This is a genomic window from Streptomyces sp. NPDC088254, from assembly GCF_044740925.1.
GTDB lineage: Bacteria > Actinomycetota > Actinomycetes > Streptomycetales > Streptomycetaceae > Streptomyces.
In genome coordinates this window covers 57,672-115,342 of record NZ_JBIURQ010000007.1, presented here as the reverse complement: position 1 = coordinate 115,342, position 57,671 = coordinate 57,672, and the positions used below count along the sequence as shown (strand labels likewise).

Here is a 57,671-nt window from a genome sequence, read left to right as displayed (position 1 = left end):
CGGGTCGATCACCGCGCGGACGACCGTGTCGACTCCGCGCGGCGCCATCGCCTGGACGACCGGGCGCAGTTCCTCGGCGCTGCCGAACATCTCCGTCAACTCGGCGTAGCTACGCCGCAGTTGCTCCTCGTCGGCGAGGTCGAGGCGGACACCGCCCAGGTCGGCGCGGTGACGGAGGTGGGGGGCGGTGGCCTTGAGGGCGACGGGGTAGCCGAGGGCGCCGGCGGCTCGCGCGGCCTCGTCGGGGGTGGGCGAGGGGACGGCCGGGCGCAGGTGGACCCCGTAGCGGCCGAGGAGCTCACGGGTCTCGTCGGCGCCGAGGGTGAGGCCCTGCCCGCGCGCGAGGAGCCCGTCGATCAGCTCGGCGGCTCCCCTCTCGTCGATGTCGTCGTACTCGGGCACCTTGCCGGGGTCGGCGGCCTCGCGGCGCCAGTGCGCGTACTTCACCGCTTCGGAGAGGGCGCGGACCGCGCGTTCGGCGGCGGGATAGGCGGGGATGAGGTGAGCGCCCTCGGAGGCGCCGGCCGGGGAGGGCACGGAGCCCGGCGGCTGGGGCGCGGGGGGCACCGGCGTGTCGGGAGCGGCCGCGTCGGGAGCGGGCGCGTCGGCTGTGTGCGCGTCGGCTGTGTGCGCGTCGGCTGTGTGACTTTCGGCTGCGCGGGGCGGGTCTGAGTGGGCCTGTGGGTCCGTGGCCGCGGCGGCACGCGCGCGGGGGGCCGTGCTGGAGGCCGCCGACAGGGCCTCCGCGAGGCCGCCGATCTCCACGTGCACGACGAGCACCGGCTTGGCGGGGCCGGCGGCCGCGGCCGTGCGCAGCGCCTCGGCCAGTTCCGCGTCCCCGGGCGAAGCCTCGCCGATCGCGGGGATCGCCGTGACCACCACCGCGTCGCAGGTGTCGTCGGCCAGGGCGCGGGCCAGTGCCGCGTGGAAGTCCTCCGCCGTGGCCTGGGTGGTCAGGTCCTGCGGCCGCAGCGGGCGCAGTCCCTGGGAGAGGCATGCGTCATACGTCAGCAGGCCGAGCGACTCGGAGTTGCCGAGGATGGCCACTCGGGGGCCGTTCGGCAGCGGCTGGCGGGCGAGCAGCAGGCCGGTGTCGACGAGTTCGGTGATGGTCTCCACCCGGATCACCCCTGCCTGCCGCAGCAGCGCGGACACGGTCGCGGGCGGCAGCCGGGTGGCCCGTACCGCGTGGCCCTGCGGTGCGGATCCGGCGCCCTGCACGACCACGAGGGGCTTCGCCGCCGCCGTGCGGCGTGCGAGGCGGGTGAACTTGCGGGGGTTGCCGATGGACTCCAGGTACATCAGGACGACGTCGGTGTCGGGGTCGTCGTACCAGTACTGGAGGACGTCGTTGCCGGAGACGTCGGCGCGGTTGCCGGAGGAGACGAACGTGGACACTCCGGTGACGCCGGTGACGCCTCCGCCGCGCCGGTGCAGACGGGACAGGAGGGCGACGCCGATGGCGCCGGACTGGGCGAACAGGCCGATGCGGCCGGGCCGCGGCATCTCCGGCGCCAGTGAGGCGTTGAGTCGCACCGTCGGCGCGGTGTTGACGATCCCGAAGGCGTTGGGGCCGATGATCCGCATTCCGTACGCGCGCGCGTGGCGGACGAGTGCGCGCTGGCGCTCGCGTCCTTCGGGGCCGCTCTCGGCGTAGCCGGCGGCGAGCACGACGAGTCCCTGCACGCCGTGCTCACCGCACTCGGCGACGACCTCGGGCACGTGTTCGGCGGGGACGGCGACGACCGCCAGGTCGACGTGCCCGGCGATCTCCCCCACGGAGCGGTGGGCGGGTGCCCCGTCGATCTCCTTGAGGTCCTCGGGGAACGCCTTGTTCACCGCGTAGAGGCGCCCGGTGAAGCCCGCGTCCCGCAGGTTGCCGAGGACGCCGCGGCCGACGCCGCCGGGCACGCGTCCGACGCCGACGACGGCGACCGAGCCGGGGGCCAGGAGCCGTCGCACGGAACGGGCCTCGGCGCGCTGCTCACGCGCGCGCTGCACCGCCAGGGAGCGCTCGGTGGGTTCGAGGTCGAACTCCAGACGGACGACGCCGTCCTCGAAGCTGCGCTTCTGGGTGTACCCGGCGTCCGTGAACACCTTGATCATCTTGCTGTTGGCGGGGAGCACCTCGGCGGCGAACCGGCGGATCCCGCGCTCGCGGGCGACGGCCCCGATGTGCTCCAGCAGCGCCGAGGCGACGCCCCTGCCCTGGTGGGCGTCCTGCACGAGGAAGGCGACCTCGGCCTCGTCGGCGGGTGCGGAGGCGGGCATGCCGTCGGCGCCGATGCGGTCATAGCGTACGGTGGCGATGAACTCGCCGCCGACCGTGGCCGCGAGTCCCACCCGGTCCACAAAGTCGTGGTGCGTGAAGCGGTGGACGTCCTTGGCGGACAGACGCGGGTAGGGCGCGAAGAAGCGGTAGTACTTCGACTCGTCCGAGACCTGCTCGTAGAAGTTGACCAGGCGCTCGGCGTCATCGACGGTGATGGGGCGGATGCGCGCGGTGCCGCCGTCGCGCAGCACCACGTCGGCTTCCCAGTGGGCGGGGTACTCGTGCCGGTCCGGCGCGCTCTGCATGGGGCCCAGAGTACGGCTCGCGTACGACAACGGCGCGAGGCAGTCTGTGAGGACGAAACCGTGGGGTCGAGGCCGCGATCCCACGTCCACCGGCAGAACGGGGCGACCCCGTTCCAAGGTGCTTCACGTGTGGAACACTGGTCTAGACAACCCTGAACAGCGAAGGGCAGCATCACATGGCTGAGCGCCGCGTCAACGTCGGCTGGGCCGAGGGCCTCCACGCCCGCCCCGCCTCCATCTTCGTCCGAGCCGCCACGGCCGCAGGCGTCCCGGTGACGATCGCCAAGGCGGGTGGCACCCCCGTCAACGCGGCGTCCATGCTGGCCGTCCTCGGTCTGGGCGCCCAGGGCGGCGAGGAGATCGTCCTCGCCTCCGACGCCGAGGGCGCGGACGCCGCCCTGGACCGGCTGGCCAAGCTGGTCTCCGAGGGCCTCGAGGAGCTTCCCGAGACCGTCTGAGCCACGCTCGCGGCGCCCTTGGAGCCGCGTCGCCCCACCCGGGCGGCGCGGCTTCGCCGTCTCGGCCCCGTACCGGTCACTCGCCGGCCAGCCACAATTTCGGCAATTTCGGCGAGGGGGGGAATCCCGTTCCTCCGAGAGGTGCAGAAAAGGCCGGCGGGCGGGTTCGCGGACGCACGGAAAGCGCGACCGGTCAATTCCGGGCGCGCGCCATGAAAAGGCAGCGGAAATATGGCCCGCCGAATATCCCCTCTTTGTATACGGCTCCCGTGTTAATGCCGGCGGCCTGACATGTTGACGGCGTGTTGCGAAGTCCTCACACGCTCCGCCCCGTCCCCGCCGGTGAAGCGCAGCCGGTGCACGGCGGAGGCGCGCTCGGTGTGCAGCGCCGTGATCGCCCGCGCGCGCTCTCCGTCGCCGCGCGCCACCGCGTCCACGATCGCGCCGTGCTCCGCCCAGGACTCCACCGGGTCGGCCGGCGTCTCCACCGCGTACATCCAGACGATCTTGTGACGCAGCCCGGTCAGCGTGGAGGACAGGGCGTGGCTGCCGCAGGCCTGGGCGAGCGTCTCGTGGAACCAGCCGCCCAGGGAGCGCAGGTCCTCGCTGCCTCCCCGCCTGGCGCGCTCCTGGCCCAGCCGGACCAGGCCGCGCAGCACCTTCAGATGCGCCTCGGTGCGCCGCTGGGCGGCCCGGGACGCGCCGAGCGGCTCCAGCAGCAGTCGCATCTCGAGCAGGTCGGCGGCCTCCTGCTCGGTCGGTTCCGCCACGCACGCGCCCGCATGCCGTCGGGTGACGACGAAGCCCTCCGCCTCCAGCGTGCGCAGCGCCTCGCGGACGGGGACGCGCGAGACTCCGTAGCGGCGGGCGAGCAGTTCCTCGGTGAGGCGGCTGCCGCGCTCGTAGACACCCGCGACGATGTCGTCCCGGATGGCCGTGCACACCGAGTGCGCCGGAATACGCATGACCGACCTCCGCCTTTGTCCCCGCGAAACGTCGACGAGTGACGTCCGTTCCGTGACTCTATTGCAATGTGCGGGAATTTCCGATGGCGGGCCGGAATCCATGGATATTTTTTGGACAGCGGAGGCGATGAAGCGGGGAAAACGGCAAAAGCCCGGCCCCCGGAGGACGCTGTCGGTGCGTGCGTCCCCCGGGGGCCGGGGCTGTGGGTTCGGTGCGCCGTGCGGCGTCAGACGTTCAGGCCGTGCTTGCGGAGATAGGCGACGGGGTCGATGTCCGAGCCGTACTCCGGGCTGGTGCGGGCCTCGAAGTGCAGGTGCGGGCCGGTGACGTTGCCGGTGGCGCCCGACAGGCCGATCTGCCGGCCCGGGGTGACCTGCTCGCCCACCGAGACGCTGATGGACGACAGGTGGCCGTACTGGGTGTACGTGCCGTCGCTCATCCGGATCACGACCTGGTTGCCGTAGGCGCCGCCCCAGCCGGCCTCGACAACGGTGCCGAGCCCGACGGCGTGCACGGTGGTGCCGCTGGAGGCGTGGAAGTCGATGCCGGTGTGGCTGCCGGAGGACCACAGGGAGCCGCCGGACTTGTAGCTCGTGGAGACGTACGAGCCGCTGATCGGCGGGACGAAGGTGTTCAGGCGCTTGCGCTCGGCGGCGCGGGCGGCACGCGCCCTGGCCGCGCGCTCCTCCCTGACCTTCATGGCTGCCATGACGGCGGCCTTCTTCACCTCGGCGGCCTCCTGGGCCGCCTGCTGCTGGGCGGCGGCCTGGTCGTCGACCTGCTGGGCGACGGAGTCGCCGACGTTGACGACCGGGACGAGGCCGGTCTGCTCGACGGAGGGCGTGGGCTCGGCGGCGACGGCGGAGCCGGAGGCGACGGTGGCGATGACGCCCGTGGTGGTCAGTGCGGCGATGCTCGCCGCGCGCGCGGAGGTGCGCCGCATCCGACCGGGACGACGGTGCTTCCCGGTGGCGCAGGTGAACGCCATGAAGTTGAGCGGTCCTTTCCTTCCCTCTCGCCTACCGGGTTAGCTGACGGGTTCGGAGCAGGAAGGTCTCCTACGGACCCCCTCGCGACTCGCGCGGGCGTCCGATTCACCCCAGGGACTTCACAGTTGGGTCCCCGGCTCCCCTGGCTCGCGCCGTACGGGGACTCGGCGATGACTGTCCGGTGCCGCGGGTGCGGCGCAGTGCCCGACGGACAGCCCGGACGAACCTAGACGGGGCCGCTGTCAATTCCCAAACAGAAGCCGCCTTTTGTAGCGCATCCCACAGGGCAGACGGGCAGTCACTCCCGCAATTCGGACATCATCCGGACAACAGGGAGTCCCGGTGACACATACGTCACCGGGACTCCAAGCGCGCGTGCGGGTGGGTCAGTCGGCCGTGACGACCTTCACCTCGCCGATGCCGAGAGCCTCGACCGGCGCCTTGATCTGCGCCGCGTCACCGACGAGCACGGTCACCAGACGGTCCACCGGGAAGGCGCTCACGGCGGCCGCGGTGGCCTCCACGGTGCCGGTGGCGGCGAGCTGCTGATAGAGCGTCGCCTGGAAGTCGTCCGGCAGGTGCTGCTCGACCTGGTCGGCGAGCGTGGCGGCGACGGCCGCGGCGGTCTCGTACTTCAGCGGCGCCACGCCGACGAGGTTCTGCACGGCGACGTCGCGCTCGGCGTCGGTCAGCCCGCCCTCGGCCAGGGTGCGCAGCACCTTCCACAGGTCGTCCAGCGCGGGGCCGGTGTTCGGGGTGTCGACCGAGCCACTGATCGCGAGCATGGCGGCGCCCGAGCCGTCCGGAGCGGACCGCAGGACCTGCCCGAAGGCGCGCACGCCGTAGGTGTAGCCCTTCTCCTCGCGCAGGACGCGGTCCAGACGGGAGGTGAGGGTGCCGCCGAGGCAGTACGTGCCGAGCACCTGCGCGGGCCACACGCGTGCGTGCCGGTCGGGTCCGATACGGCCGATCAGCAGCTGCGTCTGGACGGCGCCGGGGCGGTCCACGATGACGACCCGGCCGTTGTCGTCGGCGGTGACCGGCGGCACCGGGCGCGGCTGCGCGGCGGAACCCGTCCACGTGCCCAGGGTGTCGCCGAGGAGCGCCGCCAGGTCGACGTCGGTGAGGTCGCCGACGATCACGGCGGTGGCCGTGGAGGGGCGGACGTGCTTCTCGTAGAAGGCGCGCACGGCCGCGGAGTCGATGTTCTCGACCGTCTCCGCGGTGCCCTGACGGGGGCGCGACATGCGCGCGTCGGCCGGGAACAGCTCCTTGGAGAGCTCCTTGGCCGCACGCCGGGAGGGGTTGGCCAGCTCGTGCGGGATCTCGTCCAGGCGGTTGCGGACGAGGCGCTCGACCTCGCTGTCGGCGAACGCGGGCGCCCTGAGGGCATCGGCGACCAGGCCGAGGGCCTTGGCCAGCCGGGAGGCGGGCACCTCCAGGCTCACGCGGACGCCGGGGTGGTCGGCGTGGGCGTCGAGGGTGGCGCCGCAGCGCTCCAGCTCGGCGGCGAACTCCTCGGCGGAGTGCTTGTCGGTGCCCTCGGAGAAGGCGCGCGCCATGATCGTGGCGACGCCGTCCAGGCCGGCCGGCTCGGCGTCCAGGGGCGCGTCGAGGAGGACTTCGACGGCGACGACCTGCTGGCCGGGGCGATGGCAGTGCAGGACGGTCAGCCCGTTGTCGAGGTTTCCGCGCTCGGGCGCCGGGAACGCCCACGGCTTGGCGTCGCCCGCCTGCGGCTGGGGGTGGAAGTCCATCGTGGCGAGCTCGGTCACTTGGTCGCCTCCTCGTCGTGGTCGTCGGCGGTGGTCGCGGCGCCGTCGGCGCTCTCCGTGCCCTCGGTGGGCTCCGTGGGCTCGGTGGGCTCCGTGGGCTCGGTGGGCTCCGTGGGCTCCGTGGGCTCGTACACCAGCACCGCGCGGTTGTCGGGGCGCAGCCGGGCCTTCGCGACCTCGCGAACCTCCTGCGCCGTCACGTCCAGCACGCGCTGGACGGCGGTCAGGGCGAGCTGCGGGTCGCCGAACAGCACCGCGAACCGGCACAGTTCGTCGGCGCGGCCGGCGACCGTGCCCAGGCGGTCCAGCCACTCGCGCTCCAACTGCGCCTGAGCGCGCTCCATCTCCTCGTCCGTGGGGCCCTCCTCGGCGAACCGGGCGAGCTCCTCGTCGATGGCGGTCTCGATGACGGGCACCTCGACGTCGCCGGAGGTCTTCACGTCCAGCCAGCCCAGGGAGGGCGCTCCCGCGAGCCGCAGCAGGCCGAAGCTGGCCGCCACCGCCGTGCGGTCGCGGCGCACCAGACGGTTGTAGAGGCGGGATGACTCGCCGCCGCCGAGGACGGTGAGCGCCAGGTCGGCGGCGTCGCACTCGCGCGTGCCGTCCTGCGGCAGACGGTAGGCGGCCATCAGGGCGCGCGCCGGGACCTCCTCCTCGACGACCTCGCGCAGTTGCTCGCCGATGACGTCCGGCAGGGAGCCGTCCCGGGGCGCGGGCTTGCCGTCATGGCCGGGGATGGACCCGAAGTACTTCTCGATCCAGGCGAGGGTCTGCTCGGGGTCGATGTCGCCGACGACCGACAGGACGGCGTTGTTCGGCGCGTAGTACGTGCGGAAGAACGCGCGCGCGTCCTCCAGGGTCGCCGCGTCCAGATCGGCCATGGAGCCGATCGGCGTGTGGTGGTAGGGGTGGCCCTCCGGGTAGGCGAGGGCCGTGAGCTTCTCGAAGGCGGTGCCGTAGGGCACGTTGTCGTAGCGCTGACGGCGCTCGTTCTTGACGACGTCGCGCTGGTTCTCCATCGACTCGTCGTCCAGGGCGGTCAGCAGGGAGCCCATGCGGTCGGCCTCCAGCCAGAGGGCGAGCTCCAGCTGGTGCGCGGGCATGGTCTCGAAGTAGTTGGTGCGCTCGAAGCTCGTGGTGCCGTTGAGGGAGCCGCCCGCGCCCTGGACCAGCTCGAAGTGCCCGTTGCCCTTGACCTGGGCGGAGCCCTGGAACATCAGGTGCTCGAAGAGGTGGGCGAGTCCGGTGCGTCCCTTGACCTCGTGGCGCGATCCGACGTCGTACCAGAGGCACACCGCCGCGACGGGGGTCAGGTGGTCCTCTGAGAGCACCACGCGCAGGCCGTTGGCCAGGCGGTGCTCGGTCGCTGTCAGGCCCCCGGAGCCTGCCTGGGCTGTGGCCGTGTGACCCATGGGCATGTATGTCCCTTCCGATCGCGGACGCGGTCGTCGAAACCGCGGTTTTCCTGCCGGTCCTGCCACTGTATGCAAGCGCGTGGAGCGTCGGCGAAGTTCCCGGACGACGTACGCCGAGAGCGAGATCGCGTAGCCTGCGGGCAGCCGTGGAGAAGGGGCCTCCCTCACAGGGCACCGGGCCGACGCCCGGGCCCCGGCCCGCACTGTCAGTGCCACGGTCCACAATGGTCCGCGTCAGATCCCGTCACACGCCTCAGCACGCGAGCGCCCCGCAGGCGAGCGACCAGAACACAGGAGGAGCCGGCAGCGATGGCCCGCCGCAGCACGAAGACCCCGCCTCCCGACGACTCGTACGAGGAGAAGATCCTCGACATCGACGTCGTCGACGAGATGCAGGGCTCCTTCCTCGAGTACGCGTACTCGGTCATCTATTCGCGCGCCCTGCCGGACGCCCGCGACGGCCTCAAGCCCGTGCACCGCCGCATCGTCTACCAGATGAACGAGATGGGCCTGCGCCCCGACCGCGGCTATGTGAAGTGCGCCCGTGTCGTCGGCGAGGTCATGGGCAAGCTGCACCCGCACGGTGACGCGTCGATCTACGACGCGCTGGTGCGCATGGCCCAGCCCTTCTCCATGCGCGTGCCGCTGGTCGACGGCCACGGCAACTTCGGTTCGCTGGGCAACGACGACCCGCCGGCCGCCATGCGGTACACCGAGTGCCGTCAGGCAGCGGCGACGAGCCTGATGACCGAGTCGATCGACGAGGACACGGTCGACTTCACGCCCAACTACGACGGCCAGGAGCAGGAGCCGGTGGCCCTGCCGGCCGCCTTCCCCAACCTCCTGGTCAACGGCGCCTCCGGCATCGCGGTCGGCATGGCCACCAACATGCCGCCGCACAACCTGGCCGAGGTGATCGCGGCCGCCCGCCATCTGATCCGGCACCCGAACGCCGATCTGGACGCCCTGATGCGGCACGTCCCGGGTCCCGACCTGCCCACCGGCGGCCGCATCGTCGGCCTGTCCGGCATCCGCGACGCCTACGAGACGGGCCGCGGCTCCTTCAAGATCCGTGCGACGGTGTCGGTGGAGACGGTGACGGCCCGCCGCAAGGGCCTGGTGGTGACGGAACTGCCGTTCGCCGTCGGCCCCGAGAAGGTCATCGCCAAGATCAAGGACCTGGTCGGCTCGAAGAAGATCCAGGGCATCGCCGACGTCAAGGACCTCACCGACCGCGAGCACGGACTGCGCCTGGTCATCGAGATCAAGAACGGCTTCGTGCCGGAGGCGGTCCTGGAGCAGCTCTACAAGCTGACGCCGATGGAGGAGTCCTTCGGCATCAACAACGTGGCGCTGGTGGACGGCCAGCCGCTCACGCTGGGCTTGAAGGAGCTTCTGGAGGTCTACCTCGACCACCGCTTCGAGGTCGTGCGGCGGCGCAGCGAGTTCCGTCGCGGCAAGCGGCGCGACCGCCTCCACCTGGTGGAGGGCCTGCTCACGGCGCTCGTCGACATCGACGAGGTCATCCGGCTGATCCGCTCCAGCGAGAACAGCGCCGAGGCCAAGCAACGCCTGATCGAGCGCTTCTCCCTGTCCGAGGTGCAGACGCAGTACATCCTGGACACGCCGCTGCGCCGGCTCACCAGGTACGACCGCATCGAGCTGGAGGCGGAGAAGGAGAAGCTCAACGAGGAGATCGCCGAGCTGACCCGGATCCTGGAGTCGGACGCGGAGCTGCGCAAGCTGGTCTCGGCGGAACTGGCGGCGGTGACGAAGAAGTTCGGTACCGAGCGCCGTACGGTGCTGCTGGAGTCGTCGGGCACGCCGGCGGCCGTCGTGCCGCTCCAGGTGGCCGACGCCCCGTGCCGGGTGCTGCTCTCCTCGACGGGCCTGCTGGCCCGTACGGCGAACGGCGCGCCCTTCGCCGAGGAGGGGGACGTCCGGCGGACCAAGCACGATGTGATCGTCTCCGCGGTGCCTGCCACCGCGCGCGGGGAGATCGGCGCGGTCACCTCGGCGGGCCGGCTGCTGCGGATCAACGTCGTGGACCTGCCGCAGCTCCCGGACACCGCCTCGGCGCCGAACCTGTCGGGCGGCGCGCCGGTCGCGGAGTTCGTCTCCCTGGAGGGCGACGAGACGCTGATCTGCCTCACCACGCTCGACGAGTCCTCCCCCGGGCTGGCGATCGGCACCGCGCAGGGCGTGGTCAAGCGGGTGGTGCCGGACTATCCGTCCAACAAGGACGAGCTGGAGGTCATCACCCTCAAGGAGGGCGACCGGATCGTCGGCGCGGTGGAGCTGCGCACGGGCGAGGAGGACCTGGTCTTCATCACGGACGACGCCCAGTTGCTGCGTTACCAGGCCGGGCAGGTCCGTCCGCAGGGCCGTGCGGCGGGCGGCATGGCCGGCATCAAGGTCGCCGAGGGCGCCAAGGTGATCTCGTTCACCGCGGTGGACCCGGCGGCGGACGCGGTGGTCTTCACCGTCGCCGGCTCGCGCGGCACGCTGGACGACTCCGTCCAGACGACCGCCAAGCTCACCCCGTTCGACCAGTACCCGCGCAAGGGCCGCGCCACCGGCGGTGTGCGCTGCCAGCGGTTCCTCAAGGGCGAGGACTGCCTGTCCCTGGCCTGGGCGGGGCCGGCCCCGGCACGTGCGGCGCAGAAGAACGGCCTGCCGGCCGAACTGCCCGAGATGGACCCCCGCCGCGACGGCTCGGGCGTCTCCCTGGCCAAGACCGTGTCGGTGGTGGCGGGGCCGGTGTAGGGGTACCGCATCCCAGGGTTCCCTTGGGCAGGTGGCCGGCCCCGACTGGGTGGGTGCCGGCCACCGTCCGCCCGCCGTCTCAGGGCTGTGTGAGGCCGGTCTCGAGGCTTTCGACGTCCTCGAACGCCTGCGGGTCGGGATCCCGTACGTAGCGCAGGACGCCCCACATGGCGTGCTCGTCGGGTTCCCCGGCGTCGCCCACGCAGGCCTCCAGTTCGCCCGTGAGGGCGGTGGCGTCGATGCCGGCGCCGATCAGGACGAGCTGGGTGAGGCGTGGCTCGGCGGGCGGCCAGGGCTCGGGGTGGAAGCGCAGGAAGCGGCCCACAGCGTGCACGGCGTAGCGGTTGTGGGGGTCGTGCGGGCCGAAGTCGACGTACCCCTTGATCCGGTACAGGCCCTCGGGGCGACTGTCCAGGAATGACATCGTCCGGCGCGGGTCCAGGGGCGCTTCGCGGGCGAAGGAGAGGCTGTCGTAGGCAGCGTGCAGATGGTCGGCGTGGCCGGCGTCGTCCGTGTGGCGGTGCAGGTCGTCGAACGACAACTGCCCGATGCGCTCCTCGCTCGGCCGGCAGTCGAAGAGGAGCTCTGGGTCGATGCGGCCGTAGGCGGCCGGGACGACGGCGGCCCGGTCGGTGAGGGACCGGACGAGGCCGACGACCCGGTCTGCGTCGGCCGCCCGGTCCAGCTTGTTCACCACGACCAGGTCGGCGAGGGCGAGATGCCGGTCGATCTCCGGGTGCTTGGTGCGGGTCTCGTCGAACTCGACGGCGTCGACGACCTCCACGAGTCCGCCGTACACGATCGCCGGGTGCTTGCTTGCCAGCACCATCCGGACGAGTTCCTGGGGCTCGGCGAGGCCGCTGGCCTCGATGACGATGACGTCGACGCCGGTGGCGGGCCGCGCGAGCCGCTCCAGGTAGACGTCGAGTTCGCTCGCGTCGACGGCGCAGCACAGGCAGCCGTTGCCGAGGGAGACGGTGGAGTCGCCGAGCGCGCCGGCGACGGCCATGGCGTCGATCTCGATGGCGCCGAAGTCGTTGACGAGGGCGCCGATCCGGCTGCCTCCGCTGCGGTGCAGCAGGTGGTTCAAGAGAGTCGTCTTGCCGGAGCCCAGGAAGCCGGCGAGAACGACGACCGGGATCTGCTGCGGGGTTCGGCTCTGCGTCAACGTGCGACCTCTCTGACACCTGGGGGCATGCCGGGCCAGGATACGAGCCGGGGAATGCACCGCGAGACGATCGCCCGTCAGCCGCGTCCGGCCGCTTTCGGAGCGGTCCGGTTCACGCCGCGCCGGGAGTCGCCGCAGGCACCTCCACCGGCGCCGCCGGGCCCACGTACCGCGCTGCCGGGCGGATGATCTTCGAGTCCTGGGCCTGTTCCAGGATGTTCGCGCTCCAGCCCACCGTCCGGCCCGCCGCGAAGGTCGGAGTGAACATCTCGCGCGGCAGACCGCACAGTTCCATGACGACGCCGGCGTAGTACTCCACGTTGGTGTGCAGTTCCCGGCCCGGCTTCAACTCGGCGAGGATCGCCTCGACGCGTCGTTCGACCTCGACGGCGAAGTCGACGCGCGGGCCTCCGAAGCTCTGGGCGATCTCCCGGAGCATCCGTGAGCGCGGGTCCTCGGTGCGGTAGACGGCGTGCCCGAAGCCCATGATCCGCTCACCTGCGAGGACGCGGTCCCGGATCCAGGAGTCGACGCGGTCCGGCGTGCCGATCGCGTCCAGGGTGTCCAGGGCGCGGCTGGGCGCGCCGCCGTGCAGCGGCCCCGAGAGGGCGCCCACCGCTCCGACGAGACAGGCGGCGACGTCCGCGCCGGTCGAGGCGATGACCCTGGCGGTGAACGTCGACGCGTTGAAGCCGTGGTCGATGGTCGATATCAGGTACTGCTCGACGGCCCTCGCCTGCTCCGGTTCCGGCTCTGCCCCCGTCAGCATGTGGAGGTAGTCGGCCGCGTACGGCAGGTCCTCGCGCGGCTCGACGGGTTCTAGCCCCTTCCCCAGCCGGTACAGCGCGGTGAGCAGCGTCGGCACGGCCGCAGCCGCCACGACGGTGTCCTCGCGGCGCTGCTCCGCGTCGATGTCGTACACGGGGCGGAAGCCGCGTGCCGCGCCGAGGAGGGAGAGCGCCGTGCGCATACCGGCGAGGGGGTTGCCGTTCGCGGCGGCGGCGACGGCCGGCAGCGCCCGCGTCACCTCGTCGGGCAGGCGGCGAAGGCCCGCGGTCTCGGCGGCGAAGGCGTCGCCGCGCGGCCCGTCGGGCAGCTCGCCGTGGACGAGGAGGTGCCAGACGTCCTCGAAGCGGCGGGTGCGCGCGAGTTCCACGGCCGAGTACTGCCGGTAGTGGTAGAAGCCCTCGCGGCCTCGGACGTCGCCGACCTCCGTGTCGGCGACCACGACTCCGGCGAGTCCTCGCGGTACCTCGACGGGTGCGGCTTCGGACCTGTTGACGGACATGTTTTCCTCCCTGAACTTGATTCGACTGTCCATGATTGACTCAATGGTGTCAATATTGATTGAATCAATGTGTCGGCCTCCTGGATACGGTGATCCCATGCGCGATCAAGAGCACGGCCGGACCGGCGGTCCCGGCCGCCCTGAGCGGCGGCTGAGCACCAAGGAGGCCGCCGAACTGCTCGGCGTGAAACCCGAGACCGTGTACGCCTACGTCAGCCGCGGCCAGCTCAGCAGCCGGCGCGCGGCAGGCAGCCGGGGCAGCACCTTCGACGCCGACGAGGTCGAGGCGCTCGCCCGGCGCAACCGGCGGGACAGCGGTACGGGCCAGACGCCTGGCGCCGAACTGTCCGTGCGCACCCGCCTCACCCTCATCGAGGACGACCGCTACTACTTCCGCGGCGTCGACGCCGCCGAGCTCGCCGTCCGGCACTCCTACGAGGAGGTCGCCGAGTGGCTGTGGACCGGGCGGATGCACCGCGGGGCCACCTTCACCGCGCCGCCCGCCTCCATCGACGCCGCCCACCGCGCGGCCAACGCGCTGCCCGCGCACACCGGCCCCACGGACCGGCTGCGCGTCGCCGCGGTCGCCGCCGCCGTCGCCGACCCCCTGCGCTTCGACCTGTCCGAGGACGCCGTCCTGGGCACCGCGCGCACCCTCATCCCCACCCTGGTCGCTGCCCTGCAGCCCAAGAATCCCGCCCATCAGGACGGCCGGTCCATCGCGTACCGCCTGTGGGGCCGGTTGAGCAGCCTGCCTGCAACCGAGGCCTCCCTGCACGCTCTGGACACGGCCCTCGGCCTCCTCGTCGACCACGACCTGGCCGCCTCGACGCTCGCCGTGCGCGTCGCCGCGAGCGCCCGCGCGCACGCGTACGCGGCCGTGTCGGCGGGGCTCGGCGTGCTCGAGGGGCCGCTGCACGGCGCGGCCAGCGGGCTCGCCCATCGGTTGCTGCGGGAGGTGCTCGACCAGGGCTCGGCGGCGCCCGTGATCGCCGAGGAGCTGAGGGCCGGCCGCCGCATCCCGGGGCTCGGACACCGGCTCTACCCGGGCGAGGACCCACGCGCGCGCGTCCTGTTCGCCCTCCTGGAGGAGATCCCCGAGGCGGCGCCCGCACTGGCCGCGGCCCGCGACGTCGTGATCACGACCGCGCGGCACACCTCGTTGCACGCCAACGTCGACCTTGCACTCGCCGTGCTCACCGTCTCCTGCGGCATGGCGGCCTCGGCCGGCGAGGCCGTCTTCGCCGTCGCCAGGACGGCGGGCTGGATCGCCCACGCCTTGGAGGAGTACGGCGAGCAGCCCCTGCGGATGCGGCCGAGCGGCCATTACGTCGGGCCGAAACCGACCCGGGCGGTGCCGGAATAACACTCGGGGCGTCACCGGTGGGTGCGGCGAGAAGCACCGGGCAGGCGACTGCGACACGCAAGACCTGGGGTCATGTGCAGGCCGCCGGGACGGTGCGGCGCACGCGTACGTGCCGCCGCGCGAGGACACTCGGTGGACCGGGAAGTCGCTCCGCGCGAAGTCAGGTTAGGCTCACCTCTGTGAGTACGTGCACGTCTGTCGCGCGGGACCTCGACGAGCCCATGTCCGGGACCGCGCCCACAGCGAGGACCTGGCTCCTGGTGGAACAGCCCGGCCCGTGGGGCGCCAAGGCGCTCGTGTCGAGCCACCTCGACCCCGTGCTGGGCCGCGCCCTGGAGGCCGCGGCGAAGGACACGGGCGTACGCGTCGTGCTCATCCGGCGTCCCGGACCGCACGCCGATTTCGGCACGCCGCGGCTGCGCCGCGTGTACGCCGCCCACACGGTCCCCGGGCGGGTGTGGATCCGCAGCGCCACGACCAGCGACCCGAGCCGGCTGCTGGACCTCGACTTCGCCGCCCTCGGCCGGGGCGAGCCCCGCTCCTTCGAAACGGCGCTGGACGGCCGTCCGCACACCGGTGGTCCGCTGGCCCTCGTGTGCACCAACGGCAAGCGCGACCGCTGCTGCGCACTGCTGGGCCGCCCGCTCGCCGCCGAACTCGCCGCCGCGGACGTGGACGGCGTCTGGGAGGTCACCCACCTGGGCGGGCACCGTTTCTCCCCCACGGCGCTCGTGCTCCCGTACGGCTACGCGTACGGCCGCGCCGAGGCGCACGCCCTCAAGGAGGTCCTGCACGGAGCGCAGGAGGGGCGGATCGTCGTGGAGGGAAGCCGCGGCTGCTCGGCCTGGGAGCGGCCCGGCCAGGCGGCGGAACTCGCCGTGCGTACGGCGGTCGGCGAGTACGCGGCGCAGGCGCTCACCGTCGTCGCCACCCAGGGCGGGGCACCGCGCTGGGAGGTGACGGTCGCGCACGCCGACGGGCGGCACTGGCGGGTCGTCGTGGCGCAGGGCGCGTCGCTGCCGCCGCGTCCGGAGAGCTGCGGGGCGTCCGCGCTGGGCTCCCCGGCGCGGATGGACGTGGAGTCGGTGCGCGAGCTGACGCCCGCCGGGGCGCTGGCGGGCTGACGCCGTCCCGCGCATCCCCGGGCCCACGAGACGCCTCCACAGGGCTGCCTGGGGAGTCGCCGCGGCGGCCGCTCGACAGCCGCCCGTGAACCGGTCGGCGGAGACCCTCGCGAGATCCCCGCCACACACCCCTACGGCTGGACCGGCACGTCCACGTACCGTCATGGGTATGAGCCCCGCTCCCCCCGTTCGACGCCTGCGCCTCGGCATGCCCCGCCGCATGGTCTCGCAGGTGCTGCTCATGCAGCTCGCGATCGCCGCGGGCGTCGTGGTGCTCGCCACCGGGCTGTTCCTCGCCCCGCTCAGCGACCAGTTGGACGACCAGGCGATGCGCCGCGCGCTCGCCATCGCCCAGACCACCGCGGCGGTGCCCCAGCTCGCCGACGACCTCCGTGACACCCCGCCCTCGGTCCACGGGCCGGTGCAGCGGGAGGCCGAGCGCATCCGCGAGGCCAGCGGGGCCGAGTACGTCGTGATCATGGACCTTCACGGCACGCGCTGGTCGCACCCCGACCCAGCGCAGGTCGGCGGCCATGTCTCGACGGACCCCAGCGAGGCCCTCGCCGGCCGGGAGGTCATGGGGATCGACAGCGGCACCCTGGGCCGCTCGGCGCGCGGCAAGGTGCCTCTGAGGGACAGCAACGGCAGGATCGTCGGGGCGGTCTCGGTCGGCATCGAGTACGACAGCGTGCGCGCGCGGCTGATCCACGCGATACCCGGACTCTTCGCCTACGCCGGGGGCGCCCTGGCCGTGGGCGCCCTGGCCGCCTGGCTGATCTCCCGGCGGGTCCACCGGCAGACCCGTGATCTTGCCTTCTCCGACATCTCGGCGCTGCTCTCCGAACGCGAGGCGATGCTGCACGGCATCCGGGAGGGCGTCGTCGCCCTCGACCGCGCGGGCCGCGTCCGCCTCCTGAACGACGAGGCGCAGCGGCTCCTCGGCATCGGCGAGGAACGGGCCGTCGGCCGCACGCCCGACGAGGCGCTCGGCGAGGGCCGCACCGCCGACGTCCTCGCCGGCCGGGTGACGGGCACCGACCTGATCACCGTGCGCGGGCAGCGCGTCCTGATCGCCAACCGCATGCCCACCGACGACGGCGGCGCGGTGGCCACCCTGCGCGACCGGACCGAGCTGGAGCAGCTCGGCCGTGAGCTGGACTCGACGCGCGGCCTGATCGACGCGCTGCGCGCGCAGGACCACGAACACGCCAACCGGATGCACACCCTGCTCGGACTGCTCGAACTGGAGCGGTACGACGACGCGGTGGAGTTCGTCGGCGAGGTGGTCGGCGACCACCGGGCGACCGCGGAGCAGGTCACCGAGAAGATCGAGGACCCGCTGCTCGCCGCCCTCCTCGTCGGCAAGGCGACCGTCGCCGCCGAACGCGGGGTGGCGCTGCGGGTGTCGGACCGCACGCGGCTCCCGGACCGGCTGGTGGATCCCCGCGGGCTGGTCACCGTCGTCGGCAACCTCGTGGACAACGCGCTCGACGCCGTCGCCGGGACCGCGCACGCACGCGTGGAGGTCGAACTCCGCGCCGAGGGACGCACCGCCGTCCTCAGGGTGCGCGACACAGGGCCCGGAATCCCGGTGGAGCACCGCGAGTCGGTGTTCACCGAGGGCTGGTCCACGAAGAAGCCGCCCGCGCACGGCAAGCGCGGCATCGGCCTCTCCCTGGTGCGCAGGCTCGCCGAACGGCAGGGCGGCAGCGCCTGCGTCGACGAGGCGCTCGGCGGAGGCGCCGAGTTCACCGTCGTCCTTCCCGAGGCACTGGCCGAGCCCGCCCCCGCACCGGCCCTCGAACCCGCCCTGGCCGCATCCGCGAAGGGCACAGCCGAAGAGGAGTCGCGATGATCGAGGTCCTGGTCGTGGACGACGACACCAGGGTCGCCCAGGTCAACTCCGCGTATGTCGAGAAGGTGCCGGGCTTCCACGTCGCGGGCGAGGCGCACAGCGCCGCCGAGGCGCTGCGCCAACTGGAGTCGCTGCCACGGTTGGACCTGGTCCTGCTGGACCACTACCTGCCCGACGAGACGGGCCTGGACGTCGTCCAGGAGATGCGCCGGCGCGGCCACCAGGCGGACGTGATCATGGTGACGGCGGCGCGGGACGTCACGACGGTGCAGTCGGCGATGCGCCACGGCGCGCTCCAGTACCTGGTCAAACCATTCAACTTCGCCGGTCTGCGCGCCAAGCTGGAGGCGTACGCAGAGCTGCGCCGCACGCTCGACGGCGGCGGTGAGGCGGAACAGGCGGACGTGGACCGGATCTTCGGCGCGCTGTCGGCCCCTTCGGAGCCGGGACTGCCCAAGGGGCACTCCCCCACCACGGCGGAACTCGTGCGCCAGTCCCTGATGAGCGCCCAAGGAGCTCTGTCGGCCCAGGAGATCGCCGACCGCACCGGGGTGAGCCGCCAGACCGCCCAGCGCTATCTGAAGCTCCTGGAGCGCACCGGGAGAGCCCGGCTGACCCTGAAGTACGGCGACGCGGGCCGCCCGGAACACCGTTACGTGTGGGCGACCCGCGACTGAGGCTTCGCGGCGATGGAGCTAGGCCGCTCCCGCTCCCGTCAGTGAGCGGACCTCGGTCTCCGCGTGCTTGGCCTCGTCCGGCCGCTCGCCCGAGGTCAGGGTGCCGAGCCAGCCGGCGAGGAAGCCGAGCGGGATGGAGACCAGGCCGGGGTTCTGCAGTGGGAAGACCTGGAAGTCGGCGGCCGGGAAGAGCGATTCGGGGCTGCCCGACACGACGGGCGACAGCACCACGAGCGCCACGGCGGGGATGAGTCCGCCGTAGACGGCCCACACCGCGCCGCGGGTGGTGAAGTTCCGCCAGAACAGCGAGTACAGCAGGACCGGCAGGTTCGCGGACGCGGCGACGGCGAAGGCGAGGCCCACCAGGAAGGCGACGTTGAGGTCGCGGGCGAGCAGTCCGAGACCGATCGCGACCGCGCCGACTCCGACGGCGGCGAACCGCGCGACCGCGACCTCACCGCGGGGGTCGGTGTGCCGGCGCCGCAGGGAGGCGTACAGGTCGTGAGCCACGGACGCCGAGGAGGCGAGGGTGATCCCGGCGACCACCGCGAGGATGGTAGCGAACGCGACGGCTGCCACGACCGCGAACAGCACCGTGCCGCCCGTGGAACCGGCTCCGCCGCCCAGGTCGAGGGCGAGCAGCGGCACGGCGGTGTTGCCGGCCGCGTTCGACGCCCGGACGGCGTCGGGGCCGACGATCGCCGCCGCGCCGAAGCCGAGGACGATCGTCATCAGGTAGAAGCCGCCGATGAGCCCGATCGACCAGACCACGGAACGCCGGGCGGCCCGCGCGGTCGGCACGGTGTAGAAGCGGGACAGGATGTGCGGCAGACCGGCGGTGCCCAGCACCAGCGCGAGCCCGAGGCTCATGAAGTCGCACCGCGCCGTCCAGTCCCCGCCGTACTTCAACCCGGGGGCGAGGAACGCGGCGCCGTGCCCGCTGCGCTCGGCCGCCGTCAGCAGCAGCCGGTCGAAGTCGCCGTGGAAGCGCAGCAGGACGAGCACGGTGAGCGCGACGGTGCCGCCGAGCAGCAGGACCGCCTTCACGATCTGGATCCAGGTGGTGGCCCGCATCCCTCCCAACGACACGTAGATCACCATGAGCGCGCCGACGCCGATGACGGTCCAGGCCCGCGCCGCCTCGCCGTTCTGGCCGAGGAGCAGCGCCACCAGGCTGCCCGCGCCCACCATCTGCGCCACCAGATACAGAACGGACACCGTGACCGAGGAAGTTCCCGCCGCGATCCGCACCGGCCGCTCGCGCATGCGTGCCGCCACGACGTCGGCGAGCGTGAACCGCCCGCAGTTGCGCACCAGTTCGGCGACGAGGAGGAGCACCACGAGCCAGGCCACGAGGAAGCCCACCGAGTACAGCAGGCCGTCGTAGCCGAAGAGGGCGATGAGTCCGGAGATGCCGAGGAAGGAGGCGGCCGACATGTAGTCGCCGGCGATGGCGAATCCGTTCTCCATCGGCGAGAACAGCCGCCCGCCGACGTAGAACTCCTCCGCCGAGCCGTGCCGGTCGCGGCTCACCCAGGTCGTGATGCCGAGGGTGACCGCGATGAAGGCGCTGAACAGAGCCAGCGCCAGCGTCTGGTGGTTGCCGGTCACGAGGCACCGCCCCGCGCCCCGCGCGTCAGTTCCTGGGTGTCCCAGCGCAGTTCGAGGGCCGCGCGGTCCCTGCGCAGCCGTGCGTGCCGGGAGTAGGCCCAGGTGAGCAGGAAGGTCGTGAGGAACTGGCCGAGGCCGGCGAGCAGCGCGACGTTCACCGCGCCGGCGACGGGCCGCGCCATGAAGCCGGGCGCGGTGGTCGCGGCGACCACATAGGCCACGTACCAGAGGAGGAATCCGGCGGTCGCGGGGACGACGAACCGCCGGTAGCGGCCCCTCACGTCCCGGAAGGCCTCGCTGCGCTGCACTTCGAGGTAGACCTGTGCGGCCGCCTCGGCGGCGTCCTCACGCGCCCGGCGCGCGGCAGGGACACCGGTCGCGGGCGGGGGCGCGGTGGGGGCGCCCGCCTCGGCCCAGGCGGAAGCGAGCGCGTCGTACCACGGGTCGTCGTAGCGCACGTCCGCCGGCGCTTCGTCGAACGCCAGACCGTGGCCCTGCCGATGGTCGCCCGGACTTTCGGAACCGTCCCCGCTGCCGAGGGCACGTCTGTTGCTTGACTGCATGCCCAAGGATGGACAGAACGGGAAGATCCCTGACTTCTCTTCCCCGCGCTCTTCACTCCATCAGGTGACCAGGAGCCTGAGCGCCGCCCCGGGACGGCGACGAACCGGGGCGCCGCGGGCTAGGCGTCGATGCGGGAGCGGTCCAGGGTCGCCGCGGAGCTGGAGATGAACTCCTTGCGCGGCGCCACGTCGTTGCCCATCAATAGATCGAACACCTGCTCGGATGCTTCGAGGTCGGAGAGGTTGATCCGGCGCAGGGTGCGGTGACGGGGGTCCATCGTGGTCTCCGCCAGCTGGTCGGCGTCCATCTCGCCGAGGCCCTTGTAGCGCTGGATGGAGTCCTTGTAGCGGATGCCCTTGCTCTGGAACTCCATGAGCTTGTCGCGCAGTTCGCGGTCCGAGTACGTGTAGACGTACTTGTCCTGGCCGCGCTTGGGCTGGATCAGCTCGACGCGGTGCAGCGGCGGGACCGCGGCGAACACCCGGCCGGCCTCGACCATGGGCCGCATGTAGCGCTGGAACAGGGTCAGCAGCAGGCACCGGATGTGGGAGCCGTCCACGTCGGCGTCGGTCATCATGATGATCTTGCCGTAGCGGGCCGCGTCGATGTCGAACGTGCGCCCGGAGCCGGCCCCTATGACCTGGATGATCGCGCCGCACTCGGCGTTCTTCAGCATGTCGGTCACGGACGACTTCTGGACGTTGAGGATCTTGCCGCGGATCGGCAGCAGCGCCTGGAACTCGGAGTTGCGGGCGAGCTTGGCCGTGCCGAGCGCGGAGTCGCCCTCGACGATGAACAGCTCACTGCGGTCGACGTCGTCGCTGCGGCAGTCGGCGAGCTTGGCCGGCAGCGAGGACGACTCCAGGGCCGTCTTTCGGCGCTGAGCGTCCTTGTGCTGACGGGCCGCGATACGCGTGCGCGCGGCGGCGACGGCCTTCTCCATGACGACCCGCGCCTGGGCGGCGGCATCGCGCTTGGTGGAGGTCAGGAACGCCTTGAGCTCCCTGGCGATCACCGTGTTGACGATCCTGCGGGCGGCCGAGGTGCCGAGCACCTCCTTGGTCTGCCCCTCGAACTGCGGCTCGGCGAGCCGGACGGTGACGACCGCGGTCAGGCCCTCCAGTGCGTCGTCCTTGACGATGTCGTCCTCGGCGACGCGCAGCATCTTCTTGGTGCGCAGCACCTCGTTCATCGTCCTGGCGACGGCCTGCTCGAAGCCTGCGACGTGAGTGCCGCCCTTGGGCGTGGCGATGATGTTGACGAACGACCGCAGCGTCGTGTCGTAGCCGGTGCCCCAGCGCATCGCGACGTCGACGCCGAGCTCGCGGGTGACCTCGGTCGGCGTCATCTGACCGTGGTCGTCCAGGACGGGCACGGTCTCCTTGAAGGTGCCCTGCCCGGTGAAGCGCAGCACGTCGCAGACGGGCTTGTCGGTGGCGAGGTACTCGCAGAACTCGCTGATGCCGCCGTCGAAGCGGAAGGACTCTTCGCCCTTGCTGCCGCCCTCGCCGAGGCCGTACTCGTCGCGGACGACGATGGTCAGGCCGGGCACCAGGAACGCGGTCTGACGGGCCCGCTGGTGGAGCGTGTCCAGGGAGAGCTTGGCGTCCTTGAGGAAGATCTGCCGGTCGGCCCAGTAACGCACGCGCGTGCCGGTGCGGGTCTTGGGGATCCGCTTGGTCTTGCGCAGGCCGCCCGCGGCTTCGAACTTCGCCTCCGGTCCGCCCGTGGCGAACGTGCCGGGGACGCCGCGGCGGAAGCTGATCGCGTGCGTGCTGCCGCCGCGGTCGACCTCGATGTCCAGACGGGCGGAGAGGGCGTTCACCACGGAGGCGCCGACGCCGTGCAGACCGCCGGAGGCGGCGTAGGAGCCGCCTCCGAACTTGCCGCCGGCGTGCAGCTTGGTCATGACGACCTCGACGCCGGACAGGCCGGTCTTGGGTTCGACGTCGACCGGGATGCCGCGGCCATTGTCGCGCACCTCCACCGAGCCGTCGTCATGGAGGACGACCTCGATGTGGTCGCAGTAGCCGCCCAGGGCCTCGTCGACGGAGTTGTCGATGATCTCCCACAGGCAGTGCATCAGGCCACGGCTGTCGGTCGATCCGATGTACATGCCCGGGCGCTTGCGTACGGCCTCGAGCCCCTCGAGGACGAGCAGGTGCCGCGCGGTGTAGTTGGAACCGTCCCGGTCTGCTCCTGCCAGCAGCGCAGTGGACGGCACGGACGTATCGGCGGTCACGCGGTTCGCTCCTCGCTGAATTTCACGGTGGGCCCTTGTGGGTAAGGGCGCGGCTTCGGTCGCCGCCAAGAGGGTACCGAGGCCTGGTAGAGCCGTTGTAACGCCACCCTCGTCCGAAACTCACAGTAGTCCAGACTCGTATGGATGTTCGATCTCTCGATGGGGTGAAGTACATATCACGTTCCCTTCGAGGCATGAACCATTTAGGCTCCGGGCACGTCCTCATGAGCAAACCGGCAATCCAGCCGGGAGGACCGGACCATGACCGACAGCGCGAAACCGTAAGACACATCAGACACGCAATACGGCACATTCGCCGCCAAACCGGCAGCAGACGGCCGCCTCGGAAAGAATTTTCCGAGGAGAAGCCACGAGCGGGAACGTTTTGGGGCTGGTTGGATGTTGACCCTGGTACGACAGCTCGTCGAGCTAGAGAAGAGGCGACGTGACTACTGTTCTGACCCCCGCGAGCCCGCTGACGGCCGCTGACCGCTGCGACCGCTGCGGCGCACAGGCGTACGTGCGCGTCGTCCTGCTCAGCGGCGGAGAACTGCTCTTCTGCGCCCACCACGGCCGCAAGTTCGAGCCGGAACTCAAGAAGATCGCCGCTGAGATACAGGACGAGACGGAGCGGCTGACGACCGTTCCCGCATCCGCCTCCGAAGATGAGCGCTGACAACCGACGCGTTCGACGACGAGCCAGATCCGGCTAGGCCGGCACGCGGGCGGCCGCCCCTGTTCGCCAGGGGCGGCCGCCCGCACTCGTGTTCTTCCCCGCTTCAGCGGCCCGACCGGCCCACGGCTGCGCCCTCGGCGGGCGTGGAGCCGGAGCCGGCGGCCAAGGCCTCCTTCCAGGCCCGCACGACGTCGGACACGCGGGTGTAGACGCCCGGGTTCCCCGCTTCTCCGCAGCCGCTGCCCCAGGAGACGAGCCCGATCAGCCGGCCCTGCGCGATCAGCGGTCCGCCGCTGTCGCCCTGGCAGGAGTCGTGCCCGCCCTTCGCCTCCCCCGCGCACACCATCGTCTTCGCCATGTACCTGCCGTCGCGGCCGCCGGGGTAGGCGGACTCGCAGGAGCTGTCGGGCAGGACGTGCACACGGGCCGCTCTCAGGCTCTGCGGGTAGGAGCCGCCGCCCGAGGTGTCGCCCCAGCCGTAGACCAGGGCCTCCGTGCCGGGCTGGTAGGCCGGGTCGCCCGCGGCGGCCATGGCGACGACCGAGGTCTGCGGCAGAGGTTCGGCGAGCGTGAGGACGGCGAAGTCCCCGGAGTTGCTCTCGCTGTCATAGGCCGGGTTCACCCAGACGCCCTTCACGGCGATCTCCCGGCCTGCGCCGGTGGAGAGGTCGGTGCGGCCCTCGACGACCTTCAGATCGCGCGCTCTGGGCGCTCCGAGCACCTCCTGGCCCATACAGTGGGCGGCTGTCAGCACCGCGGACGTGCCGACCACCACGCCTCCGCAGAACTGCCCGGACCTCGTACCGCCGAACCGGTCACGGCTGGACAGCGCGACCGTCCACGGCGACGTGGACACATCGACCGGGAACCCACCCACGACCACCCCGTCGGCGGCCGCCGGTACGGCTGTCACCAGGGGTATGGCCATCGCCGCGGTCGCCAGGACCAGCGGCCGGGTCAGCGCCCGGACCAAAGGACGACGCATGCGCGCTCCTCACTCTGAAGTGATCGATGAACACCCAGGGTGATCCAGTGCATGCCGACGCGCACCCGCGCGCCGCGCGGCAGGCCGAAGGCCCGGCTCCCCAGGGGAACCGGGCCTTCGGCGTCAGGCTGTGACGTCGACGCCGGCCGGGCGGCGTCGGTCGCCGTCTAGTCGAGGTAGTCGCGCAGCACCTGCGAGCGCGACGGGTGGCGCAGCTTCGACATGGTCTTGGACTCGATCTGGCGGATGCGCTCACGCGTGACGCCGTACACCTTGCCGATCTCGTCGAGGGTCTTCGGCTGACCGTCGGTGAGACCGAAGCGCATGGAGACGACGCCTGCCTCGCGCTCGGAGAGGGTGTCCAGGACGGAGTGCAGCTGCTCCTGGAGCAGCGTGAAGCTGACCGCGTCGGCCGGGACGACGGCCTCGGAGTCCTCGATGAGGTCGCCGAACTCGCTGTCGCCGTCCTCGCCCAGCGGGGTGTGGAGCGAGATGGGCTCACGGCCGTACTTCTGGACCTCGATGACCTTCTCCGGGGTCATGTCGAGTTCCTTGGCCAGCTCCTCCGGAGTGGGCTCGCGGCCCAGGTCCTGGAGCATCTGGCGCTGCACGCGCGCGAGCTTGTTGATGACCTCGACCATGTGCACCGGGATGCGGATGGTGCGGGCCTGGTCGGCCATGGCGCGGGTGATCGCCTGACGGATCCACCACGTGGCGTACGTGGAGAACTTGTAGCCCTTGGTGTAGTCGAACTTCTCGACCGCTCGGATCAGACCGAGGTTGCCCTCCTGGATGAGGTCCAGGAAGAGCATGCCGCGGCCGGTGTAGCGCTTGGCCAGGGAGACCACCAGACGGAGGTTGGCCTCCAGGAGGTGGTTCTTGGCGCGGCGGCCGTCCTCGGCGATGATCTCCAGCTCGCGCTTGAGCTTCGGGGCGAGCTTGTCGGCGTTGGCGAGCTTGTCCTCGGCGAACAGTCCGGCCTCGATGCGCTTGGCGAGCTCGACCTCCTGCTCGGCGTTGAGCAGCGGGACCTTGCCGATCTGCTTGAGGTAGTCCTTGACCGGGTCGGCGGTGGCACCGGCCGCGGCGACCTGCTGCGCGGGCGCGTCGTCCTCGTCCTCGTCGGAGAGGACGAAGCCGGCGTTCTCGGTGCCCTCGGGCTCGTCGCCGGCCTTGGGGGCGGCTTCCTCGAGGACCTCTTCCTCGATGAGCTCGACGTCGTCCTTCTTGGCGGCGGTCTTCTTGGCCGCCGTCTTCTTGGCGGGGGCGGCCTTCTTCGCGGCCGCCTTCTTGGCGGTGGTCTTCTTGGCGGCCGCCTTCCTCGCGGGGGCGGCTTCCTCGGCGGGGTCGTCCACAGCGGGCGCGGCCGGGGCGGCCGGGGCTCCGGCGGCGGCCTTCCTGGTGGTCACCGTCTTCGCCGCGACCGTCTTGGTGGCGGTGCGCTTGGCCGGACTCTTCGCTGCGACGCTCTTTCGGGTGCGCTTGGGCTCCGCGGCACTGACCATCAGCGTCACACCCTCTTCCTCGAGGATCTGGTTGAGGCTGCGCAGTACGTTCTTCCACTGAGTGGCCGGAATCTGGTCAGCTTCGAAGGCCCGACGCACATCGTCGCCGGCGATCTGCCCCTCAGCCTTTCCCCGCTCAATGAGCGCCATGACAGAGACGGACTCGGCGATCTCCGGCGGGAGCGTACGGGATGTGCTGGCCGACACGAACAACCTCTCGGAACGTTGGAAAACGACTTCCGGCCCCGTCCATTGCGGACAGGAGCCGACCACCGGCCTCGGGGACGGGCCGACGGTGCGGGCGGGGGGCCGGGAAGATGCACAGCGCCTTGTACGGCGTCCGTATTCCCTCCGCGGCTGTCACCTCTTAGGTCATCGCGTTGTTTCCATGAGCGTTACGCCTAATCTTCGTGGCCCGAGTCACACCACGTAAGCGCTCAAAAACGGTCAGACACGGGCACTTAAGGTCACCCGCGACGTCTACCCACACGACCGCCGCCCAACCGGCCTCTTCGCGCCGTCGGACCCCGCGGTCCCGGAGGCGGGCACTGCGGGGTCCGACGGACGGGGCGGGGCGCCGGCCGGGGAGAGGGGCCGGGAGACGACGGGACACGAGACCCCGACCACACCGCCCGCGGGGCGGGTGCGGTCAGTGCTCGCGCGGCGCCGGTACGACTCGCTCGACCTCGGGGTGGACGGTGAGGAGCTGGCGCATGGCCACCTCGGCACCGGTGCCGTCGCCCGCGGCGAGGGCGTCGACGATTCTGCCGTGGTGCGACAGGGACACCTCGTTCGGCCGGTCACAGCCGGTGACCGGTCCGCCGGAGACCTGGAGGGCGGCCGACACGATCCCGGAAAGGTGCTCCAGCATGCGGTTGCCCGCGATCTGGATGAGCAGGGAGTGGAACTCGGCGTCGGCACGGGAGTAGGTGAGCGCGTCACCCTGGCCCATGGCGTGCCCCATGATCTCGACCATGTCGGACAGCCGCCGCTGGACGTCCTCGCGCCCGTGCCCCGCGGCGAGGCGGGCGGCGAGCGGCTCGATCGTCCAGCGCAGCTCGGTCAGCTCGCGCCGCTGGTCGTCGCGCTGCGGACCGAAGGCCCGCCATTCGATGATGTCGGGGTCGAGGAGGTTCCAGTCGCTCACGGGACGCACGCGCGTGCCGACGTTCGGCCGGGCGCTGACCAGGCCCTTGGCCTCCAAGACGCGGAGCGACTCACGGACGACGGTGCGGGACACCTCGAAACGCTGGCCGATCTCCTCCGGCACGAGCGGGCGGTCGGCGCCCAGGTCACCGGAGACGATCATCTGGCCGAGCTGCTGGACGAGTTGGCCGTGCAGTCCGCGGCCGCGGCTGCCCGCGGCACGCCGGCCCACACGGCCCAGCTCGGGGTCCGCGCCCTCCCAGACGGGAGCTCCGACGCGCTCGGTGACGGGCGGCTCGGCATAGGGGTAGCGGTCGAGTTCGCCCGGGCCGGCCAGACCGGAGTCGGCGGAGCGGGCGGCGGTCATCATGGTGTGCGCAAGGGTACTCACGGATCCTTTGTCGGCGCTGCCTCCAACTGCCTTGAGGGCTTTGGTGAAAAGCACACGAAAGGGTGATCGCTCACCCCGTCGGAATTGACGCCTTATCGGAAAGAAATGGGCTTTCTGTGGGGAAGTTGCGCACATGTCGGGATCGGGTGCGCACGGTCCGCGGTCATCGTGCGCGGCTCCGCACGGTCGTGAGCAGGTAGGCGCCGAGCAGGCAGGTCAGCGACAACGCCAGTGCGCCGCCGAAGGGTTGACCGATCAGGCGGACCACCGCGGCGAGGTAGCGCTCGCCTCCGAAGGGCCACTGGAGCAGCAACACCTCGCGCATCCGCACCGAGAGTCCGGCCGCCGTCCGCACGGACACGCCGTGGACGACCTTGTGTACGACGGGTACGACGACCACCGGCACGGCCGCCACCGCGGCGAGCCCGGCCGTGGTGGAGCGGAAGACGCCGGCCGCCAGGACGCCGGCCCAGGCGCAGCCGACCACGAGTCCGAACCAGCTCACGCTCAACTGGGCCCAGTCCGCGGGAACCTGCGCGTGCTCCCGCCCGTAGAGGAGGTAGAGCACTTCGGCGTCGCAGCCCACGGTGAGGAAGGCCAGCGCCAGCGCGGTGAACGCGGCGACGGCCAGCTTCGCCGTGAGCATGCCCAGCCTGCGGGGGACGGTGCCGCGGTCGGCGGCCAGCGCGGGGTGGCGGAACTCGTCACCGAAGGCGAGCGCTCCGAGCAGTCCCGCGCCGAGCGCGGCGGGAGGCAGCGGCAGTTCGACGGGCCAGGCGGCCAGCAGACGCGCCTGCGAGGTGTGCCCGGCGCGCGCCAGGAACACGGCGGTGACGGCGGAGAGGAGGAGCACGACGGCACCGGTGACGAACCCCGTGCCGACGCCGGCGGCTCGGCGGAGTTCATAGCGGAGGGGGCGAAGGGGGCTGGGGGCGGGGCGCACGGAGATGGGGGGCGGCAAGGTGACACCGCGGCCGTCGGGGCGGCGGCGGGCAACGGTTCTCGGGGAGTGCTGCGCCGGGGGGTGGATGGTGCGGTGAGCGGAGTTGGGTGAGCGGCCGGTTCTGTCGGTGTCGGTCTTGATGGAGCGCATTGCGGCAGGCGGTTCGTCGGGCGACGCGCCGGATGGTCGGGTTGCCGCCGGGGCGTCGGCGGCCGGCACGGCGACCAGGGAACGGCCCTGGGCGCTCGTGGCAGCCTCGGGACGGGCGTCGGCGCGGGCGTCGCGGCTCTCGTCGGCCGGGGCGGCGGTCCCGGAGGGGGCCGAGGCACGTGCGGAAGGGGCATCGGACGACGGGCGAGCGAGGGCTTCGGCAGTCGCTGTGACGGGAGTGTCGGCGATCGAGGCGTCGGCCGGGACGCCTTCGACTGAGACGTTGGCCGGCTCGGCAGCCGAAACGCCTGAGGCTGAGGCGTCGGGTCGGGCCGCGGACTGGACGACTGTGGCCGCGGCGCCGACCGAATCGTCTGCGGGTCGGGTGCGGGCATTCGACGGAGTCGCCGGCCGGGGCACGCCCGGCAGAACTTCGGTGAGCTCCGGGTCGGCCCCTCCGGCTCCTGGGCCCATGTCGCCCACTTCGTCCGCGAGTTGATGGACGAGAACGCCGTGCCGGAAGGCGGTGTCGCCGACGGCGGCGCAAGTACTGCCGTACACCGACAGCCGGTTGCCGTCCTCCTGGACCACCTCGACGGAACGGTGTCCGGTGCGGGCCTCCTTGGTCAGGAGGGCGGCGAGACGGGCCGCGTGGGGGCTGCGTACGGCGACGCGTGGACGCAGCCGGGTACGGGCGAAGTCGCCCACCTCCTGGTCGGCGACGAGCCGGCCCTCGTCCAGCGTGACGACCCGGTCGGCGATGCGGATGGCCTCCTTGGGGTCGGTCGTGGTCGACAGGACCGTGCCGCCGTGGTCGGCGTGGGCGCGCAGCATGGCGTGCAGCCAACGGCTTTCGCGTTCGGAGAGCCCCTCGGCGGGCTCGTCGAGCACGAGGCTGTGCGGGTCGGCGAGGAGCGCGCAGGCGAGTCCGAGGCGACGGTCCATGCCCCGGGAGAGGGTGCCGAGTCGTTCCTCCCGGAGGCTGACCAGCCCGACCGCTTCCAGGACTTCGTCGGCCCGCCGGGCGGGGACGCCGGCGGCCGCGCACAGCATGCGCAGATGACCGCGGACGGTGCGGCCGGGATGCCCGGGCACGTCGCCCAGCAGGACGCCGACCTCGCGTGCGGGGTGAGCGACGCGGTGCAGAGGCCGGCCTCTGAAGTAGGTGATGCCACAGCCCTGTTGGAGTTCGAGCATGAGTCTCAGCGCCGTGGTCTTGCCGGCGCCCGGCGTGCCGAGCAGAACGGTGACGCGCCCTGAGCGCGCCTCGAAGGACACGTCGTCGAGGGCGGGCGGGAGCTCCTTGCGCGGTTCGCTGGTCAGTCCGAAAGCCTGGATCACCCGTAGCAAGATAGCGCGTTATGTCCGTTTTCTTCGGTGCGACTCCCGTTTCACACCTCGGGCCGCAGCATCGGCGGATTGAGCAGGGTCGCACCGCCGGCGCGGAAGAGTTGGGCGGGACGGCCACCCTGCCGTGTGGTGGTGCCTCCCGTCGGCACCAGGAAGCCCGGGGTGCCGGTCACCTTGCGGTGGAAGTTGCGCGGGTCCAGGGACACCCCCCACACCGCCTCGTAGACGCGGCGCAGTTCCCCGACGGTGAACTCTGGGGGACAGAACGCCGTGGCGAGCGAGGAGTATTCGATCTTGGAGCGGGCGCGTTCCACTCCGTCCGCGAGGATCCGGGCGTGGTCGAAGGCGAGCGGCGCGACCGGTTCGCCGTCCCGGCCGTGACCGCCGTGCTGGAGCAGCTCCTCGACGGGCGCCCAGCGGGCGTTGCTGGCGTCGCCGCCGGCTCTGGGAGCCGGCAGGTCGGGGGCGAGCGCGAGGTGGGCGACGCTGACGACACGCATCCGGGGGTCGCGGCCGGGGTCGCCGTAGGTGGCGAGCTGTTCCAGGTGGGCGCCGTGGTCCTGGGCGGGGGCGGAGGGATCGTGCGCATGCAGTCCGGTCTCCTCGACCAGTTCGCGCGCCGCGGCCTGGGAGAGGTCCTCGTCGGCCCGTACGAAGCCGCCGGGGAGAGCCCACCGGCCCTGGAACGGCGGCTCGCCCCTGCGGACCGCCAGAGCGCACAGGGCATGGCGGCGCACGGTCAGTACGACCAGGTCCACGGTGACGGCGAAGGGCGGGAACGCTGACGGGTCGTAGGGCATGCGGCGATCATAGTCGTCTTCCTGACGATAAACAGGCCACGCTCCCCCATTCGCAGTTCGTCGGGCGCTTCCTCGACGCGGGCGGTTCCGGCTGTCAGGGCGGGCGTGTCCCCTGGTGTGCTCCCCCGCTCACCCCCTGCCCTCCGGGCAGTTGTCGCGCCGCCGGGCGGCCTTGCCCAGGGGGCGTGTGCGGGGGCGTGCAGCGGGGCGCCCTGGGGCGGGGCGATCCGAACCCGGGCGATCCGTACCCGGGCGTTGCGCGGCTGCGCGCTCCGAGGAGGCGGGGCGGGGTCGGCGGCGTCGGTGGTCGGGTCGGGGGCCGCTCTGCGGGTCCTCCCCGTCCTCGGGGCCGTCGTCTCCCGGTGCGGACCCCTCGGCGCGGCCCTGCCGTTCGGTGCGCAGAAAGCTTCGTACGGACTCGGGGTCGAGGCCCTCGTTGCAGGCCTGGTGCAGGAGCCGGGCGAAGAGGTAGCCGGGGTCGGCGCCGAGTGCCATGGCGAGGGCCTCCCGGGCTTCGAGTTCGTCGCCGACGGACCAGGCGACCCAGCCCGCGAGGGTGAGGGGCGCCGCCGCGTGCTCGCCGTAGGGTCCGACGCAGCGGCGGGCCAGGGCACGCCAGAGACGCAGTGCGGGGGCCGCTTCGTCGCCCTCCATCCACTGGGCGGCGCGGTCCCGGGTGGTGCGGTCCTGGAGGCCCAGAATCAGCGCGGCCGCCTCGTCGGCGGAGAGCAGCCGGTCGTCCCTCCGGTCCGCTTCCGGTGCGTCCGCCACCGGAGGAGCCGCCGCCAGGCGGCGCATGATCAGCTCGGCCAGCTCGATCGTCTCGTCGGCCACGACCGCGCGGTTGTCGTCCTCGACGATCCTGGGCACCAGCGCCATGCTCGCGGTGTCGAGCGCGACCTCCTGCTCCAGCGCCGCACCCGTCTCCAGTGGGAGCAACCGGGCCCGCAGCTCGCACAGGGTGCCCCGGACCTGGATGCCGGCGTAGGTGGCCGCGGCGGCCACCACGGACGTGCCCGGGAGGCCCATCGGGGCGCCCTCGGGTGGGCAGCAGCCCTTGCCGCCGCAGCAGTACGACCAGAAGCGCCCGTCGGAGATGCACAGTGCCTCGATCACGGGGACGTCCAGGTCCCCGCACTCCTCGCGCAGCCGCTGGGCCAGCGGACGCAGCCGCTCCATGATCTCGCGCCCCGTCTCGCCGTCGCCCGGCTCCTGACAGAGGTAGGCGACCATCTGCGCGGGCCGGGTTCCACGGCGTTCGCTGCCCCGTACGAGGCCCTGCGCCAGCTGGCGGGCCGCGGCCCGCCAGTCGTCCGGGTTGGGTGGGATGCCCAGGCGGGCCCGGCCACCGAACCGGCCCCGCCCGCCCCGGTCGTGCAGGGCGACCAGGACGATGCTGTCCTCGGGCCGGTAGCCGAGCAAGTACGGGATGGCGTCGGCGAGTTCGGCCGGGGTGCGCAGGGTCACGTGGTGGGGTGCGACGGTGTCCCCGTCGCCCATCGGGCCTCCGTGGAACGGGACATGACTTCCGGTCGTTTCGCTGTGATTCGTCATGCCCAGACGATCTCGCGGATTGCGATCCTCCGCTTCGACCTGTGGATAACTCCGGTCAGGGTCACGTCACAGCGGTCCCGCACCTGCCCCTGTGCGCGACGGCATTCGGCCGGACGTTCAGTGGGCGGCGCTCCCGCTGTCGGCGGCGTCGGCGCGGGCCTGGTCGTCGATGCGCCGCTTGGCTTCCTTCCAGTCGATCGGCAGCCGCTCGACCGGCGTCTCCCAGAAGGTGAACGTCGACTCGCGCATCGTGGAGCGCAGCCCGGCCATGATGCTCATGTGGGGTTCCGCCCGCGCGTACGCGTACAGGGCGTCGCGGTCCTCCCACGCCGACAGCGTGAAGAACACACCCCTGGTCAGCTGGGCCTCCAGCGAGGCGCCGAGGGCGCCGGGCGCCTTGCGGACCTGACCCCAGGCCGACAGGGACTTGAGGAAGAAGCGCGGCACGTCCTTCAGGGATCGCACCTCGAACCGAGAGGCCATCACGAAGGCAGTGGTGTGGGGCTGGGCCGGGTTCGGCTTCACCCAGGGAAGAGTGGGCACGGTAGTCTCGCCTCCACAGTTGGGGAGTGACACTATCCATATTAGAGAGTGGCGCTTCCCAATGACAGGGGAAGGAACGGAAAACCTGTGCGCATCTCAGAGCTGAGTCGTCGCAGCGGTGTGCCCACCGCGACGATCAAGTACTACCTGCGAGAGGGCCTGCTGCCGCCCGGTCGTGCGACCGCCGCCACGCAGGCGGAGTACGACGAGCACCATGTGCGCAGACTGCGGCTGATCCGCGCCCTGATCGGCGTGCGGGGACTGTCCGTCAGCGCGGCCCGCCATGTGCTGGACGCCGTCTCCGGGGGTCCGACCGACATGCACTCGCTGCTCGGCCTCGTCTTCGGCCTGTCACCCACCGGGAAACCCGGCGAGGAGAGCGCCGAAAAGAGCGTCGACGAGGACTCCACCGACCCGGGCGGCTCCGAAGCCGGCTCGCTGCTGTCCGAGTTGGGCTGGGACGTCACCGAGCACAACCCGGCCCGGCACGTCATCGACCAGACACTGGAGACGCTGCGCTCCCTGGGCGTGGACTACCACTGGCAGTCGCTCCTGCCCTACGCACGGCTCGCGGAGCAGACCGCCGTCCTCGATCTGGACCAGCTGCAGGAGCCGTCGGACCCGCTCGAGAAGGCCGAGCGCGCGGTGCTCCTGACCTTCCTCCTGGAACCCGCGCTGCTCGCACTGCGCCGGCTCGCCCAGGAAGCCGAGTCCCACACCAGGTACGGCAAGCCCGAACCGCGTGAGTGAAAGGTACTCTACTGCAACCGCTGGCCTCCCGTGTCACCGGCGCGGACGTCGACGCTCAGGTCCCCCCACGGCACCGCCGAGGTCACTCCTGCGGCCGCTCAGCCCGCGGTGGCCAGGACCAGCGGCAGTACCGGTCCGCTGCCCGCCCGGCGCAGCAGGCGCCCGGCGACGGCGAGGGTCCAGCCCGAGTCCGTGCAGTCGTCGACGAGCAACACTGGTCCGGGGGCGAGGGTCAGCGCACGCGACAGTTCCTCGGAGACGGTGAAGGCGTCGGTCAGCGCCCGCAGCCGCTGGGCGGAGTTGCTGCGCCGCGCCGCGTGCGCGCCGTCCGGTCCGACGTGACTCAGGGCGCCCAGGAAGGGCAGGCGGCCGACCCTCGCGATGCCCTCGGCGAGGGAGCCGACGAGTTGCGGGCGGGCCAGCGACGGCACGGCGACGACGCCGACCGGCCGGGCGGGGGCGTCCGGGCCCCCCGACGCCCATCCTCCCGGGGAGCGCGCCCAGTCGGCGAGGACCGCCACCGCGGCCCGCAGGACGTCGTCGGGGACCGGTCCGTCCGGCGCGTTCTCCGCCAGCAGCGGGCGCAGCCGGTTGCCCCAGCCGATGTCGGAGAGCCGGCCCAGGGCCCGCCCGGTGGAACACTGCTCGCCCGCCGGGATGCGCCCCTTGAGGTCGACACCCAGGGCGGGCATGCCCGTGGGCCACATCCGGCGCGGCTCGACCTCCACTCCCGGACGGTCCAGTTCCTTCACCGCCCCTGTGAGCGCGTCGGCGGACACGGCGGCGTCGGCCCAGGCGCCCGCGCAGGTGTCGCACCGCCCGCACGGGGCCGCGCCCTCGTCGTCCAACTGCCGGCGCAGGAACTCCATGCGGCACCCGGTCGTGCTCACGTAGTCCCGCATGGCCTGCCGCTCGGCCGCCCGCTGTTCGGCGACCCAGGCGTAGCGCTCCGTGTCGTAGACCCACGGCTCACCGGTGGAGACCCAACCGCCCTTGACCCGCTTGACCGCACCGTCCACGTCGAGGACCTTGAGCATGGTCTCCAGGCGGGTGCGCCGCAGGTCGACCAGGGCCTCCAGGGCCGGCACGGACAGCGGGCGGCCCGCGTCGGCGAGGGCCGAGAGGGTCTGGCGGACCTGTGCCTCGGGCGGGAAGGCGGTGTCGGCGAAGTAGCGCCAGATGGCCTCGTCCTCCTTGCCCGGCAGCAGCAGCACGTCCGCATGGGCCACACCGCGCCCCGCACGCCCCACCTGCTGGTAGTAGGCGATCGGCGAGGACGGCGAGCCGAGGTGCACCACGAAGCCCAGATCCGGCTTGTCGAAGCCCATCCCGAGCGCCGACGTCGCCACCAAGGCCTTGACGCGGTTCCCCAGCAGGTCCGCCTCCGCCTGCAGCCGATCCGCGTTCTCCGTGCGCCCCGTGTACGACGCCACCCGGAAGCCGCGCTGCCGCAGGAACGCGGTGGCCTCCTCGGCCGCGGCCACCGTCAGCGCGTAGACGATTCCCGAGCCCGGCAGTTCGTCCAGGTGTTCGGCGAGCCAGGCCAGCCGGTGCGCGGCGTCCGGCAGGCGCACCACCCCGAGCCGCAGGCTCTCGCGTTCCAGCGGGCCGCGCAGCACCAGGGCCTCGCCGGCGCCGGTGCCCAACTGCTCGGCCACGTCTGCCGTGACCCGCGCGTTGGCCGTGGCCGTCGTCGCCAGCACCGGCACCCCGGGGGCCAGCTCGGCGAGCATCGCGCGCAGCCGGCGGTAGTCCGGGCGGAAGTCGTGCCCCCAGTCGGAGATGCAGTGCGCCTCGTCTACGACCAGCAGACCGGTCGTCGCCGCGAGCTTGGGCAGCATGTGGTCGCGGAAGTCCACGGAGTTCAGCCGCTCGGGACTCACAAGGAGCACGTCGGTCTCGCCCCGCTCGACCTCCTCGTGGATCGCGTCCCACTCCTCCGGATTGGCCGAGTTGATCGTCCGCGCCCGGATGCCGGCCCGCGCCGCCGACTCGACCTGGTTGCGCATCAGCGCCAGCAGCGGCGAGACGATCACGGTCGGTCCGCCACCGCGTCGGCGCAGCAGCGCTGTGGCGACGAAGTACACCGCGGACTTGCCCCAGCCGGTGCGCTGCACCACCAGGGCGCGCCGCCGCTCCCGCACCAGTGCGTCCACCGCCAGCCACTGGTCCTCCCGCAACCGCGCCTCCCCGGGGGAGGCTCCGACGAGCTCGGCGAGGATGGCATCGGCTTCGGCGCGCAGCTCCGTAACGTCCATGCCCCCATGCAACCCGACGCCACGGACAATCGGCCACTTCACCCGACTACCGTGCGCAACCGGCCGGGTGCTCTCACGGCTCCCCCGCACCACCTCCCAGCGGCCGGACCGGGGGAAACTCACCTCCCACAAAGGGTTAACAGAGCGTGTATGGCGGGCACACGCGTCACAGCGCACCTCATTGGGTAGGGATATATGACTCGCACCGCCGCATAACGGTCGGTGGCCCCAATTGCTCGTTGCCGCATCCAAGTTCGACAGGAAGAATTGAGTTCCGCTCCCCGCACGGTTCGTCCGTGGTCCGGCAGGGCCTTGCTGCGGTGTGCGCTCCCCCCGAATCCGACCCGCCCCCTGTGTGGGCCGTAGCCGAAGGGAGGCTCGTGACCTTCGGATTCGCTCCGTCCTCGGCGGCATCATCGTCATCGTCCACGTCCGCCGCTTCCGCCAACCGCTTGCTCGAGCCTGCCGAGTGGGCCGCGGCGGGGATTCCGCTGCTGCGCAACCCACGCGAGGTCGTCAGCGGGCTGCACGCACGGCACCGGCCCCGGCCGGCCACCGCGGTCGTAGCCGTGCTCGATCCGGACGAACGGTTGCTGGCCAGCGCCTCGTTCACCCGCCGCCAGGCTCCGGCCGACGGCTGGATGTTCCGCAACGCGCTGCTTTCGCAGCTGCGCCGGGTCATCCCGCACGACCTGCGCCGCCGCACACCGGTCCGCACCGCCGTGCTGCTCTACTGCCGTGACGGCGACGCGCGCTGGACGGAGGAGGACGGCGCGTGGATGTGGGGCCTGCGTGACGCCTGCACACTGCACGGTCTGCGCTGCGGCTCGTACATCACGCTGACCCGGGACGGCTGGCAGGTCCTCGGCGAGGGCCGCGGCGGCCGCCGCCCCAACGCGGACTCCTCTCCGGAGCCCTTCGCCCTGTCCGAGGCGCCGCCTCCGCTGCCCCGCACAGGCGGCGCCGCCTCCGAGGTCCTGCGCCGCGCCGCCGCCCGCTGAGCGCAGAGGCCGGCGCGATCCGCACCGATCACGGGCGCCCCGCCCCCGTACGAAGCAGCCACCCGCCCCCGGAAGGCCGACCGTTGTCACGGCTACCTTCCGGGCAGAGGGAACGGCTTGTGCAGACACGATCGCCTCGCGGCGGGACGCACACCCGTTGCCCGTGCCCGGCGCTCACCGCCACACGGCGCTGCTCATGGCAGCCCCACACGACCTACCGCCGACCCGGTGGACCGGACGGAACCACCGGGGTCACCTACGCGGCCACCCGAGTCGCCCGCGACCGGACGCCGCGCCCCGTCCACCGGCTGAAACATGATCCCCCGTCAACCGGGCGCGTCCGGTCGCGCCTTGGAGGCAGCCGCGACCGCGACGCCTCCTCCGCCCCGCTTGCGCACCCCGGTGTTCACACCCGGGGTGGTCGCAACCGGCTCGCCTCAGACGCCCGCGCCCAGCACGGCGTTGATCTGCTGCGGGTCACCGCAGACGATCAGCAGCGTGCCGGCCCGCTTGTGGGCGAGGGGCAGAGCGGTGGCGGCCACGGTGTCGGGACCGCCGTTGACGGCGACCACGACGACGGGCCGCACGGCGGCGCGGTCCACAGCGGCGGCAGCGGCGTAGAAGACGTCGTCTCCCGCGTCCTGCTGCGCCCAGTAGGACGCCTCGCCGAAGCTCAGCTCGTGGGCCGCCCAGGGGTGCTGCTCGCCGGTGGTGAGCACGAGCACCTCACCCGGGGCCCGCCCCGAGTCGAGGAGCAGGTCCACGGCCTCCTCGGCGGCGTCCAGTGCACCTTCGGCCGAGGCCGGGATGAGCTGGATCTGAGGAGTCGCCGGGGCGGCCGGCGGAGCGGCGTGGGCGGCCGGGGCCGAGGGCCCGGGCTTGGCGGCGTCACGCTGCGCGCGCTGAGCGGGCGGCGTGGGCCGGACGGGACCAGGACGTCCCGGACGCGACGGAGCCGCGGGACGGGGACCAGGTACGGGTCGAGGGGTCGGCGCGGTGCGGCCGCTGGCCGGAGTGGCGCGGGGACCCTGGGCACTCTCGTGAATCTGAGGCTCCTCGGGAATGAGAGGCATGGGCTGTTGTCTATCAAACGTTGGTGCGGCTCGCGCCAGCGGGTGGCACATCAGTGCGAGCGGAATCGTCAGAAGTCGAAGCCGAGCTGACCCTCGATCTCCGGAACGCTTCCGTCCGCCCAGCTGCGGGTCTTCTTGAGGTGCCGCCACTGGGGCAGCGCATCAAGATACGCCCACGACAACCGGTGGTACGGGGTGGGTCCCCGTTCCGCCAGTGCGGCCTTGTGCACGGGTGACGGATACCCGGCATTGTCCGCAAAGCCGAAGTCTGCATGGTCGATGCCCAGTTCGGCCATCATTTTGTCGCGCCGAACCTTGGCGATCACCGATGCCGCCGCGACCGCGACGCACGACCGGTCCCCCTTGATGACGGTGCGGACCTTCCACGGGGTGCCGAGGTAGTCGTGCTTCCCGTCGAGGATCACCGCGTCGGGGCGTATCGGCAGAGCGTCCAGTGCGCGCACCGCGGCGAGCCGCAGCGCGGCCGTCATCCCGAGGTCGTCGATCTCCTGCGGAGAGGCGTGACCCAGGGCGTAGGACGTGACCCACTCCTCCAAGGCCACGACGAGTTCGTTGCGGCGCTTGACGGAGAGGAGCTTGGAGTCGGTGAGGCCGACGGGCGGCCGGCGCAGTCCGGTGACCGCCGCGCAGACGGTGACGGGTCCGGCCCAGGCACCGCGACCCACCTCGTCGACACCGGCAATGACCTTCGCTCCGGTCGTGGCGCGAAGGGAGCGCTCGACGGTGTGAGTGGGTGGTTCGTACGGCATGGCGACCTTAGGGTACGCCGCCGGGATCCCCTCGCGACACCCCGGTTTCCCCACACGTGCGCGGAAGGCGGCGGGAGCCCTCCACAAACCACCCCAACTCCCCTCCAAGACATCACAGTTGCCCAGCCGATCACACCCCGGCCACCACCCTCGGTCCGCCCACCGACGGGACGCCGGGGAGGCAGTCGCCCTGCGTTCCCCGCAGCGATGACCCCCGCGGCGGAGCGAGTTGGCGGACCCGCCGCCGGCCGCCCGGGTTCCGCGTCGACGATCTGACCGCCTAGCCGCCGCCACCCGGAGTCCCCGAATACAACGAACATCACCGCATCCCACAGCGCCCGCACCGACCGCATGAACCGCATGAACCGCACCGACCGCATGACCATCCCCCGACGCTCCGCATCACTGCACACCGCTTCGGACATCACCGCCGGTGCGGCACTCGCATCGCACACAGCGGACACTCGAAGAACGGGCCCCGGTCACGCAGAGTTCCCGTTGAACACGGAGAGTTTTCGCCTATCCGGTCCGAGGCGTCCATCCGGGCAGTTGCTCCACCTGTTCCACCCAAGCGCCTGGCGGGGCCCCGGCCTTGTCCGACGCCAGCACACCGCCCACGATGGCGCAGGTCGTGTCCACGTCCCCGCCCACCTGGGCCGTCGTCCAGAACCCGTTCTCGTAGTCGCCGAGAGCGCGGGCGGCGGACCACAGCGCGAAGGGCACGGTGTCGTGCGCCGTCGTGCGCCGGCCGCAGCCCAGAACGGCCGCCACGGTGCTCGCGTCGCCGTAGTCGAGCATGTCGCGGGCCCGCCGCAGACCGGCACCGACGGCGCTCTTGGGGACGAGGGCGATGACTCCGTCGAGGAGGGCCTCCGGAGCGGGCGGTCCGCCCGGAGCGCCGACCAGCGCGGCCGCCGCGGCGACCGCCATGGCCCCGACCACGGCTTCCCGGTGCTGGTGCGTGGGGTAGGCGGAGATCTCCGCCTGGTGGGTGGCCTGTTCGGGATCGTCGGCGTACCAGGCGCCCAGCGGAGCGATCCGCATGGCGGCGCCGTTGCCCCAGGAGCCCTGTCCGTTGAAGAGGGCGGCGGACAGCTCACGCCAGTCGCCGCCCTCCCGGACCAGCCTGAGGAGTCGGTTGACGGCGGGGCCGTAGCCGCGGTCGAAGTCGTGGTGCTCGGCGAACGAGCGGACCAGCGCGTCCTGGTCGATACGGTGGTGGCCGGCCAGCACGGCGACCACGGAACAGGCCATCTCCGTGTCGTCCGTCCACTGCCAGGGACCGGGCGGCAGTTCCCGGCGCTTGAGCAGCGGATAGTTCACCGGGACGAAGAACTGCGAGCCCAGCGCGTCCCCCACCGCGAGCCCACGCAGGGAAGCCAGAGCGCGCTCCAGGCGCCCTTCATAAGAGAAGTCAACGGTCATCGCTCTGCCACTCTAATTCGTCACCGCACAATCGTCACCGAAGAATCCGGCACCACCAGCGCAGCTCCACTGGTCCCGGGCCCTGCCCCTCAGCCCAGGTCAGCGCAAGCCGAAACAAGATCCGAAGCGCCGCTTCGCGGGGGTCCGCGACTGCGGCGACATGTCGAGCCCGAGGGCCGCCCCGTACCCGACGACGCTGTCCTCGGGACCGTTCTTGAATCGCTTCATCAAGCGTTGCACCGGCCATATGACGGCCCCTTCGGGCAGCCGGAGCCTGACGTTGATCTCGCCTTCCGGATCGCCGTCGTCCGCCTCCCAGCTGCCGCCGGGGGCGCGCCGCACGGTCTCACCCACGTAGCAGCCCAGGGCGAACAGTCGGGACCCCAGGCCGGTCGCGAGGAGCCCGCCCTCGACCGCCGTTCCCGCCTCGCTGTGGTCGCTCATGAACTGTTCGACGTCGCGCAGACTGGCGGGCGAGAAGTCGGCGCGGCAGCCCGAACTCTTGAGCGCTCGCGCGATCCATCGCGCGCTCGCGTCCACATCCTCGAGCAGAGTGACCACCGGTGCCGTCCTCGCGCCAAGTAAAGCCGTCAGCAGGGGCCGGGCGGCGGCCCGTGGGAGTGTCTATCCGGAGATCCCGTACGGCTCCGGGTCTCGCCAGCGGTCGAACGGGCGGTTCAGGGTGTATTTGCCGTCGTCTCCGAGAACGAGCATCCGCATCTCGGCGTTCCCGGGGTTCGACAGTGACTCGAATTCGGCGACCGTCCAGTGGAACCAGCGCATGCAGAACAGGCGCATGGCGAGGCCGTGAGTCACGATCAGGACGTTCGGCGGGTGGTCGGGGTCCTCGAAGCTGCGGAACAGGCTCTCCAGGAAGCCGCCGACCCGGTCGTACACGTCGGCTCCGCTCTCCCCCTGCGCGAACCGGTAGAAGAAGTGCCCGTAGGCGTCGCGATAGGCCTTCTGCAGACGGACGTCGTCACGGTCCTGCCAGTTGCCCCAGTCCTGCTCCCGCAGCCGGGGCTCCTCACGCACCCGTATGTGGTCCGGGTCGAGGTGGAAGGCCTTGAGGGTCTCGTGCGTGCGTCTGTAGGGCGACACGTACACGCTGACGCGCTCGCGGCCGAACAGATCGCGCAGGGTCTCGCCCGTCTTCTCCGCCTGCCGCACACCCCGTTCAGTCAGGGCCAGAGCGTGGTCGGGTTCACGCTCGTACACGCTGTCATCAACATTGCCCGTTGACTCCCCGTGCCGGACAAGGACGATGCGCCGTGGTCGTGCCATGCCAAAACCCTAGATCGGATGGCGCCCGATCGAGCACTCGTAAGCCCTTCATACAGCGTAGGTCACACGAAGTCTGCACCATGTGACATCGCGGAACGCTCGTGCGGGCGGTCGGCGATCAGACCGTCCAGGCCGGTTCGAGCCGCACGATGTCGCCGGTGAGTGAGGAGATGTCCGCCTCTGTCTGGGCCCGCAGCGCGAGTCGCTCGATGCGTTCGGTCCGGTACTTGCCGTGCTCGGCCTCCGAGCGCCACATCGACAACACCAGGAACTCGTGTCCCGGCGCCTCCGCGAACAACCCGCGGATCATGCCCGGCGAACCGGCCATCGCCGGGTTCCACACCTTCTCCTGCATCAGCGTGAAGTGCTCGGCGCGCTCCTCGCGCACCCTGCACAGAGCGACCCGGAGCAGGTCGGAGTCGGTGAAGCGGGGCTCGAAGCCCGTCTTCACGTCGAAGCGGTAGTCGAAGAGCCGCACCTGGGCGTCCTTGAAGGTGCCCGCCTGGGCCGTCGCGAGCCGGTCGTGGGAGCGCGCCATGAAGGAGTCGTAGAAGGCGCGGCTCTCCCAGAAGGCGAAGACGTGCGCGACCGAGGGCCGCGCCCTGCTCCAGCCGCCGCCCTGCCCCCGGAACCCCGGTTCGCCCAGAAGCCCCGCCCACTTCCGCTGCCCTCGTTCGAAACCGCGGCGGTCCACCACGGTGCAGCGAATCCACTTGACCAGCACCGCGCCATGGTAAGGCCCCAGGACGTGGCGTCGGTCACGTTCGGATGTGAAGCGGCCGTGCGGGCGCTCGCACGCGCGTGGCAGGATGGACAACCGGCCCTGGTGATCAGGGAGTTCAGGGCGGCACACCCGCGACGGGGAGGGAAGTGACGGTGAACGGCCTCAACAAGGCGATCGGCAAGGTCGAGACGGCGGTGAGGTGGGACCCGAGTCCGGCGGGGGAGCCACCCACCGACCTGGACCTCGTCGCCGCGACCTACCTGAGCGAGGACCCTGAGGCGGAGCCCGCCTACGTGGTGCACTTCGACAGCCGCTCCCCCGACGGCACCATCTTCCTCAACCGGGACAGCAGGGACGGCAAGGGCTTCGGCTGGGACGAGGTCATGACGCTGGAGCTGGACCGGCTCGACGCGCGGTACGTGCGCGTGGTGGTCGGCGTCGTCATCCAGCAGCGCCCCGCGCACCGCACCTTCGTCAGTGTGATCAACCCCGCCGTTCGCATCCGTGAGGGTTACACGGACCTGGCGACGGACGATTTCGGCGGCGTCCTGGGTTCGACGGCCGCGACGATCGCGGAGTTCGTACGCGTGCCCCCCGTCGGCTGGACGTTCCGCCCCGGAGTCCAGGGCTACGAGGACGACCCGGCGGACTTCAGCCGCATCATGGGCCGTACGCGACGCGCCTGAGCCCGCGCAACCTCACTACCTGAACCGCGCGAGGGCGGTGGAGCCGCACATCGGCTCCACCGCCCTCCGCCAGGTCACTCACCCTGGCCGGCGTGCCCGGGATCAGCTGCAGCCGCTCGTCGAGCCGCAGCCCTCGCAGATGTAGCAGGAACCGGCGCGCTGCATCTTCGTGCCGCAGGAGAAGCACAGCGGGGCGTCGGCCTGGATGCCCAGCTGCATCTCCACCAGCTCGGCGCTGGTGTGGGCCTGCGTCGGGGCGGGCTTGGCCGCCTCGGACTCGGCCTTGGGCGTGGCGACGGCCTTCAGGTCCGTCTGGCGCGGAGCCGACTGGGCCAGACCCTCGACGTCGACGTCCTCCTCGGCCGGCTCGTACGAACCGGTCTCCAGGTGACGCTGACGCTCCTCGGCGGAGTGGATGCCGAGCGCGGAGCGCGTCTCGAAGGGCAGGAAGTCGAGCGCCAGGCGGCGGAAGATGTAGTCGACGATCGACTGGGCCATCCGCACGTCCGGGTCGTCCGTCATACCGGCCGGCTCGAAGCGCATGTTGGTGAACTTCGAGACGTACGTCTCCAGCGGCACGCCGTACTGGAGGCCGACGGAGACCGCGATGGAGAAGGCGTCCATCATGCCCGCGAGAGTCGAGCCCTGCTTGGACATCTTCAGGAAGACCTCGCCGAGACCGTCGTCCGGGTAGGAGTTGGCGGTCATGTAGCCCTCGGCACCGCCGACCGTGAAGGACGTGGTGATGCCGGGACGGCCCTTGGGGAGGCGCTTGCGGACCGGGCGGTACTCGACCACCTTCTCGACCGCGGTGCGGATCGCGTCCTCGGCCTTCTCCGTGATCTCGGCCTTCTCCTTCTCCTTGGTCTTCGCGGAGAGGGGCTGACCGACCTTGCAGTTGTCGCGGTAGATCGCGAGCGCCTTGACGCCGAGCTTCCAGGCCTCGAAGTAGATCTCCTCGACCTCCTCGACGGTCGCCGACTCCGGCATGTTGACCGTCTTGGAGATGGCGCCGGAGATCCAGGGCTGGATCGCGGCCATCATGCGCACGTGGCCCATCGGGGAGATGGCACGCTCTCCCATGGCGCAGTCGAACACCTCGTAGTGCTCCGGCTTGAGGCCCGGGGCGTCGATCACATTGCCGTGGTCGGCGATGTGGGCGACGATCGCCTCGATCTGCTCCTCCTGGTAGCCCAGGCGGCGCAGGGCCTGCGGGACGGTGCCGTTGACGATCTGCATCGAGCCGCCGCCGACCAGCTTCTTGAACTTCACCAGGGCGAGGTCGGGCTCGACGCCGGTGGTGTCGCAGGACATCGCCAGACCGATGGTGCCGGTCGGGGCGAGCACGGACGCCTGGGAGTTGCGGAAGCCGTTCTTCTCGCCGAGGCGCAGCACGTCCTGCCAGGCCTCGGTGGCGGCCGCCCACACCGGGCTGTCGAGGTCGTCCATGCGGGTGGCGGTGCCGTTGGCGTCGGCGTGCTGCTTCATGACGCGCTTGTGGGCGTCGGCGTTGCGGGCGTAGCCGTCGTAAGGGCCGACGACCGAGGCGAGTTCGGCGGAGCGCCGGTACGACGTACCGGTCATCAGGGAGGTGATGGCTCCGGCGAGGGCGCGGCCGCCGTCGGAGTCGTAGGCGTGGCCGGTCGCCATCAGCAGGGCGCCGAGGTTGGCGTAGCCGATGCCCAGCTGGCGGTACGCGCGGGTGTTCTCGCCGATCTTCTGGGTGGGGAAGTCCGCGAAGCAGATGGAGATGTCCATCGCGGTGATGACGAGCTCGACGACCTTCTGGAAGCGCTCGGCCTCGAAGGACTGGTTGCCCTTGCCGTCGTCCTTGAGGAACTTCATCAGGTTCAGCGAGGCGAGGTTGCAGGACGTGTTGTCCAGGTGCATGTACTCGCTGCAGGGGTTCGAGCCGTTGATGCGGCCGGACTCCGGGCAGGTGTGCCAGTGGTTGATCGTGTCGTCGTACTGGATGCCGGGGTCGGCGCAGGCCCACGCGGCGTCGGCCATCTTGCGGAAGAGCGACTTGGCGTCGACCTCCTCGATGACCTCGCCGGTCATGCGGGACGTCAGGCCGAACTTGCCGCCCTGCTCGACGGCCTTCATGAACGTGTCGTTCACGCGGACCGAGTTGTTGGCGTTCTGGTACTGGACGGACGTGATGTCGTCCCCGCCCAGGTCCATGTCGAAGCCCGCGTCGCGCAGGGCGCGGATCTTCTCCTCTTCCTTCACCTTGGTCTGGATGAAGTCCTCGATGTCGGGGTGGTCGACGTCGAGGATGACCATCTTGGCGGCGCGGCGGGTGGCACCGCCCGACTTGATGGTGCCGGCGGAGGCGTCCGCGCCGCGCATGAAGGAGACCGGGCCGGAGGCGTTGCCGCCGGAGGAGAGCAGTTCCTTGGAGGAACGGATCCGGGACAGGTTCAGGCCGGCGCCGGAGCCACCCTTGAAGATCATGCCCTCTTCCTTGTACCAGTCGAGGATCGACTCCATGGAGTCGTCGACGGCCAGGATGAAGCAGGCGGAGACCTGCTGGGGCTGCGGGGTGCCGACGTTGAACCAGACAGGGCTGTTGAAGCTGAAGATCTGGTGCAGGAGGGCGTAGGCCAGCTCGTGTTCGAAGATCTCGGCGTCGGCGGGCGAGGCGAAGTAGCTGTAGTCCTCGCCGGCCTTCCGGTATGTCTTCACGATCCGGTCGATCAGCTGCTTGAGGCTGACCTCGCGCTGCGGGGTGCCGACGGCGCCCCGGAAGTACTTGCTGGTGACGATGTTGACCGCGTTCACCGACCAGAAGTCGGGGAACTCGACGCCACGCTGCTCGAAGTTGACCGAGCCGTCGCGCCAGTTGGTCATGACGACGTCCCGACGCTCCCACGCGACCTCGTCGTACGGGTGTACGCCGGGCGTGGTGTGGATGCGCTCGATACGCAGCCCCTTCGTGGCCTTGGCGCCCTTCGCTCGGGAACCTCGTGCCGGACCGCTCGCCGTCTCTGTCATGCCGCCTCCCTGTACAGGCAAAAACGCCCTGAAATGCCACGATGTTCCCGTGGCACGGTGTTGTGTCTGTGATGTCGCGGGCGCCCTCGCCTGTCGCCCGTGACATGTCTTCGTCCGCCGCCGCCCGGCCGGCCCGGGGTGTCCGCCCGGTTCCGGCCCGTCGGTCAGTCGGCGGCGTGCGCGGGCTCGGGGACCTGGACGGTCCCTCCGGGTCCCGCGTCGTCTTCCCGGCTCCCCGTGACAGCGCCCTTGTCGTCCGCGCGGTCGTCGTCGTCCGCGGCGGCGCGCCCCGTCTGCCTGAGTTCCTTGATCGCGGTCTCGAAGTCCTCGAGCGAGTCGAAGGCCCGGTAGACCGAGGCGAACCGCAGATAGGCGACGAGATCGAGTTCCTGCAGCGGACCGAGTATGGCCAGGCCCACGTCGTGGGTGGTCAGCTCGGCGCTTCCGGTGGCCCGCACCGCCTCCTCGACCCGCTGCCCGAGCTGGGCGAGCGCGTCCTCGGTGACCGGCCGTCCCTGGCATGCCTTGCGGACGCCGTTGATGACCTTGGTGCGGCTGAACGGCTCGGTGACTCCGGACCGCTTGACCACCATGAGCGAACACGTCTCCACGGTCGTGAAACGACGGGAGCAGTCAGGGCACTGGCGGCGCCTGCGGATCGACGTGCCGTCGTCGGTCGTACGACTGTCGACGACGCGGCTGTCGGGGTGCCTGCAGAAGGGGCAGTGCATGGAACTCCAACCCTCCTCACAGCAGACTCAATAACCTCGCCGGGCCTCAGCAGCCCCGCGAAGCAGCTCCAGCATAGGCGATCCGCGACCATCCGAAGACCCGGGGGACCACAACACTTGGGCTGCTGCCGCAATCCAACCACTACATATGGGGCTTGCCTCATTCGACCAGGCAGTAGCGCGTGTCGCAGACATATGGCCTCACCGCACGCGTCCTCGCCGTCACGCGCAGCACCCGACGACGCACAGGCACGCGACGCGTGCACGCCCGTATCGCGGGCGCGCTTGCGGAGATAGCGTGAGCGCCACAAGGGGGAGAGGTGGGACTCTCGGGCAGAGCCAGGCCTGATCCCCGGCCCGCGGAAGGACCGATGGCAGACTGAAGCGACACCCCCGAGGAGATGTCGTCGGCCCGGCGGTGAAGAGTACAACGGCGAGCCCGCTCACACCTGCCGGGAAGCACGTCAGCTATACACCCAGACACATGATCAAGTCAGACAGTCCACACTTTTTCACTCGAACGTGTGTTTGGCGCAACCTTTCGAAAGCAACTACCGTTGTCCAGCAGGGAGACAACCGAGAGGGGCCGACGTGACCACCACCGCAGACAGTGCCACCATCACTGCCCAGGACCGCTCCCAGGGCCGAATCGATCCGGTGCACGCGATGAACGAAGCCACGAATCCCGAGGGGCACAAGCGCTCCCTGCCGGGCCGACCTCCAGGCATCCGGGCGGACAGCTCGGGACTCACCGACCGGCAGCGCCGGGTGATCGAGGTCATCAGGGATTCCGTGCAGCGGCGCGGATACCCGCCGTCCATGCGGGAGATCGGCCAGGCGGTCGGACTGTCCAGCACGTCGTCGGTCGCACACCAGCTGATGGCGCTGGAGCGCAAGGGCTTCCTGCGCCGCGACCCGCACCGCCCGCGCGCGTACGAGGTGCGCGGCTCGGACCAGGCGGCCTCCGTCCAGCCCACCGACACCGCCGGCAAGCCCGCCGCCTCCTACGTCCCGCTGGTCGGCCGGATCGCGGCCGGCGGCCCGATCCTCGCCGAGGAGTCCGTCGAGGACGTCTTCCCGCTGCCCCGGCAGCTCGTCGGCGACGGCGAGCTCTTCGTCCTGAAGGTCGTGGGCGACTCCATGATCGAGGCCGCGATCTGCGACGGCGACTGGGTCACCGTCCGCCGCCAGCCGGTCGCGGAGAACGGTGACATCGTGGCCGCCATGCTCGACGGCGAGGCGACCGTCAAGCGTTTCAAGCGCGAGGACGGCCATGTGTGGCTGCTCCCGCACAACGCGTCCTACGAGCCCATCCCCGGCGACGACGCAACCATCCTCGGCAAGGTGGTGGCCGTACTGCGCCGCGTCTGAGACGGCGGCGGACGGACCTCCTCGATCCGCCTCCCTGACTGGGCCCCGGAATCCCTGCGCCGATTCCGGGGCCCTGTGCCGTTCGGGACCCGTCCCCTGTCGACCCACGCCGTCAGCCGGGTCTCGCCCTGTTCGGGGCAGGTCGAACGCCGTCAGGCCTCCGCCTCCTTCGCCGTCGCGTCGATCGCGGCGAGCGACTTGCGAACCTGGTTGCGGTCCGTCGTGTACCAGAAGTCGGGCATGGACGCCTTCAGATAGCTGCCGTAGCGGGCCGTCGCCAGCCGCTGGTCCAGCACGGCCACCACACCACGGTCCCCCGACGCGCGCACCAGCCGCCCCGCGCCCTGAGCCATGAGCAGCGCGGCATGCGTCGCCGCGACGGCCATGAAGCCGTTGCCGCCCGCGTCCTCGACCGCCTTCTGGCGGGCGCTCATCAACGGGTCGTCCGGACGCGGGAACGGGATCTTGTCCATCACCACCAACTGACAGCTGGGACCCGGCACGTCGACTCCCTGCCAGAGCGACAGCGTCCCGAACAGACACGTCCTCGGATCCGCCGCGAAGTTCTTGATCAGCTCACCGAGGGTCTCCTCGCCCTGGAGCAGGATCGGGAACTCGGGAATGCGCGTGCGCAGTTCCTCCGCCGCCAGTTGAGCGGCCCGCATGGAGGAGAACAGCCCGAGGGTGCGCCCGCCGGCCGCCTGGATCAGCTCCGTCAGCTCGTCCAGCATGTCCCCGCGGTCACCGTCCCGCGCGGGGCGCGCCAGGTGCTTGGCGACGTACAGGATGCCCTGCTTGCGGTAGTCGAAGGGCGAGCCCACGTCGATGCCCTTCCACGGCGGCACGTCCTCGCCTTCCGTGCCCTCCGGTGCCAGACCCAGGGAGGCGCCCACACCGTTGAAGTCGCCGCCGAGCTTCAGTGTCGCGGAGGCCAGGACAACGGAGCGGTCCGCGAAGAGCTTCTCCCTCAAAAGGCCCGACACGGACATGGGGGCGACGCGCAGAGAGGCCCCGAAGCGGTCGTGCCGCTCATACCAGACGACGTCGTACTCGGAGCCGTTCACGATGCGCTCCGCCACGTCGTGCACGCTCTCCACGGAGGCGAGCGCCTGCTTGCGGACCGCGTCCTCGTCCTGGACGGACTTGTCACGGGTCGCGCCGATCGCGGAGATGACGGTGCGCGCGGCGTCGCGGAGCGCCATGAGCGCGTAGCCGAGATCCTCCGGAATCTCCTCCAGGCGGCCCGGCAGCGCCAGCTCCATCAGCCGCTCGAAGCCCTCGGCGGCCGTCTGGAGCTGGTCGGCGGCCTTCTCGTCGGCCAGTTTCGCCGCCCGGCGCACCGCACGGTTGACCTGGCCCGGGGTCAGCTCGCCGGTGGCCACTCCGGTGACCCGCGAGACCAGCTCGTGCGCCTCGTCGACGATCAGCACCTCGTGCTGCGGGAGAACCGGGGCGCCCTCGATGGCGTCGATCGCCAGCAGGGCGTGGTTGGTGACGACGACCTCGGACAGCTTGGCCCGCTCACGGGCCATCTCCGCGAAGCACTCGGCGCCGTAAGCGCACTTCGAGGCGCCCAGGCACTCCCGGGAGGACACCGACACCTGGCTCCAGGCGCGGTCGGAGACGCCCGGCGTCAGGTCGTCGCGGTCTCCGTCCTCCGTCTCGTCCGCCCAGTCGCGCAGCCGCAGCAGGTCCTGGCCCAGCTTGCTGGTGGGGGCGGCCGCCTCGAACTGGTCGAAGAGTCCCTCGTCCTCGTCCTGGGGCATGCCTTCGTGCAGGCGGTGCAGACACAGGTAGTTCGAGCGGCCCTTGAGCATCGCGAACTCCGGCCGGCGGCGCAGCAGCGGATGCAGCGCGTCGACCGTGCGCGGCAGGTCCCGCTCCACGAGCTGGCGTTGCAGAGCCAGAGTCGCGGTCGCGACGACGACGCGCTCCCCGTGCGCGAGCGCGGGCACGAGGTACCCCAGGGACTTGCCGGTGCCGGTGCCGGCTTGCACCAGCAGGTGGGTGCCGTCGTCGATCGCCTCCGCGACGGCTTCGGCCATGGTCACCTGGCCGGGGCGCTCCGTGCCGCCGACGGCGGCGACGGCGGCATGCAGGAGTTCGGGGAGTGAGGGCTTCGTCATAGCGCGACCACCCTACGGCGCGGCACTGACAAACGTGTGGTCGTGCAGGTGGGCGGAGGTGCGGGCGGGGACGGAATCAAGGTCGGGCGCTTCCCGGATCGATGGGGGCGGAGAGGACGGAGGAGGAAGGAGACAGAGAAGAGCGGGGAGGGGTGAGGGAGAGGAGGGGGGAGGGAGAAGGGGAGGGGACGGGTCGAGGGGAGACGGGAGGCCCGAAACGCTCGCTCGGGCCGCCCGGAAAAAAGTTGCGGGGCATCGGGGTCACCGGGAACCCGGCAGCACACCGGACCGTTCCACCTGTGACGGCGCAATCACTCAGCGTCACAAGTGTAGGAAGGGGGCCGGTCTCTGATCATGAGGGCCGCCCGTTTGTCGGGGAGGTCGATCTCGGTGGAGAAGCGGAAGCCGGCGTCGAGGAAGGCGGCGATGGAGGGGATGTTGCGGAGGTCCGGTTCGGCGATGACGCGTGCGCAGGCGGGCCGCCTGTCCAGTACGAGGCCGACGACGGCCCTGAGCAGACGGCCACCTAGGCCCCGCCCCCGGTCGGCGGCGCCCCCGATGAGGAGGTGGACGCCGGTGTCGTGCGGCCGGGCGCGGTAGTGCCGGGCCAAGGGGTCGAGGTCTGCCCGGTAGATCTCCCAATAGCTCATCGGTGTGCCGTCCAACACGCCGAGGCAGGGAACGCTGTGCCCGTGACCGGCCGACTGGCGGCGCAGGTGGGCCGCGGTCACGGACTCGGGTCCGGCCAGTTCCCAGAACGCGGCGACCGCGGGGTCGTTCATCCATGCGGAGATGAGGGCCAGGTCGCGCTCGGGGTGTACGGGGACGAGGCGGAAGTCACCGGCGGAGGTGACGGCAGGCCCCCAGCCGTCGATGCGGTCGACCGGGTCCGACACGTCGAGGCGGGACATCGCGCGGCTCCTCTCGTCAGCGGGTGTCGGCAGGTGCGTTCGACAGGGGTGTGTTCATACGTGCAGGGGGTTGGCGATGGTGACGTACACGGACTGGGTGTCGACCGGGCCGACGAGCTCGTCGAGACCGTGCAGCCGGGTCAGCAAATTGGCCTTGCAGCGCAGGACGGGTGAGTCGAGCAGAAGCCCGGGCAGCGAGCTGCGCAGTCGGCCGGGGCCGCAAGCCGCCCCGGTGAGGAAGTGGCGGAAGGCGGCGAGCAGCAGGCGTTCGTCGGCGAGCCGCTGGGAGCCGAACGCGCCGATGAGACCGAAGACGTTGTTGATCGCGAGGTAGTAGGCGAAGCGCTCGTCGGTGACCTCGTCGGAGACGAAGGTGTCGCTCGCCGCGCCGATGCCCGGCAGCCGGGACTCCAGGTCCCCGCGGTGGGACGCGCGGAAGTAGTAGCCCTGGTTGTCGCGGTACCGGCCGCCTCTCGGCCAACCGTCGGGGTCGAGCAGAACCAGCGTGTTCTGCTGGTGCGCCTCCAGGGCGATGCCCGCCTCTCCGTCCAGCCAGAGCACGGGGCGGACGACGTGCTCCAGGTACCTCAGGAACCATTCGACGGCGACGGCTGAGCGCGGACGAGCGGTCCTGCCCGTGAGACGTGCGATGAGTTCGGCGAGTCGGGAAGGAGGGAGGTCGCGCTCCCGGTCGGGGCCCTGTCCGACGTGTGACCGACAGGCGACGAGACCGGCGACGCAGGCGACGTCGTCGCCGGGGCTGAACGGGTTGTGCCGGATCACCGCGTCGAGTCCGGTCACCGGGAGACCGTCCGGCCCGTCCACGGCGATCCAGGCCGGGTCGCGGACGATGTCGAAGCCCGGGTGCGCCGCCTGCCACTGCCGGCCGAGGCCGGCACGCAGGAGCCGGTGCACCTCGACACCGCGGTGGAGTTCCTTGCGGAGGTTGTGACGAAGGGAGTTGGTGATGCGCAGCCCCAGCGAAAGTTTGAGCATGGCCGGGGCGTCGGAGCGGTGGACGGTGCGTACGGAGGAGGTGGGGTGCCAGGGCGAGCCGTGGGCGCCGAGGTCACGGAGGAGCCCGGCGTCGAGCAGGGTGGCGACGTCCGGCCGGTGACGGACCTCGCGCGCCTGCCAGGGGTGCAGCGGCAGGGCGGTGTGGCCGGCGGGCAGCGCGAGCCCGGCGCCGGCGAGCCGGAGGGTCAGGCGGTCAGCGCTGACGGGACGGCCGCCGCGCTCGGTCCAGGCGGAGTCGGTGGCGAGGACGGAAGGGGCGACGGCGAACCAGTGCAGGGCGAAGGAGCCGTGCGATTCGGGTGAGTACAGGAGCGCTTCGGCGTCGGAGAGGCCTTCTCGGCTCTTGGGTGTCGGGTGGAGGGGGTGGCCGAGCAGCAGCGCCTGCTCGACGGAGAGGAACAGGTGGGGCGGGTCGGCGGGGCGTTCCGTGCGCGCGGTGACGAACGCCTCGGTGCGGCGTAGGGAGTCGGCGACACGGGCGACGAGGTCGACGGCGTCGCGGGGCGTGCCCGTCGTCGGGGCCTCGCGGGTCAGCAGGGCGGCGAGGGTGACCGCGTCGACGGGCGGGGCCGGTTCCTGAGCGGCGGCCAGGCGAGGGGGGCCGAAGCGGTGCCAGCCGGTGGGTGACCAGTAGCGGACGGGGACGAGCAGCGCGGTGCCGGAGGCGGGCAGTGGAACACGCAGCACGCCGTCGACGGGGGCGGACAGGCCCGTCTCGCGAACCCAGCAGCGCAGCAGGTTCTCGACGGCAGCAGCCTGGGCCGCGGTGTGCGGGTCGGGATGGTCGAGGAGGCCGGCGGCGGCCTGGGGCAACGGTTTGTGCAGGGCGGCGAGTCCCTGCTGATGCGGGACAAGTCCCTGTTGGTGAGGGATGCGGACGGATTCGGACGAGGGTGACGGAGCGAAGGAGGTCGACGTCTGTGTGGCGGAACTGGTGGATGTCAGCGCCGGCGAAATGGCGTGCTGTGGGGGCGTGTGCAAGGTCGCTCCTCGTCGGATGGGGGGTGAGGCCGATGGTTCAGGCGGGTCGGTGGGGGCCGCCCGGGGCGTGCCTAGGGAAGCGCGCGGGCGACCGCCTCCAGAGCGTCCGCGAGCCGGTCGAGCAGGGCATCCGCCTGCTCGTCCGTGATCGTCAGGGGCGGGAGCAGGCGGACGACGCCGGAGTGGCCTGGACAGCGGTCGACGATCAGTCCGCGTTCGAGGCACTCGTGCTGGACGGCGGCGGCCAGTTCGGAGGTGGTGGCGTGAGGACGGCCGACGGATTCGGCCAGGTGCCCCGGTCCGACGGATTCCGGCAGGGCCCTCGACGCGTGCGCCGGCGGGCCGAGGTCCGGCATCGCACCGCCGATCAGCTCACTGGCCCCACGGAACCCGCTCACATCCCCGCCGGCCCGGCCGCCCAACCGTCGTGTGCTCCGATCCCGGGGGCCCGCTGGTGGAGCTGCCATCTCGACGCCGATCATGAGCCCTCGGCCGCGCACCTCGCCCACGCAAGGGAAGCGCCGGGCGAGCGCGCGCAGTCGGTCCAGCATGCGGGCGCCCAGGACGGCCGCGCGGTCCGCGAGGCCATGGGTGCGGACGTAGGCGAGGGTGGCCGTGCCGGCGGCCATGGCGAGTTGGTTGCCGCGGAAGGTGTTCGCGTGGACGCCGGGTTCCCAGACGTCGAGATCCTCATGGTGGACGATGACCGACAGGGGCAGGCTGCCGCCGATGGCCTGGGAGAGGACCATCACGTCGGGGACGATCCCGCTGTGTTCCACCGCCCAGAAGGCGCCGGTCCGCCCGACGCCCGTCTGGATTTCGTCGGCGATGAGGGGGACGGCGCGGTCGGCCGTGATCTGCCGTATGCGCCGCAGCCAGGCGTCCGATGCGGGAACGACCCCGGTATCACCCTGGACGGCTTCGAGGATCACCCCGGCCGGGGGTTGCCGGCCCGGTCCGCAGTCGTCGAGGGCGGACTCGGCCCAGCGGGCGGCGAGTTCGAGGCCGCGTTCGTCGCCCAGGCCGAAGGGACAACGGTCGTCCTGCGGACGGGGCGGTCGGGGCACCCCTACGTCGGCGCCGACTTCGGCGTGAGCCTCGGCACCTGCACCGGGCCAGGCGCCGGCATCGAGGGAGCCCGCGCTCAGATCGTGGCAGGTGTCCGTGAACCTCAGGATGCGGCTTCGGCCGGTGGCGGCGCGGACGAGTCCGAGGGCGGCGTCGACGGCGTCCGCGCCGGTCGGCCCGCAGGACCGCACCCGGGCGTGGTCGGCGAGGCCGGGCGGCAGGGTGTGGAGCAGTTCGGTGACGAAGGCGTCCCTGACGGGGGTGGCGAGGTCGGGCGCGTGCAGGGGTGCGCCGGAGTCGAGGACGTTGCGGATGGCCTGCAGCACCACGGGGTGGTTGTGTCCGAGTGCGAGGGTGCCGCCGGAGAGGCAGTCGAGGTAGCGGCGGCCGTCCACGCCCTCGATGGTCAGTCCGCGGGCCCGCACCGGCACGATCGGCAGGGCGCGTGCGTAGGTGCGAGCCGCCGACTCGCGCGGGGGCTGCCGTCGAAGCACACCGTCGCCGGCGGGCCGCCCGCTCACGCCGACGAGAGCCTCACCGTCCATGTCGGCGTGCTCAGGAGCACCGCCCGCGCCGGTGGGGCGACCTCCGGGTGCCTGCCCATCAGACGCAGGCTCGGTCACGGCCACGGCTCTCCGTCCTCCCGCTCCCCGCATCCCGTCACACCGAGGGCAGTTGGCCCCCTGGCTACCAACCCCGGACGGTGCGACGGGTTACGGGTTGCTTCAAGATCCGTGCCGTGACGGAACCGTTGCCGTCCCGTCGGAAGTCCCCCACGGCGAGCGCATATCGTGTGAGGCCGTTCCACAAGGCCGGAAGGCCCGCGTGAACCCTGGGTGACATCCCGGGAGTTCTCGAGGCGGGGACGGCCACCGCTCCAAGTTCGTTGACAGCAGGGGGAGTCAGACCATGCGATCCATACGACCGTCGTCCGGGATTCGACGGGGGAGGAACGCCCGCCGCAGAACCTCCCCCGTACTGGGCGCCGTGGCCCTCGTCTCGGCGCTCGCGCTCACCGCGACCGCCTGCGACTCGGGTGAGGCCGACGCGGGAGACCGGGCGAACGCGTCGGCGTCCGCCTCGGCCGCAGGCGACGGGAAGATCACGATCCCGGACGACATCAAAGACCGGCTGAGGGAGCATGGGATCGATCTCGACAAGTGGCGCAACGGCGCCTGGAAGGACTGGAACAGGGACGACTGGCTGCGCGAGGCCAAGGACTACGTCAACCCGATCATCAAGGGTCTGTGGGACCCGGACCGGATGCGCAGGGCCGAGGAGCCGGACCGGGCCGTCGACGACAGCGACCTCTCCGGGGACCAGGGCGTGACCGACCCGACGCCGGCGGCGGTGGAGGCCGCGGCCGTGCCGACCACGTACCACGCGAACGCGCCCGAGGCGGGCAAGCTCCTCTTCGACTCCCCCGAAGGCACGAGCGTCTGCTCGGCGACGGTCGTGGAGGACCCGGCCCACCCGGGGAAGTCCAACCTGGTGTGGACGGCGGGGCACTGTGTGCACGCCGGTAAGAAGGGCGGCTGGTACCGCAACCTCGCGTTCGTGCCCTCGTACAACGACGCGGGTATGTCGGCGAAGCAGTTGGAGACGGCTTCCAAGAAGCAGGCCGCGCCCTATGGGGTCTGGTGGGCGGACTGGGCGCAGACCTCGGACCAGTGGATCGCGCAGGGCGGGCCGACGGGCGGTGACGGCGCCTCGTACGACTTCGCGGTGATCCATGTGACGCCCGAGGAGGGCGACTCGGGCAAGTCGCTGGAGGAGACGGTCGGTTCGGCGCTGCCGGTGGACTTCGCGGCGCCGGCGGTGCCCAAGGTGCGGAGCATCACCGCCACCGGCTACCCGGCGGCCGCGCCCTACGACGGGCAGCGGCTGTACCGGTGCGAGGACAAGCCGGGGCGGCTGTCGCTCAACACCACGGATCCCACGATGTACCGCATCGGCTGCACGATGACCGGGGGCGCTTCCGGCGGCGGATGGGTGGCGACCGGCTCGGACGGCGAGCCGGCGCTGGTGTCCAACACGTCGATCGGCCCGGTGAAGGCGGGCTGGCTCGCGGGTCCGCGGCTCGGCGGGGTGGCCAAGGGCGTGTACGACTCGGTGAGCAGGAAGTTCGCCGGTCAGTGATCGCAGCACGGTAGCCACGACGAGGGCCCGCCCCTGCGGAGAGCAGGAGGCGGGCCCTTGTGCGGGGAGACGTCAGGCGAGCTGGGCGGGGGCGTACGGCGTGAGGTCCGCCGCCAGTTCCTCGTGCACCCGTGCCTTCAGCAGGGTGCCCTCCGCCGTGTGCTCCGCGGAGATCACCTCGCCTTCGGTGTGGGCACGGGCGACCAGCTTGCCGTGGGTGTACGGCACGAGCGCCTCGATCTCGACCGACGGCCGGGGCAGAAGGCCGTCGATGAGGGCGAGCAGTTCGTCGATGCCCTTGCCGGTACGGGCCGAGACGGCGATGGAACGCTTCTCGATCCGCATCAGCCGCTGGAGCGTCAGCGGGTCGGCCGCGTCCGCCTTGTTGATCACGACGACCTCGGGCACCTCGATGGCTCCGACGTCCCGGATCACCTCGCGCACGGCGGCGAGCTGCTCCTCCGGGTTGGGGTGCGAGCCGTCCACCACGTGCAGGATCAGGTCGGACTCGCCGACCTCCTCCATGGTGGAGCGGAACGCCTCGACCAGGTGGTGCGGCAGGTGCCGGACGAAGCCGACGGTGTCGGCCAGCGTGTAGAGGCGGCCGCTCGGGGTCTCGGCCCGGCGCACGGTCGGGTCGAGGGTGGCGAACAGGGCGTTCTCCACCAGGACGCCCGCGCCGGTGAGCCGGTTGAGCAGCGACGACTTGCCGGCGTTGGTGTAGCCGGCGATGGCGACCGACGGCACCCTGTGACGCTTGCGCTCCTGGCGCTTGATCTCGCGGCCGGTCTTCATCTCCGCGATCTCCCGGCGCATCTTGGCCATCTTCTCGCGGATCCGGCGCCGGTCCGTCTCGATCTTGGTCTCACCGGGACCACGGGTGGCGAGGCCGCCGCCCTTGCCGCCGCCCATCTGACGGGACAGCGACTGGCCCCAGCCTCGCAGCCTCGGCAGCATGTACTGCATCTGCGCGAGCGCCACCTGCGCCTTGCCCTCTCGGGACTTGGCATGCTGGGCGAAGATGTCGAGGATCAGGGCCGTACGGTCGATGACCTTGACCTTGACGACGTCTTCGAGGTGGATCAGCTGGCCCGGGCTGAGCTCACCGTCGCAGATGACGGTGTCGGCGCCGGTCTCGAGCACGATGTCGCGCAGCTCGTCGGCCTTGCCGGAGCCGATGTAGGTGGCCGCGTCGGGCTTGTCGCGGCGCTGGATCACGCCGTCGAGCACGAGCGCGCCCGCGGTCTCCGCGAGGGCGGCGAGCTCCGCGAGGGAGTTGTCCGCGTCCTCCGCGGTCCCCGAGGTCCAGACGCCCACGAGCACGACCCGCTCCAGGCGGAGCTGACGGTACTCGACCTCGGTGACGTCCTCGAGTTCGGTGGAGAGGCCCGCGACGCGGCGCAGCGCCGCCCGCTCGGAGCGGTCGAACTGATCGCCGTCCCGCTCTCCGTCGATCTCGTGGCTCCAGGCGACGT

The 57,671-nt window shown here is 71.5% G+C and carries 43 protein-coding genes and 1 riboswitch (2 of these 44 cut by a window edge); of the genes, 12 read left to right on the top strand and 31 right to left on the bottom strand.

The window, feature by feature from the left end:
• Nucleotides 1-2,577, bottom strand: partial view of a GNAT family N-acetyltransferase gene (locus ACIOC0_RS21165; protein ID WP_402156696.1) — the 5' portion only. It extends 357 nt beyond the left edge of the window; only the first 2,577 of its 2,934 coding nucleotides appear in the window; the start codon lies at nt 2,575-2,577; the stop codon falls past the left edge of the window.
• 176 nt (nt 2,578-2,753) lie between these two features.
• On the opposite strand from ACIOC0_RS21165, the gene ACIOC0_RS21160 reads away from it, so the two are divergent.
• Nucleotides 2,754-3,035 (top strand): HPr family phosphocarrier protein, encoded by a 282-nt coding sequence (locus ACIOC0_RS21160; RefSeq protein ID WP_030235221.1) that lies wholly within the window; start codon nt 2,754-2,756, stop codon nt 3,033-3,035.
• A gap of 272 nt (nt 3,036-3,307) precedes the next feature.
• On the opposite strand, the gene ACIOC0_RS21155 is transcribed toward ACIOC0_RS21160, so the two are convergent.
• From ACIOC0_RS21155 to ACIOC0_RS21140, 4 genes are all read right to left on the bottom strand, one after another.
• Nucleotides 3,308-4,000: a GntR family transcriptional regulator gene (locus ACIOC0_RS21155; protein WP_402156695.1), complete on the bottom strand. Its 693-nt coding sequence runs from the start codon at nt 3,998-4,000 to the stop codon at nt 3,308-3,310.
• Nucleotides 4,001-4,227: 227 nt separating this feature from the next.
• Complete coding sequence (locus tag ACIOC0_RS21150; protein WP_402156693.1) at nt 4,228-4,989, bottom strand: M23 family metallopeptidase; 762 nt, start codon at nt 4,987-4,989, stop codon at nt 4,228-4,230.
• A gap of 13 nt (nt 4,990-5,002) precedes the next feature.
• Nucleotides 5,003-5,170, bottom strand: a riboswitch (cyclic di-AMP (ydaO/yuaA leader).
• Between the two features lie 206 nt (nt 5,171-5,376).
• Nucleotides 5,377-6,765: a M16 family metallopeptidase gene (locus ACIOC0_RS21145; protein ID WP_402156692.1), complete on the bottom strand. Its 1,389-nt coding sequence runs from the start codon at nt 6,763-6,765 to the stop codon at nt 5,377-5,379.
• On the bottom strand, nt 6,762-8,183 hold the full coding sequence (locus ACIOC0_RS21140) for a M16 family metallopeptidase (RefSeq protein ID WP_402156690.1): 1,422 nt from the start codon (nt 8,181-8,183) through the stop codon (nt 6,762-6,764). Before ACIOC0_RS21140 ends, ACIOC0_RS21145 begins: the two co-directional genes overlap by 4 nt.
• A gap of 306 nt (nt 8,184-8,489) precedes the next feature.
• Between ACIOC0_RS21140 and ACIOC0_RS21135 the strand changes: the two genes are divergently transcribed.
• A complete protein-coding gene (locus tag ACIOC0_RS21135; RefSeq protein ID WP_402156688.1) occupies nt 8,490-10,946 on the top strand; it encodes a DNA topoisomerase (ATP-hydrolyzing) subunit A in 2,457 nt (818 codons plus the stop codon).
• A 79-nt stretch (nt 10,947-11,025) separates the two neighbouring features.
• On the opposite strand, the gene ACIOC0_RS21130 is transcribed toward ACIOC0_RS21135, so the two are convergent.
• The gene (locus tag ACIOC0_RS21130) at nt 11,026-12,114 is read right to left on the bottom strand and encodes a CobW family GTP-binding protein (protein WP_402156686.1); all 1,089 of its coding nucleotides are present in this window, start codon (nt 12,112-12,114) and stop codon (nt 11,026-11,028) included.
• Between the two features lie 112 nt (nt 12,115-12,226).
• Entirely contained in the window at nt 12,227-13,402 is a 1,176-nt protein-coding gene (locus ACIOC0_RS21125; RefSeq protein WP_402156684.1) for a citrate synthase, read from the bottom strand.
• A gap of 97 nt (nt 13,403-13,499) precedes the next feature.
• On the opposite strand from ACIOC0_RS21125, the gene ACIOC0_RS21120 reads away from it, so the two are divergent.
• The 4 genes from ACIOC0_RS21120 (at nt 13,500) to ACIOC0_RS21105 (ending at nt 18,424) form a co-directional block, all read left to right on the top strand.
• Complete coding sequence (locus ACIOC0_RS21120; protein ID WP_402156683.1) at nt 13,500-14,768, top strand: citrate synthase; 1,269 nt, start codon at nt 13,500-13,502, stop codon at nt 14,766-14,768.
• Between the two features lie 179 nt (nt 14,769-14,947).
• A complete protein-coding gene (locus tag ACIOC0_RS21115; protein WP_402156681.1) occupies nt 14,948-15,892 on the top strand; it encodes a sucrase ferredoxin in 945 nt (314 codons plus the stop codon).
• 169 nt (nt 15,893-16,061) lie between these two features.
• Nucleotides 16,062-17,747, top strand: coding sequence for an ATP-binding protein (locus ACIOC0_RS21110; protein ID WP_402156680.1), 1,686 nt, complete (start codon nt 16,062-16,064; stop codon nt 17,745-17,747).
• Entirely contained in the window at nt 17,744-18,424 is a 681-nt protein-coding gene (locus ACIOC0_RS21105; protein WP_402156678.1) for a response regulator, read from the top strand. Before ACIOC0_RS21110 ends, ACIOC0_RS21105 begins: the two co-directional genes overlap by 4 nt.
• An 18-nt stretch (nt 18,425-18,442) precedes the next feature.
• Here the strand turns inward: ACIOC0_RS21105 and ACIOC0_RS21100 are convergent, their stop codons facing one another.
• The 3 genes from ACIOC0_RS21100 to ACIOC0_RS21090 form a co-directional block, all read right to left on the bottom strand.
• Complete coding sequence (locus ACIOC0_RS21100; protein ID WP_402156676.1) at nt 18,443-20,035, bottom strand: cation acetate symporter; 1,593 nt, start codon at nt 20,033-20,035, stop codon at nt 18,443-18,445.
• On the bottom strand, nt 20,032-20,598 hold the full coding sequence (locus tag ACIOC0_RS21095; RefSeq protein ID WP_402156675.1) for a DUF485 domain-containing protein: 567 nt from the start codon (nt 20,596-20,598) through the stop codon (nt 20,032-20,034). Before ACIOC0_RS21095 ends, ACIOC0_RS21100 begins: the two co-directional genes overlap by 4 nt.
• Before the next feature lie 119 nt (nt 20,599-20,717).
• Nucleotides 20,718-22,841 carry a type IIA DNA topoisomerase subunit B gene (locus ACIOC0_RS21090; protein ID WP_402156674.1) on the bottom strand — a complete coding sequence of 708 codons (2,124 nt, stop codon included), beginning with the start codon at nt 22,839-22,841 and terminating at the stop codon, nt 20,718-20,720.
• A 445-nt stretch (nt 22,842-23,286) separates the two neighbouring features.
• On the opposite strand from ACIOC0_RS21090, the gene ACIOC0_RS21085 reads away from it, so the two are divergent.
• Entirely contained in the window at nt 23,287-23,517 is a 231-nt protein-coding gene (locus ACIOC0_RS21085) for a hypothetical protein (protein WP_130438209.1), read from the top strand.
• Between the two features lie 103 nt (nt 23,518-23,620).
• Here the strand turns inward: ACIOC0_RS21085 and ACIOC0_RS21080 are convergent, their stop codons facing one another.
• The 7 genes from ACIOC0_RS21080 to ACIOC0_RS21050 all read right to left on the bottom strand — a co-directional run bounded on the left by ACIOC0_RS21080 (nt 23,621) and on the right by ACIOC0_RS21050 (nt 32,884).
• Nucleotides 23,621-24,502 (bottom strand): S1 family peptidase, encoded by an 882-nt coding sequence (locus ACIOC0_RS21080; protein ID WP_402156672.1) that lies wholly within the window; start codon nt 24,500-24,502, stop codon nt 23,621-23,623.
• 167 nt (nt 24,503-24,669) lie between these two features.
• On the bottom strand, nt 24,670-26,214 hold the full coding sequence (locus ACIOC0_RS21075; RefSeq protein WP_402156671.1) for an RNA polymerase sigma factor: 1,545 nt from the start codon (nt 26,212-26,214) through the stop codon (nt 24,670-24,672).
• A gap of 442 nt (nt 26,215-26,656) precedes the next feature.
• Nucleotides 26,657-27,544 (bottom strand): FadR/GntR family transcriptional regulator, encoded by an 888-nt coding sequence (locus ACIOC0_RS21070; RefSeq protein ID WP_402156670.1) that lies wholly within the window; start codon nt 27,542-27,544, stop codon nt 26,657-26,659.
• Nucleotides 27,545-27,707: 163 nt separating this feature from the next.
• Nucleotides 27,708-29,978 (bottom strand): ATP-binding cassette domain-containing protein, encoded by a 2,271-nt coding sequence (locus ACIOC0_RS21065; RefSeq protein WP_402156668.1) that lies wholly within the window; start codon nt 29,976-29,978, stop codon nt 27,708-27,710.
• Nucleotides 29,979-30,028: 50 nt separating this feature from the next.
• Nucleotides 30,029-30,787 (bottom strand): NUDIX domain-containing protein, encoded by a 759-nt coding sequence (locus ACIOC0_RS21060; RefSeq protein WP_402156667.1) that lies wholly within the window; start codon nt 30,785-30,787, stop codon nt 30,029-30,031.
• Nucleotides 30,788-30,916: 129 nt separating this feature from the next.
• The gene (locus tag ACIOC0_RS21055; RefSeq protein ID WP_402156665.1) at nt 30,917-32,341 is read right to left on the bottom strand and encodes a DUF4192 domain-containing protein; all 1,425 of its coding nucleotides are present in this window, start codon (nt 32,339-32,341) and stop codon (nt 30,917-30,919) included.
• A gap of 117 nt (nt 32,342-32,458) precedes the next feature.
• Nucleotides 32,459-32,884 carry a DUF3291 domain-containing protein gene (locus ACIOC0_RS21050; RefSeq protein WP_402156663.1) on the bottom strand — a complete coding sequence of 142 codons (426 nt, stop codon included), beginning with the start codon at nt 32,882-32,884 and terminating at the stop codon, nt 32,459-32,461.
• Between the two features lie 87 nt (nt 32,885-32,971).
• Here ACIOC0_RS21050 and ACIOC0_RS21045 point away from each other — a divergent pair, with 87 nt between their 5' ends.
• A complete protein-coding gene (locus tag ACIOC0_RS21045; protein WP_402156662.1) occupies nt 32,972-33,634 on the top strand; it encodes a MerR family transcriptional regulator in 663 nt (220 codons plus the stop codon).
• A gap of 98 nt (nt 33,635-33,732) precedes the next feature.
• Here ACIOC0_RS21045 and ACIOC0_RS21040 read toward each other — a convergent pair whose 3' ends face one another.
• On the bottom strand, nt 33,733-35,892 hold the full coding sequence (locus ACIOC0_RS21040) for a DEAD/DEAH box helicase (protein ID WP_402156661.1): 2,160 nt from the start codon (nt 35,890-35,892) through the stop codon (nt 33,733-33,735).
• A gap of 380 nt (nt 35,893-36,272) precedes the next feature.
• On the opposite strand from ACIOC0_RS21040, the gene ACIOC0_RS21035 reads away from it, so the two are divergent.
• Nucleotides 36,273-36,893 (top strand): hypothetical protein, encoded by a 621-nt coding sequence (locus tag ACIOC0_RS21035; RefSeq protein ID WP_352245856.1) that lies wholly within the window; start codon nt 36,273-36,275, stop codon nt 36,891-36,893.
• 437 nt (nt 36,894-37,330) lie between these two features.
• Here ACIOC0_RS21035 and ACIOC0_RS21030 read toward each other — a convergent pair whose 3' ends face one another.
• The 6 genes from ACIOC0_RS21030 to ACIOC0_RS21005 form a co-directional block, all read right to left on the bottom strand.
• On the bottom strand, nt 37,331-37,966 hold the full coding sequence (locus tag ACIOC0_RS21030) for a hypothetical protein (protein ID WP_352245855.1): 636 nt from the start codon (nt 37,964-37,966) through the stop codon (nt 37,331-37,333).
• 68 nt (nt 37,967-38,034) lie between these two features.
• Nucleotides 38,035-38,736 (bottom strand): ribonuclease HII, encoded by a 702-nt coding sequence (locus ACIOC0_RS21025; RefSeq protein ID WP_402156660.1) that lies wholly within the window; start codon nt 38,734-38,736, stop codon nt 38,035-38,037.
• A 519-nt stretch (nt 38,737-39,255) separates the two neighbouring features.
• Nucleotides 39,256-40,161 carry an ADP-ribosylglycohydrolase family protein gene (locus ACIOC0_RS21020; RefSeq protein ID WP_402156659.1) on the bottom strand — a complete coding sequence of 302 codons (906 nt, stop codon included), beginning with the start codon at nt 40,159-40,161 and terminating at the stop codon, nt 39,256-39,258.
• A 99-nt stretch (nt 40,162-40,260) separates the two neighbouring features.
• Nucleotides 40,261-40,701, bottom strand: coding sequence for a hypothetical protein (locus ACIOC0_RS21015; protein WP_402156657.1), 441 nt, complete (start codon nt 40,699-40,701; stop codon nt 40,261-40,263).
• Nucleotides 40,702-40,785: 84 nt separating this feature from the next.
• A complete protein-coding gene (locus tag ACIOC0_RS21010) occupies nt 40,786-41,445 on the bottom strand; it encodes a histidine phosphatase family protein (protein ID WP_402156656.1) in 660 nt (219 codons plus the stop codon).
• 118 nt (nt 41,446-41,563) lie between these two features.
• Entirely contained in the window at nt 41,564-42,169 is a 606-nt protein-coding gene (locus ACIOC0_RS21005; protein WP_130438225.1) for a YdbC family protein, read from the bottom strand.
• Between the two features lie 77 nt (nt 42,170-42,246).
• On the opposite strand from ACIOC0_RS21005, the gene ACIOC0_RS21000 reads away from it, so the two are divergent.
• Nucleotides 42,247-42,855 carry a TerD family protein gene (locus tag ACIOC0_RS21000; protein WP_402156654.1) on the top strand — a complete coding sequence of 203 codons (609 nt, stop codon included), beginning with the start codon at nt 42,247-42,249 and terminating at the stop codon, nt 42,853-42,855.
• Nucleotides 42,856-42,957: 102 nt separating this feature from the next.
• Here ACIOC0_RS21000 and ACIOC0_RS20995 read toward each other — a convergent pair whose 3' ends face one another.
• Entirely contained in the window at nt 42,958-45,852 is a 2,895-nt protein-coding gene (locus ACIOC0_RS20995; protein WP_402156653.1) for a vitamin B12-dependent ribonucleotide reductase, read from the bottom strand.
• Nucleotides 45,853-46,016: 164 nt separating this feature from the next.
• Nucleotides 46,017-46,583, bottom strand: coding sequence for a transcriptional regulator NrdR (gene nrdR / locus ACIOC0_RS20990; protein ID WP_402156652.1), 567 nt, complete (start codon nt 46,581-46,583; stop codon nt 46,017-46,019).
• A gap of 591 nt (nt 46,584-47,174) precedes the next feature.
• Between nrdR and lexA the strand changes: the two genes are divergently transcribed.
• A complete protein-coding gene (lexA, locus tag ACIOC0_RS20985; RefSeq protein ID WP_130438229.1) occupies nt 47,175-47,954 on the top strand; it encodes a transcriptional repressor LexA in 780 nt (259 codons plus the stop codon).
• A 152-nt stretch (nt 47,955-48,106) separates the two neighbouring features.
• On the opposite strand, the gene ACIOC0_RS20980 is transcribed toward lexA, so the two are convergent.
• From ACIOC0_RS20980 to ACIOC0_RS20965, 4 genes are all read right to left on the bottom strand, one after another.
• The gene (locus tag ACIOC0_RS20980) at nt 48,107-50,080 is read right to left on the bottom strand and encodes an ATP-dependent DNA helicase (protein ID WP_402156650.1); all 1,974 of its coding nucleotides are present in this window, start codon (nt 50,078-50,080) and stop codon (nt 48,107-48,109) included.
• A gap of 311 nt (nt 50,081-50,391) precedes the next feature.
• Nucleotides 50,392-50,991, bottom strand: coding sequence for a GNAT family N-acetyltransferase (locus tag ACIOC0_RS20975; RefSeq protein WP_402156649.1), 600 nt, complete (start codon nt 50,989-50,991; stop codon nt 50,392-50,394).
• Between the two features lie 54 nt (nt 50,992-51,045).
• Nucleotides 51,046-52,821, bottom strand: a complete 1,776-nt coding sequence (locus ACIOC0_RS20970; protein ID WP_402156648.1) for an IucA/IucC family protein — start codon at nt 52,819-52,821, stop codon at nt 51,046-51,048.
• A 239-nt stretch (nt 52,822-53,060) separates the two neighbouring features.
• Nucleotides 53,061-54,602 carry an aminotransferase class III-fold pyridoxal phosphate-dependent enzyme gene (locus ACIOC0_RS20965; RefSeq protein ID WP_402156647.1) on the bottom strand — a complete coding sequence of 514 codons (1,542 nt, stop codon included), beginning with the start codon at nt 54,600-54,602 and terminating at the stop codon, nt 53,061-53,063.
• A 364-nt stretch (nt 54,603-54,966) separates the two neighbouring features.
• Here ACIOC0_RS20965 and ACIOC0_RS20960 point away from each other — a divergent pair, with 364 nt between their 5' ends.
• The gene (locus tag ACIOC0_RS20960; protein ID WP_402156646.1) at nt 54,967-56,196 is read left to right on the top strand and encodes a trypsin-like serine peptidase; all 1,230 of its coding nucleotides are present in this window, start codon (nt 54,967-54,969) and stop codon (nt 56,194-56,196) included.
• 72 nt (nt 56,197-56,268) lie between these two features.
• Here the strand turns inward: ACIOC0_RS20960 and hflX are convergent, their stop codons facing one another.
• Nucleotides 56,269-57,671: the 3' portion of a GTPase HflX gene (gene hflX / locus ACIOC0_RS20955; RefSeq protein WP_402156644.1), read on the bottom strand. It continues 91 nt past the right edge of the window; the window shows 1,403 of its 1,494 coding nt (coding positions 92-1,494); its start codon lies beyond the right edge, outside the window; its stop codon occupies nt 56,269-56,271.

What these genes read in the sequence shown, in the direction of transcription:
- ACIOC0_RS21095 (WP_402156675.1), bottom strand. Translation starts at nt 20,598, where the DNA reads ATGCAGTCAAGCAACAGACGTGCCCTCGGCAGCGGGGACGGTTCCGAA.
- ACIOC0_RS20965 (WP_402156647.1), bottom strand. Translation starts at nt 54,602, where the DNA reads ATGGACGGTGAGGCTCTCGTCGGCGTGAGCGGGCGGCCCGCCGGCGAC.
- ACIOC0_RS21040 (WP_402156661.1), bottom strand. Translation starts at nt 35,892, where the DNA reads ATGGACGTTACGGAGCTGCGCGCCGAAGCCGATGCCATCCTCGCCGAG.
- ACIOC0_RS21055 (WP_402156665.1), bottom strand. Translation starts at nt 32,341, where the DNA reads ATGACGAATCACAGCGAAACGACCGGAAGTCATGTCCCGTTCCACGGA.
- ACIOC0_RS21110 (WP_402156680.1), top strand. Translation starts at nt 16,062, where the DNA reads ATGAGCCCCGCTCCCCCCGTTCGACGCCTGCGCCTCGGCATGCCCCGC.
- ACIOC0_RS21120 (WP_402156683.1), top strand. Translation starts at nt 13,500, where the DNA reads ATGCGCGATCAAGAGCACGGCCGGACCGGCGGTCCCGGCCGCCCTGAG.
- ACIOC0_RS20960 (WP_402156646.1), top strand. Translation starts at nt 54,967, where the DNA reads ATGCGATCCATACGACCGTCGTCCGGGATTCGACGGGGGAGGAACGCC.
- ACIOC0_RS21025 (WP_402156660.1), bottom strand. Translation starts at nt 38,736, where the DNA reads ATGCCGTACGAACCACCCACTCACACCGTCGAGCGCTCCCTTCGCGCC.
- ACIOC0_RS21140 (WP_402156690.1), bottom strand. Translation starts at nt 8,183, where the DNA reads ATGCCCATGGGTCACACGGCCACAGCCCAGGCAGGCTCCGGGGGCCTG.
- ACIOC0_RS21105 (WP_402156678.1), top strand. Translation starts at nt 17,744, where the DNA reads ATGATCGAGGTCCTGGTCGTGGACGACGACACCAGGGTCGCCCAGGTC.
- ACIOC0_RS21155 (WP_402156695.1), bottom strand. Translation starts at nt 4,000, where the DNA reads ATGCGTATTCCGGCGCACTCGGTGTGCACGGCCATCCGGGACGACATC.
- ACIOC0_RS21010 (WP_402156656.1), bottom strand. Translation starts at nt 41,445, where the DNA reads ATGGCACGACCACGGCGCATCGTCCTTGTCCGGCACGGGGAGTCAACG.
- ACIOC0_RS20995 (WP_402156653.1), bottom strand. Translation starts at nt 45,852, where the DNA reads ATGACAGAGACGGCGAGCGGTCCGGCACGAGGTTCCCGAGCGAAGGGC.
- ACIOC0_RS20980 (WP_402156650.1), bottom strand. Translation starts at nt 50,080, where the DNA reads ATGACGAAGCCCTCACTCCCCGAACTCCTGCATGCCGCCGTCGCCGCC.
- ACIOC0_RS21135 (WP_402156688.1), top strand. Translation starts at nt 8,490, where the DNA reads ATGGCCCGCCGCAGCACGAAGACCCCGCCTCCCGACGACTCGTACGAG.
- ACIOC0_RS21080 (WP_402156672.1), bottom strand. Translation starts at nt 24,502, where the DNA reads ATGCGTCGTCCTTTGGTCCGGGCGCTGACCCGGCCGCTGGTCCTGGCG.
- nrdR (WP_402156652.1), bottom strand. Translation starts at nt 46,583, where the DNA reads ATGCACTGCCCCTTCTGCAGGCACCCCGACAGCCGCGTCGTCGACAGT.
- ACIOC0_RS21030 (WP_352245855.1), bottom strand. Translation starts at nt 37,966, where the DNA reads ATGCCTCTCATTCCCGAGGAGCCTCAGATTCACGAGAGTGCCCAGGGT.
- ACIOC0_RS21125 (WP_402156684.1), bottom strand. Translation starts at nt 13,402, where the DNA reads ATGTCCGTCAACAGGTCCGAAGCCGCACCCGTCGAGGTACCGCGAGGA.
- ACIOC0_RS21150 (WP_402156693.1), bottom strand. Translation starts at nt 4,989, where the DNA reads ATGGCGTTCACCTGCGCCACCGGGAAGCACCGTCGTCCCGGTCGGATG.
- ACIOC0_RS20975 (WP_402156649.1), bottom strand. Translation starts at nt 50,991, where the DNA reads ATGTCCCGCCTCGACGTGTCGGACCCGGTCGACCGCATCGACGGCTGG.
- ACIOC0_RS21020 (WP_402156659.1), bottom strand. Translation starts at nt 40,161, where the DNA reads ATGACCGTTGACTTCTCTTATGAAGGGCGCCTGGAGCGCGCTCTGGCT.
- ACIOC0_RS21060 (WP_402156667.1), bottom strand. Translation starts at nt 30,787, where the DNA reads ATGCCCTACGACCCGTCAGCGTTCCCGCCCTTCGCCGTCACCGTGGAC.
- ACIOC0_RS21160 (WP_030235221.1), top strand. Translation starts at nt 2,754, where the DNA reads ATGGCTGAGCGCCGCGTCAACGTCGGCTGGGCCGAGGGCCTCCACGCC.